This is a genomic window from Streptomyces sp. NPDC088910 (assembly GCF_044749865.1).
Classification (GTDB): domain Bacteria; phylum Actinomycetota; class Actinomycetes; order Streptomycetales; family Streptomycetaceae; genus Actinacidiphila.
Genome location: NZ_JBIVIV010000020.1, coordinates 1 through 56,393, shown reverse-complemented (window position 1 = coordinate 56,393; position 56,393 = coordinate 1). Strand labels below are relative to the sequence as shown.

Genomic DNA, 56,393 nt, shown 5'->3' with positions numbered 1-56,393 from the left:
GCGTCCAGACCGTCCGGGACGACCAGCCGCGCGCCGTGCCCGCCGCGCAGGCAGGACTCGGTGACCGCCTGGACGAGACCGCCGTCGCTGAGGTCGTGGGCGGCGTCGATCATGCCGTCGCGCGACGCGGAGATCAGGATCTCGCCGAGCAGCCGCTCGCGGTCCAGGTCGACGGCGGGCGGCAGACCGCCGAGGTGGTCGTGGACGACCTGCGACCAGGCCGAGCCGCCGAACTCCTCGCGGGTGTCACCGAGCAGGTAGATCAGGTGGCCCTCGTCCTTGAAGGCCATCGGCGTACGCCGGTTGACGTCGTCGATCACGCCGAGCACCGCGACCACCGGGGTCGGGTGGATCGCCACGTCGCCGGTCTGGTTGTACAGCGACACATTGCCGCCGGTCACCGGGGTGCCGAGCTGGAGGCAGCCGTCGGCGAGACCGCGGGTGGCCTCGGCGAACTGCCACATCACGGCCGGGTCCTCGGGCGAGCCGAAGTTCAGGCAGTCCGAGATGGCCAGCGGCTTGGCCCCGGAGGCGGCGACATTGCGGTACGCCTCCGCGAGCGCCAACTGCGCGCCCGTGTACGGGTCGAGCTTCGCGAAGCGGCCGTTGCCGTCGGTGGCGATGGCCACGCCGAGGTCGGTCTCCTCGTCGATCCGGATCATGCCGGAGTCCTCGGGCTGCGCCAGCACCGTGTTGCCCTGCACGAAGCGGTCGTACTGGTCGGTGACCCACGCCTTGGACGCCTGGTTCGGCGAGCCGACCAGCTTGAGCACCTGCTCGCGCAGTTCGGCGGAGGTGCCGGGCCGCGGCAGCTTCCCCGCGTCGTCGGCCTGGAGCGCGTCCTGCCAGTCCGGCCGGGCGTACGGGCGGTGGTACGTCGGCCCGTCGTGCGCGACCGAGCGCGGCGGCACGTCCACGATCTGCTCGCCGTGCCAGAAGATCTCCAGTTGCGAGCCCTCGGTCACCTCACCGATGACGGTGGCGATGACGTCCCACTTCTCGCAGATCGCCAGGAAGCGCTCGACCTTGTCGGGCTCGACGATCGCGCACATGCGCTCCTGCGACTCGCTCATGAGGATTTCCTCGGGCGAGAGCGTCGCGTCGCGCAGCGGCACGGTGTCCAGTTCGACGCGCATGCCGCCGGAGCCGGCCGAGGCCAGCTCGCTGGTGGCGCAGGACAGGCCCGCGCCGCCGAGGTCCTGGATGCCCGCGACCAGTTGCTCGCGGAAGATCTCCAGGGTGCACTCGATGAGCAGCTTCTCCTGGAAGGGGTCGCCGACCTGGACGGCGGGGCGGCGGGACGGGCCGGTCGAGTCGAAGGTCTCGCTGGCCAGCACCGAGACGCCGCCGATGCCGTCGCCGCCGGTCCTGGCGCCGTACAGGATCACCTTGTTGCCGGGGCCCGACGCCTGCGCGAGGTGGATGTCCTCGTGCTTCATGACGCCCACGCACAGCGCGTTGACCAGCGGATTGCCCTGGTAGCAGGGGTCGAAGACGACCTCGCCGCCGATGTTGGGCAGGCCGAGGCAGTTTCCGTAGCCGCCGACGCCCGAGACGATGCCGGGCAGGACGCGCCGGGTGTCGGGGTGGTCGGCCGCGCCGAACCGCAGCGGGTCCATCACGGCGACCGGCCGCGCGCCCATCGCGAGGATGTCGCGGACGATGCCGCCGACGCCGGTGGCCGCGCCCTGGTAGGGCTCGATGTACGACGGGTGGTTGTGCGACTCGATCTTGAAGGTGACGGCGTAGCCCTGGCCGACGTCCACGACGCCCGCGTTCTCACCGATGCCGACGAGCAGCGCGTCGGTCTGCGGGGCCTTCTCGCCGAACTGCTTCAGGTGCACCTTGCTCGACTTGTACGAGCAGTGCTCCGACCACATGACCGAGTACATCGCCAGTTCCGCGCCGGTCGGGCGGCGGCCCAGGATCTCGCGGATCCGGGCGTACTCGTCCTCCTTGAGGCCGAGTTCCTTCCACGGCTGCCCGGCCTCGGGCGTCTCGGCGGCGTGCTTGACGGTATCGAGGGTCATGCGGAGACCAACTTCTTCAGGACCGAGGTGAAGAATCCGAGGCCGTCGGTGCGGCCGGTGCCGATCAGCGGCTCGACGGCGTGCTCGGGGTGCGGCATGAGGCCGACGACATTGCCCGCGGCATTGCTGATGCCCGCGATGTCACGGAGCGACCCGTTCGGATTGCCGTCCAGATAGCGGAAGACCACCCGGCCCTCGGCTTCCAGTTCGTCCAGCACCCGCTCGGCGGCGGTGTAGCGGCCGTCGATGTTCTTCAGCGGGATGGAGATCTCCTGGCCGTCCGCGTACTGCGACGTCCAGGCGGTGGCGCTGGTCTCGACCCGCAGCTTCTGGTCGCGGCAGACGAAGTGGAGGTGGTTGTTGCGCAGCATCGCGCCTGGCAGCAGATGCGACTCGGTGAGCACCTGGAACCCATTGCAGATGCCGAGAACCGGCATTCCGGCCTTCGCCTGTTCGATGATCGTTTCCATCACCGGCGAGAAACGCGAGATCGCGCCGGCCCGCAGATAGTCGCCGTACGAGAAGCCGCCCGGCAGAACCACCGCGTCGACCTGCTGGAGATCCTTGTCACGGTGCCACAGCGGTACGGCTTCGGCGCCCGCGACCCGGACGGCGCGCTGTGTGTCACGGTCGTCGAGCGTGCCGGGGAATGTGACGACGCCAACGCGCGCAGTCACGACTCCACCTTTACGGCGAAGTCCTCGATCACGGTGTTCGCGAGAAAGGTTTCCGCCATCTCGCGAATGCGGGCGAGGGCGGCGTCGTCGACCGGCCCCTCGACCTCTAGTTCAAAGCGCTTTCCCTGGCGGACGTCGGAGATCCCGTCGAAGCCCAGGCGCGGCAGTGCTCGCTGCACCGCCTGGCCCTGGGGGTCGAGGATCTCCGGCTTGAGCATGACGTCGACTACGACGCGTGCCACTTGCACTCCCGGTGGTGTGGTGCGTGAGGTTCTCTCAGCGTACCCGGTGCGAAAATCTACGCGAGTAGATATGAACGCGACCCCTAGCGCACCCCTAGATCACTGATCACGTTTATGTATCGGCCGCCGAAATGCTTGGGGAAACCCGTAGGTGAAACATAGGGTCCCGATTACGAAGCGGCACCCGGGGGAATTAACAGGTGTCACGATGTATCACGCGGTGCCCATTTCGTGGCATCGTACAAATGAAAACTTGTCGACACTCGACTTGTCGGCCCACCCGTGACACCGGGGCCCGGCGTCCGGTCGCGACCGTTCCCGCTCGCGACCGCCACGACACACGGGCCGCGTGCGATCGCCGGGCCCCGGCAAGGCCGATGGCGTACGAAAGGACCACATCCCTATGGCGCAACGCGTACTGGTCACCCTCGCCGACGACCTGGACGGCGGAGAAGCGGCGGAAACCATCGCATTCGGCGTCGACGGTCAGTGGTACGAGATCGACCTCTCGTCCCAGAACGCGGACAAGCTGCGCAATGACCTGGCTCCTTACGTGGAGGCCGGCCGCCGCCGCACCCTTTCGGGCCGCGCCTACAAGCGCACGCCGATCGCCCCGACCCCGGCCACCGTCCGCGCCTGGGCGCAGTCGAACGGCTTCGAGGTCCCGGCCCGCGGGCGCATCCCCAAGAAGGTCTACGAAGCGTTCAACAAGGCCAGTTGACGGTTCCGCGACAACTCACTGACAACCGCCGGGCGAACGGGCGGGGGCGGTGGTGCCGACTGGACAGCCACCCCCACCCTTCCGCTAGTGTGTGGAGCACGCCGAGGGCAGGGCCGAAAAGGCCAGGTCAGCGGAGGTCACGCGGGTGTAGCTCAGTAGCAGAGCGCCCCCCTTCCAGGGGGGAGGGGCAGTGTGCAATTCCTGTCGCCCGCTCTGGTCGCTCCGGCCGGTCCTATGGATCGGGTAGAGTGGCCGCAGCAATGCGGACGTGGCTCAGTTGGTAGAGCATCACCTTGCCAAGGTGAGGGTCGCGAGTTCGAATCTCGTCGTCCGCTCCAGCGTCACGAAGGCCCCGGTCACCACGACCGGGGCCTTCGTCGTACCCGGGCGTCCGCTCGGCGCGTCGCCGGGCGTCCGCTCGGCGCGTCACGGGGCGGCGGGATATATCGGTTTCTAATGGCCGCGTCCGATCGGGTACAGTGTCTGCACGGCCTGCGGACGTGGCTCAGTTGGTAGAGCATCACCTTGCCAAGGTGAGGGTCGCGAGTTCGAATCTCGTCGTCCGCTCCAGCATCGCGAAGGCCCCGGTCACCACGACCGGGGCCTTCGTCGTCTCTCCGCTTCCGCGCCGGGGTGCTACGACCAGGCGGTGCCGGTGAGGCGCTCGTACGCCTCCACGTAGCGGGCGCGGGACTGCTCGACGACCTCGGCGGGCAGGCCGGGCGGCGGCTCCTCGCCGTTGCGGTCCCAGCCCAGCGCCGGGTCGGTGAGGTGGTCGCGGACGAACTGCTTGTCGAAGGACGGCTGCGCGTGGCCCGGCTCCCACAGGTCGGCCGGCCAGAAGCGGGACGAGTCGGGGGTCAGCACCTCGTCGGCGATGACCAGCGTGCCCTGTTCGTCGTAACCGAACTCGAACTTCGTGTCGGCCAGGATGATGCCCCGCTCGCGCGCGATGTCGCGGGCCCTGCCGTAGACGGCCAGCGTGGTCTGCCGGAGCAGCGCCGCGGTCTCGGCGCCGACCTCGCGGGCGACCTCCTCGTACGACACGTTCTCGTCGTGCTCACCGACCTCGGCCTTGGTGGCGGGGGTGAAGATCGGCGCGGGCAGCTCGGAGCCGTCCACCAGGCCCTCGGGGAGCGCGAGGCCGCACACCGTACGGTCCCGGTTGTACTCGACCAGGCCGGAGCCGGTCAGATAGCCGCGTGCGACGCACTCGACCGGCACCATGCGCAGCGAACGGCACACCATGGTGCGGCCCGCCCACTGCGCGGGGGCGCCCTCGGGCAGCTCGGTGGAGATCACGTGGTTGGGCACGATGTCGGCGAGCAGGTCGAACCACCACAGCGAGAGCTGCGTGAGAATCCGGCCCTTGTCGGGGATCTCGGTGGGCAGCACCCAGTCGTAGACGGAGGTGCGGTCGCTGGCGACCATCACCAGGTCGCCCTCCGCGTTCTGGTACAGATCGCGCACCTTGCCGGTGTGCAGATGTACCAGTCCCGGCACCTGGACAGGCTCGGGTTTCTCGACGAATCCGGACACGGGTCGTCCTCCCCACTCGGCGGTTCAGCTCCCGATTCTCGCTTATCGGGACAGGTGGAGCGCGCGGGGGCTCCTCCTTTCGCCGCCCGCTCGCCTCCGGCGGCTTGGACCCGGCGCGCCGCCTCCGGCGCGCCGGCCACCGGCGGACCCACCCCTCAGTCGTGCTTGCAGATGCGGTCGAGGAGGTTGGCGGTGGCGCGCTGGACGCGCGGGTCGACGTGGTTGGGGCGGTCGAGCGCCGGGGACCAGGCGAAGGTGCCGGAGGCGAAGACGTAGGCGCCGCTGGGGGCCTGGTAGAGCGAGGTCTCCTGGTGGCAGCGGCGGCCGTCGGTGGACTCGTACGGCGAGTGGGCCAGCAGGATGCGCTCGATGCTCTCGGGCAGCGGGGCGCGCGGGTAGTAGCGGTCGGCCTCGCCCGCGACCAGGCCGTCGATCTCGTCGCCCTCGGTGGCGCCGGTGGCCTCCCACAGCCAGTGCTCGGCGTTGCGGACGATGAGCGGCGACGGCTGGGGGACGCGGCCCGCGTACTGCACGCCGAGCACGAGCTGTTCCGGCTCGCCGAGGTCGCGCCAGAGCGCGGTGCGGCCCTTGTTGTCGCCGCGGCGCTTGCGGCAGCTCAGCAGCCGGTCCGCGTCCCCGGCCGGGGACGCGGCCAGCTCGACCTGCCAGTACATGGTGTTGGCCGACAGGAAGACCAGCGAGGTGCCCGCGTCGCGCGCGGTCTCGGCGGCCCGGCGCATCGGCTTGGACCAGTACTCGTCGTGGCCGGGGAAGACCAGGCCGCGGTAGCGCGTGGGGTCGATACGGCCCGCGTGCAGGTCGCGGGCGTCGGCGTACGCGAGGTCGTAGCCGTAGCGCTCGGCGAAGCGTACGAAGTCGTAGGCGTGGCCGATGTGCAGCGGGAGCCCGGCGCCCGCGTAGGGGCGGTCGAAGGAGACGGTGGTGGCGGCCTGTTCCTCGCCGAGGAGCTGCCCCTTCTCGTCCCACGCGTGGTACAGGCTGGCGCCGGTCCTGCCGTCCTCGGGGTAGAGGTTGTACGCCTGCCACGTCACGTCGGGCATCAGCAGGAGCAGGTCCGCCTCGTGGGTGGCACGGACGGTGAAGGGGACGTGGCTGCGGTAGCCGTCGGCGGTGGTGAGGACGGCCACGTACGCGCCGGTGTTCCAGTACGTGGGGATCTGCAACCGCCAGGACTGCCACCAGTGGTGGCAGGAAACCGTCCTTCCGGCGGCCAGCGGCGCGGGCTGGACGATGCCGGACAGCCGGGGGCTCGCGGACATCTTCGCGGCGCCGTCGCCGCCGTAGTGGCCGATCCGGTAGACGTCGACCGTGAACTCCTGCGGCGGGTCCACGGTGATCCGGAAGTCGATGGCCTCGCCGGGCACCACGGATCCCGCGGAGGCGAAGCCCTTGATCTGACGGCGTACGTCGTCGGCGGTACGCGGTCCGGGGAAGCGCGGGCGGTGCGCGGCGTCGCCGCTGCTCACGGCCAGGTCGACGTACCAGGGGACGACCTGGCCGTCGTCGTCCAGGTACTGGGAGGCGCCGCGCAGCCAGGGCAGCGGGCCCTGGCCGAAGGGGTCGGAGACCCCGTGGGCATGCGCTCCGGACTCCCACCGTCGGATCTGGTCCGTACTCATCGAAGCCCCTCCCTCACCGATCCCCGGCCGCGCTGGCTCCCGCGGTTCCCCGCTCCACCCGTGGTTCACCCATGCGGTGCAATAGTGCGGCGCACATACCCAGCACATCACAGAAAGCACCGCACCGGTTACCGTTCGTGGTGAATTATCGGAACGGATCGGGCGACGAGTGAAGCAGATTCGGTCAACCGGCGTGTGGTGAACGTCACATGACCCAGGTCAAGCGGTCGCGCCGCGCGCTCCGAGCGGTCGGGAGCGGGCGGTACGGGCCAGAAGCCGGGCGGGTTCCGCGCCGTGTGGCGCGCCGCGCGGCGGTGCGCGAGGCGGGGCCGGGCGGTGTGCGGTCGTGGCCGAAACGCACCGCCCCCGGACGGCGCTCGCGCGGGGGCGACGTGGCGCTTGTCACATTGGTTGATCATGACGGCACGTCACGTCGGTTGGTCACGACGACGCGTCTCGTCGGTTGGTCACGACGGCGGGTCACGCCCGTCGATCACGACGGCGCATTACGTCGGTTGATCACACCAGCCGGATCGGCTTGTCGGGGCGGACGCCGACGGCCCTGAGCCAGGAGCGCAGCGGTGCCGCGTCGCCGTTCTCGACCAGGCGGAGCACCGGCCAGGTCAGATCGGCCCGGCGAGCGCCGCCGACGAGCAGCGTGGGGCCGTCCAGCCAGTCCAGGCCCGCGTCGGCGCCCGCGGTGTCCACGGCGGCGCAGCAGACGACGGCGGTGACGTGGTCGGTCAGCAGCTCACGGCCGGTGCGGGGCGGCAGCAACGGGGAGACGGGCACGGGGGTTTCCTCCGTACCGCCGCCCGTTCCGCCCCCGGTTCCGCCGCCGTTTCCGCCGCCGCCCTTGGCGTTCTCGGCCGTCGCGGCGTGCCGAGCCGCCTCGTCGCGGGCGGCGAGCGCGCCGATCCTGGCGGCCAGCTCCTCGCTGCCGCCGCGTGAGAGCCGGTCGATGACGCGGGTGAGGGTGGCGCGGCCCGGCTCGTCGGCGAGCGCGGCGGCGGCCCGTTCCGCCGCCGAGGTGCGGGCGGCGGCGGTCGGCCCGGTCATGGCCCGGTCGCCGAGGAGCAGGCCGCTGCGGCGCCCGCCGCCGATCGCGGCCGGTCCTTCGTCCTCTTCCTCGGCCGCGGCGGCGATGCCGGGCTCCGGCGGCGGCACCTCGTCCAGGACGCGTATCAGCCGGGCGGCCTCGGTGCGCCAGATGCGGTCGACGACCTCGTCCGGATAGCCGTTCCAGCTCACCGGCGCCCAGTCGGGGCCGGGCCGCTGCGGGCCCGCGTGGAAGAGCCGGGCGGCCAGCAGCGAGACGGCCTCGTCCATCGCGCCGGGCTCCTCCAGGAGATCGCAGGCCGGGCGTTCGCCCAGCCGGGTCTCGAAGCCGTCGGCGAGCCGGTCGCGCCGGGACAGCTCGGTGAGCGCGGCGACCACCCCGGCGTCCAGCCGGGACGGCCAGCGGCCCATCCGCCAGGCGGGCAGCGCGACGCGGGTGAGCAGCCGGTCCCAGCCCGCGTAGGCCAGGCCCACCTGTTCCTGGGCGACGATCCGCAGCCCGTAGTCGACGGCCTGCGCGCGCTCGGAGGCGGAGGCGGCGACGCCCCGCTCCATCTCGGCGACATGGACACGGCAGCCGTTCAGCAGCAGCCGGACCGTCCAGCCGAGGACGCCGAACACCGGTCGCAGCAGCACAGTGCCCTCGCGGCCGTGCGCGGCGACTCCGGCCGCCGCGTCGAGGCCGCGCACGAAGCGGCGGGCGGCCGCTATCTCCGGATCGGCGGCGGGTCCCGTGCCCGCCACCACGGGCGCGAGCAGCGCGCGCAGCTCCGCGATCCGCATCCACCACATGAAGGGCGAGCCGATCACCAGCACGGGCGCGGTCCGCCTGCCCTCTTCCCTGGCGGCCTTCCTGGCCTTGCGGCCCGCGGGCCGGTCGGCCCTGCGCTCCTCCAGCCAGCTGTCGCAGTCCGGCGTCAGCTCTATCGCCGACGGCGCGGGCACCTCCATCCGCTCCGCCAGGTCGCGGACCATCCGGTAGAGGTCGGGCGCGGCGGTCTCGGCCACCGGCACCGCGGGACTGACCGCGGGCCTGGCCCGTACGATCACCGCCGCGACGGCCGCCGCGACCAGCAGCACCACGAGCGCGCCACCGGTCATCCCCCAGCGCACACCGTCCCAGCGCGAGCCGATCCGGCCGGTCGCGCCGCCCGCGTGCAGGACGACGGCGACGGCGGCGGGCAGCAGGGCCGCGCCGAGCGCGGCGCCCCGGACCCGGAGCACCGCCAGGGCACGGGAGCGCGCGACCGCCTCACCTGCTTCTCCGGCCATCGGCGACTCACCCCCTGCGCTGTGGTGACCGCCCCGATGGCGGCCTCCCCCCACTGTCGCACCGCCCACGGACATCGCAATGGCCGTACGGCTGATTGCCGCAATGTCCCGCAGTGCGCTTTCGGGGCACCCTAGTTCGGCGCCGGGAAGGAGTCAGCCTTATGGCCGAGTCATCACTCCTTGGAGTGGCTTTGGTCAGAGACCGGCCGCTTTCGCGGCGATGTCCGTACGGTGGTGGCCACCGTCGAGACCGATCCGGTCGACCGCGCGGTAGGCCCGGTCACGGGCCTTGGCGAGGTCGGACCCGGTCGCGGTGACCGACAGCACCCGGCCGCCCGCGCTGACGATCCGCCCGTCGTCCTCCCGGGTGCCCGCGTGCAGGACGTACGCGTGCTCGTCCTTCTCGGCGACGTCCGCGAGCCCGGAGATCGGGTCGCCGGTGCGCGGGGTGTCCGGGTAGTTGTACGAGGCGATGACCACGGTCACCGCCGCGCCGTCGCTCCAGCGCAGCCGCGGGAAGGCGGCGAGCTGCCCGGTGGCCGCGGCCCGCAGCAGTCCGGCCAGCGGCGTCTTGAGCCGGGCGAGTACGACCTGCGTCTCGGGGTCGCCGAAGCGCGCGTTGAACTCGATGACCCGCACACCGCGCGAGGTGATGGCGAGACCGGCGTAGAGCAGGCCCGCGAAGGGCGTGCCGCGGCGGCGCAGTTCGTCCACGGTCGGCTGGAGCACGGTCCGCTCGACCTCGTCGACGAGCTTGGGGTCGGCCCACGGCAGCGGCGAATAGGCGCCCATACCGCCGGTGTTGGGGCCCTCGTCGTCGTCCAGCGCCCGCTTGAAGTCCTGCGCGGGCTGGAGCGGTACGACCGTCTCGCCGTCGGTGACCGCGAACAGCGACACCTCGGGGCCGTCGAGGAACTCCTCGATGACCACCCGGTCGCAGCTCAGCGCGTGCGCGCGGGCGGTGGCCAGGTCGCCGGTGACGACCACGCCCTTGCCCGCCGCGAGCCCGTCGTCCTTGACGACATAGGGCGCGCCGAAGGCGTCGAGCGCCACGTCGACCTCGTCGGCCGTCGTGCAGACGTAACTGCGCGCGGTCGGCACCCCGGCCGCCGCCATCACGTCCTTGGCGAACGCCTTGGAGCCCTCCAGCTCCGCGGCCCGCGCCGACGGGCCGAAGCAGTCGATGCCGCTGGCCCGTACCGCGTCGGCGACCCCGGCGACCAGCGGGGCCTCGGGCCCCACGATCACGAAGTCGGCGCCGAGGGAGACGGCGAGTTCTGCGACGGCCGCGCCGTCGAGGGCGTCGACCTGGTGCAGCTCGGCGACCTCGCCGATTCCGGCGTTGCCGGGCGCGCAGTGCAGCGAGGTGACGTCGGGGTCGAGCGAGAGGGAGCGGCACAGGGCGTGTTCGCGGGCGCCGCCGCCGATGACAAGGACCTTCACGCGCACCAGGGTAGTGGGCCGCGGGGCGGCGGGCCGCCCTCACTCTTTCGAGCGACCGTATTCATCGGCCTATACCTGATCACGCTGCCCGTATGGGCGGATATCCGGAGATCGCTACCCCGCGCTCAGCCGTTCGGCGGTAAGAAGAGTGCTTCACCACCGGGCCGGACATCCGGCGCCGAAAGCCGCATATGAGGTCCACGAGGGGCCCTTGGGGCCATACGAGGGAGCGTGCAGTGAGCCAGCCGGACATGTTTCCCGAGGAAGCACCTCGGGACGAGCCTCAGCGGCGGGCGCTGCACCATCAGCACGAGGACCTGCGGGCGCTGCCGTTCCCGCTCGGCGACTGGGGCGAGCCCGCGGAACGCCTGGCGGAGCTGTACCGCTGGGCCGAGACGGGCGCCCTGCGCACCGCCGACTGGTACCTCGACGACCGTATCCGCAAGCGCCGCGGCGCCCGCGCCCTGCGTCTGGGCGCCGTGCTCTTCGGCACCGCCGGCGCCGCCCTGCCGCTGGTGGAGCTGACCGGCACCGCGGACACCAGCGCGAGCTGGGGCTATCTCGCGCTGCTCCTGGCGGGTGTCTGCCTCGGCACCGACCGCCTCTTCGGCCTGACCTCGGGGTGGATGCGGGACGTCGCCACCGCCCAGGCCGTCCAGCGCCGCCTGGAGTCCCTGCGCTTCGACTGGGCCTCCGAGAGCGTCCGCGAGGTCCTCGGCCCCACCGAGGGCACCGCCGCCGAGGCCGCGGAACGCTGTCTGGCCATCCTGCGCCGCTTCTGCGACGACCTGGCCGACCTCGTCCGGATGGAGACGTCCGACTGGATCGTCGAATTCGGCGGCCACACCTCCGGCGCTCCGCTGCGCACCCAGTCCGCCGCCTGGTGGCCGAGCCGCCAGGAGCCGTCGCCGGGTCCGCGCCTGGCGCACCCGAGCACGCGCCCCAACATGCCGCGCCAACGGCCGCCGGAGAGCCCGAGGTAGCCGGGGGCGGCTCGCCAAGTGGCCGGGGTGGCCGGGTGCGGCTCGCCAGGCAGCGCGGTGCGGCTCACCAAGGAGCCCGGTGCGGCTCGCTAAGGAGCCCGGTGCGATTAGCTGAAGACGATCATCGAGCCCTGGCCCAGGCTCCGCGTCGCCGCCGCGTGCAGGCCGAGCCACACGTGGTGTTCCCGCGCGAACGGCCCGTTGCCCACGACCGGTGAGACGGCCGGCTCCTCAAGAGTGGTGTGGTGTTCGGGCGGCGCGGGCGGCAGCGGCGGGTTGGCGGGGTCGATGCCGATGACGGGGGCCACGAATTCGAGTTCGCGCAGCAGCCCGTGACTGGAGCCGAGGGGGCCGCCGCCTTCGAGGAGTTCGTCGTTGACGACGGGCTGGGGGAAGTCGAGGGGGACGTACGCGCCCGCGTGGTCGTAGTGCCAGACCAGGTGCGACCGCTGGGCGGTGGCCTCGAACATCTCCAGGAGCTGTTCGTAGTCGCCGCCGAGGGCGTCGACCGGGGTGACCTCGAGCCCCTGGAGGCTGAGCAGATAGGCGCGGCGCAGGAAGTGCAGGGCGTCGTAGTCGAAGCACGCGATCGGGCCGACGTCGCCCGACAGCCCCGGCATGTAGTTGTAGACGGGGACGGGCGGCTGTCCGGCGTCGTTCAACGCCTTGTCGTATCGGGCGAGTTCCTCGGAGAAGGGGTTTTCCGGGCTGTGGCAGAGCACGTCCACGAGGGGCACCAGCCACAAGTCGCAGGCCACGAACACTCCATCCGGTCGGGGGCGTACAGCCTAAAACGCCCGCGCCGGTCGCGTCATGGCCGGGCGGGGACGAGCTTTTCGATGAGGGCGCTGGTGTGGTCGCTGTGCTCCAGGGTGAGCTGCCGGGCGGTCGCGGTGTCGCGGGCGGCGACGGCGTCCACGAGGGCGACGTGGTCGGACCAGCAGACCCCGGCGGTGTCGTGCAGGGCGCGCAGGTGGGGGACGGCGTAGATCCAGGTCTGGGTGCGCATGCGGTCGAGGAATTCGCAGATGTGCGGGTTGCCGCCGAGGGCGGTCAACTCGCGCCAGAAGCGCAGGTCGCAGCCGATGAGGATGTCGAGGACACCGGAGCGGGCGGCGCGGGCGGCGGCTTCGGCGCGGCGCCGTACGGACGCGATGGCGTCGGGCGGCACGTCGCCCATGCCGACCTCGGCCATCCGCCGGAAGGACGCCTCGACGACGAAGAGCCGCGCTTCGGTGAGGGTGCGGAAGTCCTGCGCGGTGAAACGGCGGACCTGGAAGCCGCGGTGCTGCTCGACTTCGAGCAGTCCCTGTGCCGCGAGGTCGACCAGGGCCTCGCGGACGGGGGTCGCGGAGACGCCGTACAGCTCGGCGATCTCCTTGACGGTGAAGTGGCGGCCGGCCTGGAGCCGTCCGGTCAGCACCTCGTCGCGCAGGGCGTCGGCGATCTGCTGGCGCAGACTGCTGCGCCGCACAGGCGATACGCCGCCGTCCGGCATGCCGTCTCCTTCGTCGTCCTTGTGCGTCGCGCGCGCCCACGTACTCCGGTGATTCGTACGTTCGTACGCGCGGGTGACTGCCGCACACGATATGCGAAGCCCGTACGCGTATGCGCGGCGAGCGGAACGGGGAACACCTCTGACCCCCTGGCGTTCATACGCTTATTCTTCGCCGTACGGGTGGGCGGCGGCGCGGTGCCGGGACGGAGCCGCACAGTGCGGAGCGGGACGGGGAAGAGCGACGATGGACGAGCTGAGGTCCGGCGATCCGCGGTCGATCGGCGCGTACCGCCTCCTGGGCAGGCTCGGGGTGGGCGGGATGGGCATCGTCTACCTGGCGCGTTCCGAGCGCGGGCGCACGGTGGCTGTGAAGCTGGTCCGCGACGAATTGGCGTCCCAGGAGGAGTTCCGCACCCGTTTCCGCCGTGAGGTGCAGGCCGCGCGCCGGGTGGGCGGGAAGTGGACCGCGCCGGTGCTGGACGCCGACACCGAGGCCGAGGTCCCGTGGGTGGCGACCGGTTATGTGGCGGGGCCCTCGCTCAGCCAGGTGGTCAAGGAGTACGGTCCGCTGCCGGAGCGTTCGGTGCGGGTGCTCGCCTCCGGGCTCGCGCACGCGCTGCGCGACATCCACGCCGCCGGTCTGGTGCACCGCGATCTCAAACCCTCGAACGTGATGATCACCATCGACGGTCCGCGAGTGATCGACTTCGGGATCGCGCGCGCCCTGGAGACGGTCGTCGACGGCGGCTCCCTCACCTATACCGGCGCCATGGTGGGCTCCCCCGGTTTCATGTCGCCCGAGCAGGTGCGCGGCGACCGGGTGACGCCCGCCTGCGACATCTTCTGCCTCGGCTCGGTGCTGGCCTACGCGTCGACCGGTCTCCAGCCGTTCGGCGCGGCGGCCAGCGGTGTGCACGCCCAGATGTTCCGGATCGTGCAGGAGCCGCCCGACCTGGACGAAGTGCCCGACGGGCTGCGCGAGTTGGTGGCCGCCTGCCTGGTGAAGGAGCCCGAGGAGCGGCCCTCGCTGGCGCGGGTGCTGGAGCGGCTGGGCGAGGCGGACGGCGGGAGCGACGACAGCGCGGCGCAGGACTCGACCGCCGAGCCGTGGCTGTCCGGCGCGATCGTGGCGCAGCTCGGCCGGCACGCGGTGCGGCTGCTGGAGGTGGAGGCGGCGGCGGAGTCCCCCACGCCCACGGAGCTGGACGTGGGGGTCGTGGCCGCGGGCGGACCGGGCGCCCCCACGCCGACACGGGCGGACCCCGGCCACCTCTCGGGCACCGGCGCGCGCACCGACGGCGCGACCCCGGTCAGGCAACCGCCGCCGACCGCGTACTCACCGACCTACGGCTCGTACGCGCCCCCGGCCGGTGCGGCACCGGCCGGTCCGACGCCGCCCCCGCCGACGTACACGCAACCGCAGGCGGCAGGGCCGGACGCGGGCGGGCCGCGCAAGACGCGGCGCGGGCCGCTGATCGCGGCGATCGTCGCCCTGGTGGTCGTCGCGGGCGGCGTGACGGCGTACATCGCGGGCCAGGGGGGCACGAAGAACACGGCCGATCCGGACCCCGGTGTGAGCACACCCACCGGTCCGACGTCCCCGCCGGTCTCGGGTCCCGCGCGGACGTCGCCGGGCCAGGCGGACCCCGCGAACGCGGCGGTGCCCAGCGGCATGGTCGGCACCTGGCGGACCTCCTTCACCAGTGACGACGCGGGCGACAACACCCGGACGCTGACGGTGAAGGCGGACGGCTCCGTGGAACTGTCGGGCGACAGCGCCTCCTACGCCTGCTTCTGGTCGATGCACGTCGTCTCGGTGGGCCCGCCGGTCGAGTTGAGCCCGTCGCAGGTGGTGACGGGGACGCCCGCGTCCTCGTGCAGCCCCGGCGACGGCACCACGCTCACCCTGGTGGACGACACCCATCTGCGCCGCGACAACCTCGACACGAGCAAGGCGCCGCTGACGTACACCAAGGTCGACCAGTGACCGCGTACGGACACAGGTAAGCCCCGCTCACCTGGGTGGGCGGGGCTTACCTGTGGAACCGGAACCGGGGCCTGGGCCTGGGCCTGGGCCGCGACTTGGACTGCCTCGGCTTGGGCCTGGGACCTGGGACCGTTCTAGAGGAACGAGTTGATCTCGATCGTCTCGGTACGGCCGGGGCCGACGCCGATCGCGGAGATCGGCGCGCCCGACATCTCCTCCAGCGCCTTCACGTACGCCTGCGCGTTCTTCGGCAGGTCGGAGAGCGACTTGGCCTTGCTGATGTCCTCCGTCCAGCCGGGCAGGTACTCGTAGACCGGCTTGGCGTGGTGGAAGTCGGACTGGCTGTAGGGCAGTTCCTCGACCCGGCGGCCGTCGATCTCGTACGCGACGCAGACCGGGATCTGCTCCCAGCCGGTGAGGATGTCCAGCTTGGTGAGGAAGAAGTCGGTGAGGCCGTTGACCCGGGTCGCGTAACGGGCGATGACCGCGTCGAACCAGCCGCAGCGCCGGTTGCGCCCGGTGGTGACGCCGAACTCGTGGCCCACGGTGCGCAGTCGCTCGCCGTCCGCGTCGAACAGCTCGGTGGGGAACGGCCCGGAGCCCACACGCGTGGTGTAGGCCTTGAGGATGCCGATCACCCGGCTGATCTTCGTGGGGCCGATACCGCTGCCGGTGCAGGCGCCGCCGGACGTCGGGTTGGACGACGTGACGAAGGGGTACGTGCCGTGGTCGACGTCGAGGAGCGTGCCCTGGCCGCCCTCCATCAGGACGACCTTGCCCTCGTCGAGCGCGTTGTTGAGGATCAGGGTCGTGTCGGCGACGTAGCTCCTGATCTGCTCCGCGTAGCCGAGGTACTCCTCGACGACCTGGTCGGTGCTGATCGCGCGCCGGTTGAAGAGCTTGACCAGCACCTGGTTCTTCTCGCTGAGCGCCGCGTCGACCTTCTGCTGGAGGATCGATTCGTCGAACAGGTCCTGGATGCGGATGCCCACCCGGTTGATCTTGTCGGCGTAGGCCGGGCCGATGCCGCGCCCGGTGGTGCCGATCTTGCGGTTGCCGAGGAACCGCTCCGTCACCTTGTCGATGGTCTGGTGATACGGCGTGATCAGGTGCGCGTTACCGCTGATCAGGAGCTTGGACGTGTCGACACCGCGCTCGTTCAGCCCGCTCAGCTCGGAGAGCAGGACCGCCGGGTCGACGACGACACCGTTCCCAATGACCGGGGTGCACCCCGGTGACAGGATTCCGGAGGGGAGGAGATGCAGTGCGTACTTCTGGTCGCCGACGACGACCGTGTGGCCGGCGTTGTTGCCGCCCTGGTATCGCACCACATAGTCCACGGAGCCACCGAGCAGGTCGGTGGCCTTCCCCTTGCCCTCGTCACCCCACTGAGCACCGAGCAGCACAAGTGCGGGCACAGGCGTACACCCCTTCCGGGCGGGGCATGTCCAACGTGCAGAGAGCCGTCGAACCTGCCCCGGAATAGACGAAGCCCCTGACGCAAAGGCGCAAGGGGCTCTTGCACCGAGATTTTACCTGAGGAAGGACCAAGGTGTCGGCCGTGTCTCCTGGGCATCCTCCCCCGGACTCCGACCGGGGGCACCCCCTGCTCCTGGTCATCGACCCCGCGGCACGCGCGGTCGACGGCGAATCCGTGCGGATCGCCAAAGATGTCCTGTGCGCGGGCGCGTACTCCGTAAAAGTTTGCGTCCCGGATTCCGCGGAGGAGGCGGAGCGCGCGCTGGCGCACCGCGGTCGCCGTCACCCTGTGGTGCTCGGCGACGACGCGGCGCTGCTGCGGATGGTGCGCGCGCTGCACCGCGACCGCACGCTCGGGGAGGCGCCGGTCGCGCTGGTGCCGATCGGGCCGCGGTCCGCGCTGGCCCGCGGCCTCGGGGTGCCGGGCCAGGTGCTGGCGGCGGCGCGGGCGGTGCTCGACGGCGTCGAGCGGGAGCTCGACCTGCTGGTCGACGAGAGCGGCGGGATCGTGCTCGGCACGCTGAGCATCCCGTGCGGCACCCCGGTCTCGCAGACCGCCGCGCACTGGTGGACGCCGGTCGAAAAGACCGCCCGCTCCCTGGTCCGCACCCTCACCGCGCCGATCCCGGTCAACGGTCAGCAGCCGCGGCAACGGCTGCGCGTGGAGGCCGACGGGGTGCTGCTGGCCGATCTGGACCAGCCGGTGCAGGAGATCTCGGTCCGCACCTCGCCGTCGGGCGTGGCGGAGGTCTTCGTCCGTCGTACGGAGGGCGCGGAGCACGTACGCGCGCGGGCGCGGACCATCACCGTCTCGGGCCGGGACTTCCGCTACCGCGCGGACTCCGCCGTCACCGGGCCGGTGCGCAGCCGTACGTGGACGGTGGAGCGGTCGGCGTGGCGGCTGACGGTGCCGCGCTGAGGGCGGCAGGAGCGTTTCAGCGGGCCGCGCGTCACATCGTGGCCTTGTGCTCCCGCCAGCGGTCCATCATCGCGCCGAGCTCCCTTTGCAGGAAGTCGAAGAAGGCGGCGGTCTCGGCGAGCCGCTGACCCGCGTCCGTCTCCTCGCCGACGGTGTCTATTCCGGTGCGCAAGGTGTTCTCCCAGCGGGCGAGGACGCCGCTGCGGCTGGTGAACGTCTCGTACCACTGGTCGCGGTGCACCCGGTACAGCTCGCGGCGCGAGCCGGGGTCGCGCTCGCGGTGCACCATGCCGACCTGGGCGAGGTAGCGCACGGCGCCGGAGACCGCGGCCGGGCTGACCTGGAGCCTTTCGCTCAACTCGGCGGAGCTGAGCGCGCCGTTCTCGGAAACGAGCAGCGCGGAGAAGACCCGGGCTGCCATCCGCTGCATTCCGGCCTCGACCATCTCGGCGGCGAAGCGCTCGATGAAGGTCAGCACCTCCGCAGGTCTCTCCTCGTCCCGCGGGTCCGCCATGGCCGCCGCCTCCCTCGTCCGATCCGCCCAAGTCACGCTGAGTGAAGTTTATCCGCTTCGTCATCTTCACAAATTTCTGAATGTACTGTAGCTTCACAAGCATGACGGACGCAATCATGGTGGCCGGGCTCCGCAAGACCTTCGGCCGCACACACGCACTCGACGGACTCGACCTGTCCGTCCGCACCGGCGAGGTGCACGGCTTCCTGGGTCCCAACGGGGCGGGGAAGTCCACCACGATCCGCGTCCTGCTCGGCCTGATCAGAGCCGACGGCGGCGAGGCCCGGCTGCTCGGCGGCGACCCGTGGCGGGACGCGGTGGCCCTGCACCGGCGGATCGCCTACGTGCCGGGCGATGTCACGCTGTGGCCCAATCTCAGCGGCGGCGAGATCATCGACCTCTTCGGCAGACTGCGCGGCGGAGGCGGCGGAGGCGCTGTGCGCGGCCGGTGGCGCGGGCGCGGGCGCGGGGAGACCGGCGAGCGGGCCGACGGCGGTGCCGCGAGCCGGAAACAGGAACTGCTCGACCGGTTCGAGCTGGATCCGACGAAGAAGGGCGGCGCGTATTCGAAGGGCAACCGGCAGAAGGTCGCCCTGGTCGCCGCCTTCGCCTCGGACGCCGACCTGCTGATCCTGGACGAGCCGACCTCGGGACTCGACCCGCTGATGGAAGAGGTCTTCCAGGGCTGCGTGGAGCAGGCCAGGGACCGCGGGGCGACCGTGCTGCTGTCCAGCCACATCCTCAGCGAGGTCGAGGCGCTCTGCGACCGGGTCAGCATCATCCGCCAGGGCCGCACCGTGGAGACCGGCGCCCTCGGCGAGCTGCGCCATCTGACCCGCACCAGCGTCACCGCGGAACTGGCCGCCCCACCGCGCGGCCTCGACGAACTGCCCGGCGTGCACGACGTGGACGTCAGCGGGCACCACGTCACCCTCCAGGCCGACACCGACAAGCTCGACGCCCTGCTGCGCGCCCTCGCCGACACCGGCGTCCGCAGCCTCACCAGCCGCCCGCCCACCCTGGAGGAGCTGTTCCGCAGGCACTACGAGGACCCGGACGCCGACGGTCACGCGTCGGCTGCCGAGGGCCGGGCCGGTACGCCGTCCGGACCCGACGGGCCGTCCGCGACCGGTACGTCCGCATCCGGTACGCCGTCCGGACCCGACGGGACGACCGCATCCGGTACGCCGTCCGGACCCGACGGGACGACCGCATCCGGTACGCCGTCCGCGACCGGTCCGCGTAAGGCGACGCCCCGATGAGCGGCTTCGCGGGCACCGGCGCCCTCACCCAACTGGCCCTGCGCCGCGACCGGCTGATGATCCCGGCCTGGCTGTACGTGCTGGCCGCGTCCGTCATCGGCACCGCCGCCTCCTTCCGCACGCTCTACGGCGACCAGGCCGAACGCGCGGACCTCGCGCGCAGCACCAACGCCAGCGCGCCGCTGCGCGCGCTCTTCGGACCCATCTACGACTGGGACACGATCGGCGCGCTCACCGGCTGGCGGATGGGCGTGCTCGGCGCGTCCCTCACCGGGCTGATGAGCATGCTGATCGTCGTCCGGCACACCCGTGAGGAAGAGGAGACCGGCCGCCAGGACATGCTCGGCGCGACCATGGTCGACCGCCGGGCCCCGCTCACCGCCGCCCTGTCGGCCGCCGCGACCGCCGACGTCGCCATCGCCCTGGTCGTGCTGTGCGGCATGACCGTGCTCGGCCAGAGCCTGACGGGCTCGGTCGCGCTCGCCCTCGCCCTCGCGGTCGGCGGCATGATGTTCGCCGGGGTCGCCGCGGTGACCGCCCAGGTCACCGAGACCGCGCGGCTCGCCAAGGGTGTCGCGGGAGCCGTGCTCGGCGGCGCCTTCCTGCTGCGCGCCGCCGGGGACGCCGCGACCACCGACTCCTCCTCGCCCCTGGTGTGGATCTCGCCGCTGGGCTGGCTCGAACACCTCCATCCGTACGCCGACGAGGCGTGGTGGGTGCTGCTGCCCGCCGCCGCCTTCGCCGCACTGACCTGCGGCGCCGCGTACGCGCTGGTCGCCCGCCGGGACACCGGGGCCGGTCTGCTGCCCGCCCGTCCGGGACCCGCGCGGGCGGCCCGCTCGCTGAACGGACCCCTCGCCCTGGCCTGGCGGTTGCAGCGCGGCACCCTGTACGCGTGGGCCGCGGGCCTGGCGGTCGCGGGCGGGGTCTACGGCTCGGTCACCGACTCCGTCGGGGACCTGATCGGCGGCAACGGCCAGGTGGACGACATCTTCCAGCGGATGGGCGGCCACCAGGGCCTGACCGACGCGTTCCTGTCGACCGCGATGGGCCTGCTCGGCATCATGGCCGCCGTCTTCGCCGTGCAGAGCGTGCTGCGGCTGCGCACCGAGGAGACCGGGCAGGGCGCGGAGGCTGTGCTCGCCCAGTCGGTCGGCAGGGTGCGCTGGGCCGCGAGCCACATCGTCCACGCGCTGCTCGGGACGGTCGTCGTGCTGGCCACCGGCGGCCTACTGATGGGCCTGGCCTACGGCGGCGCCATCGACGACATCGGCGGGCAGGTCCCCCGGCTGATCGGGGCGGCCGTCGCGCAGGCGCCCGCCGTGTGGGTGCTGATCGGGCTCGGCACCCTGCTGTTCGGCCTGCTGCCGAGGGCGTCCACGGCCGCCTGGGGCCTGCTCGGGCTCTTCGTGATGATGGGCCAGCTCGGCCCGGTGCTGCGGCTGCCGCAGCCGCTGCTCGACCTGTCGCCGTTCACCCACGTGCCGAAGCTGCCCGGCGGCGATATCACCGCGACGCCGTACGCCTGGCTGATACTCGTGGCCGCCGGGACCCTCGCGGCCGGCCTGGCCGGGCTGCGCCGCCGCGACCTCGTCACCGGCTGACCCGCGGCGATCCGCGCAGGGGGCCGTGCGCGCGGGCCCGCCGTACGGTCCCGCGCGCGGCTGCCCGTACGGTCCTCCGCCCGTCCGCCCGTCCGCCCGTCCGCCCGTCCGCCCGTCCGCCCCACGGCCCTGCGCGCGATCCCGCGCCGTCACCAGGTGACCAGCAGCTCCTCCGGTCCGCGGATCACATAGCCGGGGCTCCAGGCGGGCTCGGCGACCAGCCGCAGGCCGGGCGCCTGGCGCAGGAAGGTGCCGAAGGACGCGCCGAGTTCGAGACGGGCCAGCGGGGCGCCGAGGCAGTAGTGGATGCCCGCGCCGAAGCTGACATGCCGGTTGTCGGCGGCGGGGCGGGTGACGTCGAAGCGGTCGGGGTCGGTGAAGCGGGCCGGGTCGCGGTTGGCGGAGCCGAAGAGCAGGGCGACCTCGGAGCCGCGCGGGATGACCGTGCCGCCGACCTCGATGTCGTCCAGCACCCAGCGTTCGAACATCTGCAAGGGAGTGTCGTAGCGCAGCATCTCGTCCACGCCGTCCCGCAGCCGGTCGGGGGCGTCGTAGAGGAGTTGGAGCTGGTCGGGGTGGTGGAAGAGGGTGAGCCAGCCGATGGTGGTGGTGTTGACCGTGGCCTCGTGGCCCGCGTTCAGCAGCAGCACGATGGTGGAGATCATCTCCTGCTCGCTGAGCACGTCCCCGTCCTCGCGTGCCGCGATCAGCGCGCTGATCAGGTCCTCGCCGGGGTCGGCGCGCCGGGCGGCGATGAGTTCGTGCAGATACGCGGAGAACTCCTCGCTGGCGGTGACCGCGCGGCGGGCGCTCTCCTCGGTGGGGTTCAGCTCGAACATCCCGGTGATCGCCGCCGACCAGGGCCGCAGCAGACAGCGGTCGGCGGCCGGGATGCCCAGCATCTCGGCGATGACCGCGACCGGCAGCGGCTCGGCGACCCGGGAGAGCAGGTCGCCGCCGCCGTCGGCGTGCAGGGAGGTGATGAGTCCGGCGGCCAGGCGCTCCACGGTGGGGGCCAGATTCTCCACCGTGCGCGGGGTGAAGGCCTTGGCGACCAGGCGGCGGATGCGGGAGTGCGCGGGGGCTTCGAGGTCCAGCATCCCGTTGCCGTTGAGCGTGGTGAACGGCTCGTGCTCGGCGGGCGGTGCCTGGCGGCCGAACTCCTCGTGGGTGAAGCGGTGCAGGTAGGTGCGGCCCAGACGGCGGTCGCGCAGCAGGGCGTTGACGTCGTCGTAGTGCGGGATGAGCCACTGCCTGGTCGGCTCGAACCAGTGCGCGCGGCCGGCCGCGCGCAGGGCCTCGTAGGCCGGGTAGGGGTCGGCGACGAAGGAGGGCGACCAGGGCTCGAAGGCGGGTCCGGGCGAAGGGGCGGCGGGTGACGCGGGAGGGGTGGGTGTCATGGCAGATCGATGAGTCCGTGTTCGCGTAGGTAGGCCAGCTGGGCCTGGACGGAGAGCTCGGCGGCGGGCCACAGGGAGCGGTCGACGTCGGCGTAGACGTGGGAGACGACGTCGGCGGCGGTGAGCAGCCCCGACTCGACGGCGGTCTCGACCTGGGCGAGCCGGTGCGCGCGGTGGGCGAGGTAGTACTCGACGGCGCCGCGGGCGTCGGTGAGCACGGGGCCGTGCCCGGGCAGCACGGTGTCCACCCCGCCGTCGACCGTCAGGGCCTGGAGCCGCCGCAGCGAGTCCAGGTAGTCGCCGAGCCGCCCGTCGGGGTGCGCGACCACGGTGGTGCCGCGGCCCAGCACGGTGTCGCCGGTCAGGACGGCGCCGTCGGCCGGGAGGTGGAAGGAGAGCGAGTCGGCGGTGTGGCCGGGTGTGGAGACGACCTGGAGTTCCAGGCCGCCGGTGGTGACGGTGTCGCCCGCGGCCAGGCCCTCGTCGCCGAGCCGCAGCGCCGGGTCCAGGGCCCGTACGCGGGTGCCGGTCAGTTCGGCGAAGCGGGCCGCGCCCTCCGCGTGGTCGGGGTGGCCGTGGGTGAGCAGGGTGAGGGCGACGCGCTTGCCCAACCCCTCGGCGACCTCCACCACGTGGGCGAGGTGGCCCTCGTCCAGCGGGCCGGGGTCGATGACGACGGCCAGCGGTGAGTCGGGTTCTGCCACGATCCAGGTGTTGGTGCCGTCCAGGGTCATCGCCGAGGGGTTGGGCGCCAGCACGCACAGGGCGCGGGCGGTGGCCCGGCCGCCGATGGTGGCCCGCGGCTCGCCGGGCGGCTTCGCGGCGGTCATCGGCCCGCTCCCTCGTCCTGAGCCCGGTCCTGGTCCCGGCCCTGGCCCCGGTCCGGCAGCGGGCCCGCCGTGCCCGGGATGAAGCGGGTGAACTCGTCGTGTCCCGGCCAGGTCAGGACGACGTCGCCGTGCTCGTCGAGGGCGGCGCGGGCCAGGACCGGGGTGAGGTCCCGGTCACCCGCAGCGGTGAGCGCGTCCGCGGCAGAGGCGTACGGCAGCAGGTCGCGCAGTGTGGTGACGGTCGGCGGCAGCATGCTCAGCTCGCCGCGGTCGTAGCCCGCGACGGCCTCGGCGGGCGGCAGCCACACGGTGTGGTCCGCCTCGCCCGACACGTCCCGCGTGCGCTGCCCGGCCGGGAGGGTGGCGAGGAAGAACCAGGTGTCGTAGCGGCGCTCCTCGAACTCCGGGGTGATCCAGCGCGCCCAGGGGCCGAGCAGGTCGGAGCGCAGGACGAGTTCGCGGCGGGCCAGGAAGTCGGCGAAGGACAGGTGGTGAGCGGCCAGCGCCGCCCGGTCCGCCTCCCAGTCCGCCCCGGTGATGTCGGCGACGACGGTCTCCGGGTCGGGCCCGGCGAGCAGCACCCCCGACTCCTCGAAGGTCTCCCGCACCGCCGCGCACACCACGGCCTGCGCGACCGCCTCGCTCGCCCCCAGCGCCGCCGCCCACGCCTCCAGCGACGGCCCGGCCCACCCCACGGGACGCTCGTCGCGCGGGTCCACGCCGCCGCCCGGATACGCGTACGCGCCCCCGGCGAATGCCATGGAGGCGCGTCTGCGCAGCATGTGGACGGCCGGTCCGCCGGCGTCGGTGTCCCGCAGCAGCAGTACGGTCGCCGCCCGCCGCGGCGTGACGGGGACCAGTTCCCCGCTCGTCAGCGCCCGGATGCGGTCCGGCCACGAGGCGGGGAACATCTGTCCGTCGGTCCTGGTCATGGGCGGGATGCTACGTCCATCCGGCGCGATGTTCGAGAGCCGCCGCCCGCAGGGACCTCCCCGCGACGTTCGAGAGCCGCCGCCCGCAGGGACCTCCCCGCGGGCGGCGGACCGGCGGACTCAGTCCGTCAGCTCGACCTGGACCTCGACCTCGACCGGGGCGTCCAGCGGGAGGACGGCCACGCCGACGGCGCTGCGCGCGTGCACGCCCTTCTCACCGAGGACCTCGCCGAGCAGCTCGCTGGCGCCGTTGATCACACCGGGCTGGCCGGTGAAGTCGGGGGCGGAGGCGACGAAGCCGACGACCTTGACCACACGGGCGATCCGGTCGAGGTCACCGATGACCGACCGGACGGCGGCCAGCGCGTTGAGCGCGCAGATGCGGGCCAGGTCCTTCGCCTCGTCGGCGGTGACCTCGGCGCCGACCTTGCCGGTCAGCGCGAGCTTGCCCTCGACCATGGGGAGCTGCCCCGAGGTGAAGACGTACCGCCCGGAGATCACCGCGGGCTGGTAGGCCGCCAGCGGCGGGACCACGTCCGGCAGCGTCAGCCCCAGCTCCGCGAGCCGCGCGTCGACGGCGCCGCTCACGCCGCCTTCTCCCGCTTGAAGTACGCCACGAGCTGCTCGGGGCTCATCCCCGGCACGACCTGCACCAGTTCCCAGCCGTCCTCGCCCCACGTGTCGAGGATCTGCTTCGTCGCGTGCACGAGCAGCGGCACGGTCGCGTATTCCCACTTCTTCGCCATACGGCGACTGTAGTGCCTCCCCGGCGGCCGTCCGGCACGGCGCTCCCCGACCGGCGGGGACCGTACGCGGACCACCCGCGGACCACTGCCGAGCCCCCCGTTCGGCCCCGCGCCGCCGCCCCGGATCGACACCCGGCGGTCATCGCGCCGTCACCCCGGATCGACACCCGGCGGTCATCGCGCCGTCACCCCAACCGCACGGCCGCCCGAGTACGTGGTGCCTTCAGTGGTTAGGCTCGCAAGGTGAGCCCTCAACAGTCTTCCGCCGTCAGGCTCCACATCGTGACGGGCAAGGGCGGCACGGGAAAGACCACGGTCGCCGCCGCGCTGTCCCTCGCGCTCGCGTCCGAGGGACGGCGTGTGCTGCTGGCCGAGGTGGAGGAGCGGCAGGGCATCGCCCAGCTCTTCGAGACCGAGGCGCTGCCGTACCAGGAGCGGAAAATCGCTTCCGCACCCGGCGGCGGCGAGGTGCACGCGCTGGCCATCGACGCCGAGCTGGCGATGCTGGACTACCTGGACATGTTCTACAAGCTCGGCCGCGCCGGGCGCGCGCTCAAGAAGCTCGGCGCGATCGACTTCGCCACCACCGTCGCCCCCGGGCTGCGGGACGTGCTGCTGACCGGCAAGGTCTGCGAGGCCGTCCGCCGCAAGGACAAGGCGGGCTGGCCGGTGTACGACGCGGTGGTGCTCGACGCCCCGCCCACCGGGCGGATCACCCGCTTCCTCAACGTCAACGACGAGGTCGCCGGGCTGGCCCGGATGGGCCCCATACACAACCAGGCGCAGACCGTGATGCGCGTGATGAAGTCCCCGCAGACCGCCGTCCACCTGGTGACGCTCCTGGAGGAGATGCCGGTCCAGGAGACGATGGACGGCGTCGCGGACCTGCGCTCCGCCGGGCTGCCGGTGGGCGCCGTCATCGTCAACATGGTGCGCCCCGTCCTCCTGGAGGACGCCGCCCTCGCCCAGGTCACCGACCTCCCGGCGGGCGGCAGCGGTGGCGGCGTCGGCAAGCGGCGCACGGCCGTCGCCAAGGCGCTGTCCCAGGCCGGGCTCGGCGGCGCCCGGCGCGGCGGGGTCGCCGAGCGGCTGGTCGACCCGCTGCTCGCCCAGGCGTACGAGCACGCCGAGCGGGTGGTCCTGGAGCGCGAGCAGCGCGCCGAGATCGGCGGACTCGGCCTTCCCGTACGGGAGTTGGAGCTGATCGGCGAGGGCGTGGACCTCGGCGGGCTCTACCGGCTGGCCGACAGCCTGCGCAAGCAGGCCGTGCCGGGCTTCGGCGGCACCTTCGCCAAGGACGGCGCCCGCGGAAAATCCGCCGCTCACCCGGACGAAGACACCGACACCGGAGACGAGGCCTGACCCATGAGCCTGGAGAGCCCCGTGCTGGAGATCGACCCGCTGCTCGACGACCCCAAGACGCGGATCATCGTGTGCTGCGGTTCCGGCGGTGTCGGCAAGACGACGACCGCCGCGTCCCTGGGCGTACGCGCGGCCGAGCGCGGCCGTACGGCCGTCGTACTCACGATCGACCCGGCGCGGCGGCTGGCCCAGTCCATGGGCCTGACCGAACTGGACAACACCCCGCGCGAGGTGGCCGGAATCGATCGGTCCGCCGGCGGTTCGCTGCACGCGATGATGCTGGACATGAAGCGGACCTTCGACGAGGTCGTGGTCCAGCACTCCGATCAGGAGCGGGCCCGCGCGATCCTGGAGAACCCCTTCTACCAGTCCCTGTCGGCCGGTTTCGCGGGCACGCAGGAGTACATGGCGATGGAGAAGCTGGGCCAGCTCAGGGCCCAGGACGCCTGGGACCTGATCATCGTCGACACCCCGCCGAGCCGCAGCGCGCTGGACTTCCTGGACGCGCCCAAGCGGCTCGGCTCCTTCCTCGACGGCAAGTTCATCAAGCTGCTGATGGCCCCGGCCAAGGTCGGCGGCCGGGCCGGGGTGAAATTCCTCAACATCGGGATGTCGATGATGACCGGCACCCTCAGCAAGGTGATGGGCGCCGGGCTGCTGCGCGACGTGCAGACCTTCGTGGCCGCCATGGACACCATGTTCGGCGGCTTCAGGACCCGCGCCGACGCCACGTACCGGCTGCTCCAGGCGCCGGGCACGGCCTTCCTGGTGGTCGCCGCCCCGGAGCGGGACGCCCTTCGGGAGGCGGCCTACTTCGTGGAACGCCTGGCGGCCGAGGACATGCCGCTCGCCGGTCTCGTCCTCAACCGCGTCCACGGCAGCGGCGCCGCGCACCTCACCGCGGAGCGGGCGCTGGCCGCCGCCGAGGCCCTGGAGGAGGCGCTGGAAGAAAATCTTGCGGACGGCGGCATTGTGGATCATCCGACCGGGAAGGCTGACTCCCAGCGGGCCTCCGCGGCCAGTCAGGCAAGCACCGCCGGCAGCTCGAGCGCCAGCGGCTCAGGCACGTCCAGCACTGCGAGCACGGGCAGCACAGCGAGCACGTCCAGCACAGCGACCGCGGCCGGTACCGAACGGCTGGCCGCCGGATTGCTGCGCCTCCATGCCGAACGCATGCAGGTGGTGGCGCGTGAACGACGCACGCGCGACCGCTTTGTGTCCGTCCACCCGGAGGTGCCCATGGTGGACGTGACAGCGCTGCCCGGTGACGTACACGATCTGACCGGGTTGCGGGCGATCGGCGAGCAGTTGGCGGACGGTCGGCCCGCGGCCGCGTAGTGGTGCGAGGTCGGACCGCGCGGTGACGCGGGGCCGGACCCGTACGTGATGGTGCGGTTCTGACCGGTCGTCAGCCCGCGGCGGCGTAGTCGTCCTCGTCGTCGAGCGGGATGAGGCCGGTGCTGCGCTCGTACTCGGTGCGTGCCGTCTCCAGCAGTCTGCGCCACGAGGTCACCATGGGGCGCCGTCGCAGCAGCGCACGGCGTTCACGCTCGGTCATACCCCCCCACACGCCGAACTCCACCCGGTTGTCGAGCGCGTCCGCCAGGCACTCGGTCCGCACCGGGCAGCCGGTGCACACCGCCTTGGCCCTGTTCTGAGCCGCGCCCTGGACGAACAGCTCGTCCGGATCTGTGGTCCTGCACGCCGCCTGCGTGCTCCAGTCGGTTACCCAGCTACTCATGCTGGCGCCGTCCTCTCCCGAATCGAGGCTCCCCCACGGCGGCAAGCGGCATATTCACCGTTGCCAGTTGAGGACGTTACGGAAGGTAGGCGCGGCGCAACAGCCCTTTCCGGCCCAATCTTGCATGGCCCGAACGGACTATGCGTGCGCGGGAGATCACCCAACGGAGTGAGGCGGGCTTATGTGGCACCAATATCGGACTTAAGAGGCGAAGTAGCACACATCGTCTCGCCATAAGGGACAAGTCCCCCGGCATATGCCGAATTTCGGGCAGTTCTCATCACTCACAAGAGTGACGAAGGAAGGCAGGAACGCGCCCGACGATCGCGCCCTGTCCGTTACAGAGTAGGCGAACAGTTGGGCGCACGTCCGGGGAATCGCAACGTAGGCTGCCTCCATGGCACACAAGCGATCGGGCGGGGGGCTGAGCACAGCCCAGCAGGCCGCCAAGTTCCTCGGCGTCAGCGTGCTCTCCGGCGTGGTCCTCGCGGGCATCGCGCTGCCCGCCGTGGGCGCGCTCGGCCTGTCGGCCAAGGGCACCGCGGCCGGCTTCGACGACCTGCCGGGCGAGCTGAAGACCCCGCCGCTCAGCCAGGCGTCGAAGATCCTGGACGCGCACGGCGGCCTGATCGCCACGGTCTACTCGCGCGACCGCACCGTCGTCCCGATCGAGGACATGAGCCCCAATGTCCTCAGCGCCATCGTCGCCATCGAGGACTCGCGCTTCTACGAGCACGGCGCGCTCGACCCCAAGGGCATCCTGCGCGCGCTCAGCAACAACGCGTCGGAGGGCGGCACCCAGGGTGCCTCGACCCTGACGCAGCAGTACGTGAAGAACGTCTTCGTGGAGGAGGCGGGCGACGACCCCAACAAGGTCGCCCTCGCCACCCAGCAGACGATCGGCCGCAAGATCAAGGAAATGAAGTACGCGATCCAGGTCGAGAAGGAACTCGGCAAGAAGAAGATCCTGGAGAACTACCTCAACATCACCTTCTTCGGCGAGCAGGCGTACGGCGTCGAGGCGGCCTCGCAGCGGTATTTCAGCAAGCACGCCAAGAACCTGTCGCTCACCGAGGCCGCGCTGCTGGCGGGCCTGGTCCAGTCGCCGAGCCGCTACGACCCGATCAACGACGAGCAGGAAGCCCTCAAGCGCCGCAATACGGTGCTGGCGCGCATGGCGCAGCTCAAGGACATCACCCCTGAGCAGTCCGCCGCCGCGCAGAAGGCGCCGCTCGGCCTGAAGGTCAGCTCGCCGAAGAACGGCTGCATCACCGCCGTCAACGGCGCGGGCTTCTTCTGCGACTACGTGCGCAACACCTTCCTCACCAACGCCGCCTTCGGCAAGACGAAGGAGGAGCGCGCCAAGACCTGGGACACCGGCGGTCTGACCATCAAGACCACGCTCGACCCCAAGGCGCAGGCGGGTGTGCTGGACGGCATCAGCAAGCACGTCTACAAGAGCGACGCCATCGCCGCCGCCGTCACCCTGGTGGAGCCCGGCACCGGCAAGATCGTCGCGATGGGCCAGAGCAAGCCGTACGGCTTCGGCAAGAACGAGACGCAGATCAACTTCTCGGTCAACGCCAACATGGGCGGCGGCCAGGGCTTCCAGAACGGTTCGACGTTCAAGCCGATCACGGCCGCCGCGGCGCTTGAAGCGGGCTACAAGCCGGACCAGTCGGAGCCGTCGCCGAACAAGATGACGTACCCCGACGTCACGACCTGCGACAACAACACGATCCACGGCACCGACGAGACGGGCAACGAGGACCCGTCCGAGGTGGGCCCGTACCAGATGCCCGAGGCGCTGAAGAAGTCGATCAACACCTACTTCCTCCAGCTCGAGAGCCAGACCGGGCTCTGCCCGATCGTCAACATGGCGACCAAGCTGGGCCTCAACCGCGCCGACGGCAAGCCGCTGAACCAGATCGCCTCGCTCACCCTCGGCACCAACGAGGTGTCGCCGCTCAATGTGGCCGCCGCGTACGCCGCCTTCGCCAACCGCGGCGTCTACTGCACGCCGATCGCCATCCAGTCCGTGACGGCGGCGGGCGGCAAGAAGCTGACGGTGCCCAAGTCGCTCTGCTCGCAGGCCATGTCGCAGAACACGGCCGACACCATCAACACGATGCTCAAGGGCGTCGTCGACGACGGTACGGGCGAGGCGGCCAACCTGGACGACGGCCGGGACACCGCCGGTAAGACCGGTACGACCGACGACCGGTGGGCGGCCTGGTTCGCCGGCTACACGCCGAACATGGCGGCGGCCGTGTGGATGGGTGACCCCAAGCACTCCAAGAAGATGAAGAACATCACCATCGGCGGCAAGTACTACCCGCTGGTGTACGGCGCCGACGGCCCCGCCCCCATCTGGAAGGACGCCGTCTCCGCGTCCCTGGAGGGCAAGCCGGTGCTCAGCTTCGTGACGGTGCCGCTCAACATCCAGGACAAGGGCAAGAACCCCCCGGCGTCGCCCGATCCGAACAACCCGGGCAACGCCACCAACACCGACGACAAGCACAAGGGCCGCGGCCACGGCCCCGGCGGCGTCACCACGATGGGCACGACCACCGGCGCCATCACGGCGGGCGCCGCCGGCGGCGGCACCAACGGCGGTACGACGACGGGTACGACCGTGGGCGCGACCGGTGCCAACGGCGCCACCAACGGCAGCCCCAACCCCTTCCCGACCTTCCCCGGCCTGACCACCGGCGGCGGGAACGGCCGGGCGGGGGGTACGACGGGGGCGACGTAGGGGTCGATGCGGGCCGACGCAGGTCGACGCAGGTGTGAGGCGTCGGCCCGCGCATAAGTGACGTCGTAAGGGGCGCCCTCCTGGGAGGGCGCCCCTTACGCGTGAGGTCTTTTGATGAGTGCGCGGATCAGCCCGCGAGCTGGCGCTTCACCTCGGCGGCGACCCGGCCGCCCTCCGCGAGCCCGGCCACCTTCGGGTTGACGATCTTCATGACGGCGCCCATGGCGCGCGGTCCCTCGGCCCCCGACTCGGCGATGGCGTCCCGCACGATCGCGGTCAGCTCCTCGTCCCCGAGCTGCTTGGGCAGGTACTCCGCCAGCACCTCGCCCTCGGCGCGCTCCCGCTCCGCCGACTCCGCCCGGCCGCCCTGCGCGAAGGCCTCGGCCGCCTCCCGCCGCTTCTTCGCCTCGCGCGTGATCACCTTCAGCACCTCGTCGTCGGAGAGGGTGCGCGCGGTGGTGCCCGCGACCTCCTCCTTCGTGATGGCCGTGAGGGTGAGCCGGAGCGTGGCGGAGCGCAGTTCGTCGCGTCCCTTGATCGCCTTGGTGAGGTCGTCGTGCAGTCGCTGCTTGAGCGTGGTGGTCATACGCCGAGTTTCGCATCCCTGCGCGGTGGTCGCGCCGCATATACGAGGGAGGCGGGGGGCGACTGCCCGTCGGGGGGCTGTGCGGCTGGCCGTGGCAGGGTGCGCCCTGGCTGAAGGGTGCCCGTCTGGAGGGTGCCGGCTGAAGGGTGCGCCCGGCTGAAGGGCGCCCGTTTGAAGGGAGCGCCTGTCTGAAGGGTGCGCCCGGCGCCGGTCGAGGGGCCTTGGCGCGCGTACGGCCCGGACTCTGACACGATGGACGTATGCGCGCGCGATACGGAATTCCCCTCGGTGTGACGGCGGCCGGCGCGGCCGGCCTGGCGTACGCGGCCGGTTTCGAGGCGCGGTCCTTCCGCCTGCGCCGCGTCGACATCCCGGTGCTGCCCGAGGGCATGCGCCCGATCCGTATCCTCCAGGTCTCCGACATCCACATGGTGTCGGGCCAGAACAAGAAGCGCCGCTGGCTCCAGTCGCTGGCGGGCCTGCGCCCCGACCTGGTCGTCAACACCGGGGACAATCTGTCGGACCCCACCGCCGTACCCGAAGTCCTGGACGCGCTGGGCCCGTTGATGCAGTTCCCCGGCACGTACGTCTTCGGGTCGAACGACTACTACGGCCCCAAGTTCCGTAATCCTGCCCGGTACTTGGTGGAGAAGGCGCGCGGCCAGCACGGTCTGAACGGCAAGGACCGCGCCGCGCACGGCGTCCTGCGCAACCCCTGGGGCGAGCTGCGCGACGCGTTCGACGCGGCGGGCTGGGTCGGCCTCAGCAACTCCCGCGGGCAGCTCAAGCTCGACCACGGCCCCGTGCTCGGCCTCACCGGCCTGGACGACCCGCACATCAAGCGCGACCGCTACGCCGCGGTCGCGGGCGGCCCCGACCCGGACACCGATTTCAACCTGGCGGTCGTCCACGCGCCCTACCTGCGCGTCCTGGACGCCTTCACCTCCGACCGCTACCCGCTGATCCTCGCCGGGCACACCCACGGCGGCCAGATCTGCGTCCCCTTCTACGGCGCGCTGGTCACCAACTGCGACCTCGACACCGACCGCGTCAAGGGCCTGTCCACCCATACGGCCACCGGCTCCACGTCCTACCTGCACGTCTCCGCGGGCTGCGGCGCCAACCGCTTCACCCCGGTCCGTATCGCCTGCCCGCCCGAGGCGACACTCCTGACGCTCACCAGCCGCTGACCCGTCCCGCCGTCCGCCGTCTCGTACGGTGAGGCATGCCTGCAATCCCCCGTTCGTACGTGGCGGCCTTCCGGCTGCTGATCGCGGCAGCGGCGGTGACGGGAATCACCATCGAGTGCGCCCACTTCCCGCCGCTGCGGGTCTTCACGTACTTCACGGTCCTCACCAACGCGGCGATCGCGCTGACCTTCGCCTGGTCCGCGTACCGCACCTGGACCCGGCGTCCCCCGATCCCCCCGCTGATCCACGGCGCCGTCCTGCTCTGCATCGTGATCACCGGCCTCGTCTACCACCTCGTCCTCGCCAATGACGCGAGCGACTTCTCCGAGTCCGAGGCCCTGGGCGCCCGCACCGGCGCCCTGGCCTTCTCCAACCAGCTCCTCCACACCGTGACCCCCCTCACGGTCGTCCTCGACTGGCTCCTGCTCACCGCCCCCGGCCGCTTCCCCTGGCGCTACGCCGGCCAATGGCTCCTGCTCCCCCTCGCCTACTTCGCCTTCGCCCTCATCCGCGGCCCCTTCTCCGGCTACCCCTATCCCTTCCTCGACGTCGACACCCGCGGCTACCCCGCCACCCTCCTCACCGCCCTCCTCCTCGCCCTCGCCTTCGCCGCCCTCTCCCTCCTCCTGATCCTCCTCGACCACCACCGCCCCTCCCCCCGAGGAAACCGGATTTCGCCCTCAGCCCCCCGTCCGCTAAAGTAAACCCCGTTGCACCGGGGTGTGGCGCAGCTTGGTAGCGCGCTTCGTTCGGGACGAAGAGGCCGTGGGTTCAAATCCCGCCACCCCGACTGGTGACACTGCACGTGAGGGGCGGTCTTCCGATCAGGAAGACCGCCCCTCACGGCATTCCGAGGGGGTCTTGGGAGAATATTGGGAGAAGATCTTGGTCGGGGTCGCCCTGCCCCAGGCCGAGCTGCGGCGCTGTCACGCGGTCGCGGCCGGAGCGACGGGCCCATGGACGAAGCCACGTCCCCGGCGTCCGGTGCCATGGATCAGCCACTCGCGGGGCGCCTGAGTACATCGCATGCGAGTCCGGCTCGATCCTGACCGCCGCCGCTCGATCGAGACAGAAAGCCAGCCGAATAGTGCGCGGCCTCGGGTCTCTCCGCTCAAAGAAACCACCGCATCTGGTCATCCCTTCTCAACGCTCGTTAGGATCACGATTCATGGCCGGTCACCTTTTGCGGCAGCCCGACAATCGCGTCCTCGCATGCGCTCTCGCGAAGCAAGTCCGTGAACTGCGGGCTGAACGAGGCTGGACACGTGAACAGCTTGCGGAAGAAGCCGGAATCCAATCCTCCACACTCGCGCGGCTGGAGAACCAAGGGGCTACCCAGCCGGGCTTCTTCACCGTCGGCAAGATCGCGAGTGCTCTGGGGTATCACTGGACGACCTGTTCCGGGATGCCAAAGCCAGCCCGGGACTGTGGTCCGCCGGCTACGAGGGCCGGGACATCGACTCGTTCGTCGCCTCACTCGTGGACAGCCGAATCGACATCGTGGCCGACGTTCGACTCACGCCCATCAGTCGCAAGCCGGGCTTCAGCAAGACCCGGCTCGGAGCCGCACTGAGCGGAGCGGGCATTGAGTACGCCCACCTGCGCGCCCTGGGCAATCCGAAGGCCAACAGGGCGCCCTTCTGGGACGGCCGCCTCGCCGAGGGCAAGGCTCAGTTCCGCAGCGTCCTGCGTTCCGACGAGGCTCGCTCGGACCTCGACCGCCTCGCCGCCCACGCCAAGCACTCACGCGTCGCGGTGTTGTGTTTCGAGGCGGACGAGAATCGCTGCCACCGCCAGGTGGTCTTGGAAACGGTCCGAAAGCAGGCTTTCGTAGCCGTACACCCGCTGGCCTGACTTCGCCCCAAGCCTCGCACGCACTCTTGCAAAATGCGCATAGCTCCTTTCTCATCTGATCGAGGGGATCAGGGGAGGGGGCGGAATGACGGGGACGCCGGAACGCGCGCGGATCATGATCCCGGTCAAGACGTATCCCGAGCTGTCGAACAAATACCGCGAGACCAGCTGTGTCGCCGGCATTAGTCTGGACCAAAGAGTGCCTCAGCACGTTCGCCTGTTCCCGGTGCCGTTCCGGCTTCTCGAAGAAGGCGTTCAGTTCGCCAAGTATTCGATCATCGAAGTCGATGTCGAGCCGCACAGTCGGGACAGACGCCCGGAGAGCCTACGGCCGAACCTCGACCAGAACGCGGTACCTCGCTCGGCATGTTCCGTCCCGCCGAGGTCACGGACTTCCGCCTGGTGGATGCCCAGCCCTGGACGGCCTCCAAGGCCGCACTGGCCGACCAGCTCGATCTGTTCGACAACGACATGAGTCGGCTCGAATGGGTACCGATCGAGTTCCGCTATCGCTTCCGGTGCGTGGACGACGACTGTCCGGGCCACCACATGGGGCTTCAGGACTGGGAAGCCGGAGCGTCGTACCGCAGGTTCCTGCGCAAGTACGGCGAGCAGGAAGTTCTGAACAAGCTGCGGCAACGCTGGTTCGACGAGATCTTCACCTCTGACCGGGCCGTCCACTTCTTCGTCGGGAACATCGCGGCCCACCCCCAAGACGTTCATGCTCCTGGGCCTGTTCTACCCGCAGCGACGCGTCGTGGAATACGTCCAGGACGGCCTCTTCAGCTTGTGAGCCGAACGCACGGCAGATGAACTGTTCGAGGGCGAGGGAGCCGGCCCGCCGCCGGGGAGGCCGACGACGGGCCGACACTGTGCTACCTGCGCCGACAACGCCGAAGGACGCGATCGCAGGGTTAGACACACCACCCCCACCCATTCAACCGCAATGGGGTGGGGTGGCCTGTCGGAGCGGCGGGCCATGGTCCAACGAAACGGCCACGAGATGGGGCCGTCATCCCGCCCCAGCGCATTCGTCGACCAATGCGCAAAGCTGACGAATGAGGCTCAGATGGGAGGGAGTTGGGTCCGTGTCGCACTGCATGTGAGGCGCATCATGGAGCCACTGCTGCCACGAGCCGCCCTGGCCCAGGAAGCGATCTGCTTGATCAGCTCCCAGATTCAGGTCGATGAACCGGAGAGCGGCCATGACCACAGCCTGGTCGTACGCGAGGTCAGGGCGGCGGAGGTAGCGATCGAGGTAGGCGGCGAGCAGCTCAGCATCACGCGCCGTACCGAAACTGGCCAGGGTCACGCTGTAGGCCAGCCCAGTGCAGCAGACCTCGCTGGCCAGCAGGAGATTGCCAAGGTGTTCACGGAACTCGGTTCGGCGGGAGACAGCTACGAGCCAAGCAGCAGTTCTGCGCTCTCGCCAGCCGCCCTCAAGAAGAATGGCGATCTCGTCCGCGTTGATGAGTCTCGCGTCCTCGCAGAGATCTCGCATGAATCGGTCATACTCAGGATCTTGCATGCGCAGCAGAGCGCCGCCGAGTTTCAGGTACCGCCGTTCGGGCGTGACATAGCGGCGAACGAGAGCCAGCAACTCGGCATCGTCATGGGCATGGCGTATCACACGGCCGATCTTGCCGTGCACGTGCTAATCGAGGCCAGTCAATTCCATGCGCTTCTGGTCCACGGAAGGCGACGGCCTACGCACCTCGCCACGTGCCGTCGGCTGAGTGACCTCCGACGCGCTGGAAGAGTCAGCCGTCCGGCCCGGTGCCCAACTGGCGACCCTGCTCGCCGGGTCTTTCCGGGAGGATGACCGCACGGCGGCATTGTCAGGCCAGCCTCACGACATGGCACCGTTCACATCGACCATGAGGCGGAACCGGCTCTCGTGAGCGGAACGCCCGCGCCATCACGGCGGATCAGGATGAGGTCCCGGTCCCGGTCTCGTCACGGCGACGGAGAGGCTGGGGATTCGAGCTCCGCCGTTCCCCGCTCGGAGGGCGGCAGTTCAGGGGTGTTCCGGGCCAGCCTGGCATGAAACCCGGTGGAGGATTTCAACTGCCTCTGCTCGTACCGGCCTTCACTGAGAGACCTTGCCCGGTGAGAGCTCAGCAGCGCGTCGAGCGCCGCGACCGGGGAGCCGGGGTTCATTTCCCCGGGCGGGGATGCCGGGCCGGATGAACTGCGTCTCCAGGCCCATGAGTTCACCCCAGCGGACACCGGCGTAGCCCTTGGTGACGACGGCGACGAACTCGTCGTCCCGCCCGGTGAGCAGCGCGGCGCGCTCGGCGATGAGCAGGATGCCGAGCGCGTCCGTGATCACCTTCTCCGGCCCACGGTTGCGCGACCGCCCGGCCCCCTTGCCGCGTCCCCTGCGCCGCGCGGCCGGGTCCGTCTCGCGCAGCCCGTCGTCCACGGCGTCACCGACGATCAGGTGCAGGGTGCTGCGCCAGGTCGTCAGGGTGGCGGCCGCATAGCCTCGCCCTCGCTCTTGGCGTTCCCACTGCTCGACGTGGTGCCGGTTGATCTCGCCGACCTGACGGACGGCAAGGTGCTGGCCTCGGGCGGGGCGAGCGGCCGTTCCTCTCGGACCGGGTGATTGCTCAGGCTGACGATGCGTCAGCGCATCGCTTTACGAGACCGGTTGAGGACCCAGCGGCGCGCGACTGGCGAATGCATGAGCCCTCCTCTATCGGCTGTTCGGTAGCGGCGTTCGGTTGACCGAGGCGTTGTTGTACCTCGTCGTCACAGCGCTGGGGAAGCGGATTCGGGTGCGACTCTTCCCTGGTCGGGCGACTGCGCCGGGACGTTGGCACGGAATCGCGGACGCATCCCGGCGGACCGTGACGAGAAGTCGGTTGAGCGCCAGGACCCCGGCTCGGCATACTCGCGCGATGACCGACGATGCGCCTTCCGAGGCAGCCGAGGGCTGGTGGGACGAGCCCTGGTACCGGGTCCGTACGGATCGTTTCGTGGCGTCCTTCCTGCCGAGTGCGGGCGAGGATCTGGACGCGGTGTGCAACGTCGACGTCGAGGTCCGCCTCACTGACGGCTCACGCTGGAGCGCGACCGTATTTACCGTCGCCGAGGTGCAGCGCCTGATGGAAAGGTGGGCCCAGACCGGTGAGGAGGCGGGAGGTCGCTATTTCTGGTGCTCGGACGGGCTGATCGTCCGCGAGGCCGGCATCGCCAATATGACCGAGGCGATCAGCGGCGTACTCGACGAAGGCGACTTCGAGCAGATCCTCCAACGGCTGGAGGACGAGTAATCGCCTTATGACTGCGGCGTGGTGGCCTGGGCCGTCCGGCGCACCGACGCCGGGCTACGGGCCCTCCACTCCTGGCCGGTAGTTCGGATTCGGCCGGAAGTCACCGTAGATCTTCCCGCGTGCGTTGACCTGCCACGCTCCGATAATGGCCTCGGGGGGCACGTCCCCGTTCGGGTCGTCGACCATCTCCCCGTCGATCTCGTAGACCCAGCCTCCAGGATTGGCCCTGGCCTCGTCGACCAACTCCGGCGGAAATTCCCGCTGGCCAGCCCGTTTCCCGCTGAACATCCCCATGCCCCACCCCTACCTGGTGCCAGGGGCAATGCACACCTGATCGCCCGCCCGAACCGCCTGGACCTGCTGTCCCCGTAAGCTGCGGGCCAGGGCAACAGCCTTTCGTACGGGGCGGTCGGTGTGAAGCTGAAAGGTGGACCGCATGAGCGGCATACCCGAGCACCCGGAGATGTGGGCCTTCCTCACATCGCTGGCCCCCGGCGCGACGCTGTCCGGCACCGTCGCGGTGATTGAGCCGTTCGGGGTCTTCGTCGCCCTTGACGACGGCCCCAGCCACCCGCTCTTCCCCGGCGTCGGGTTCATCACCTACCCCGAACTTTCCTGGCAGTCCTTCGACGAGGCAACCGAGGTTGTCCAGGTCGGGCAGCGGGTGACGTGCGAATTCCTCCAGTTCGACACGTGGAACCTGGAGGCCAGGCTGTCACTGCGTGCGATGCAGCCGGACCCCTTCCAGGGGTTCGCCGACCGCGTCGTGGTGGGGCAGGAACTGCGCGGCGAGGTGACCAAGGTGGTGCCGTTCGGCGCCTTCGTCCAGGTCGACGGGATCGAGGGAATCGAAGGGATCGAAGGGTTCGTCCACCAGGAACACCTCGTCGCAGGGCCCGAGGAGGCGATGTCGGACGTCGTCCGCGTGGGCGAGGAGATGACGGTCGTCGTCACCGAGGTCGACAGGACCCGCCGCCGACTCTCGCTCGCCCAGCAACAGGATCCCTCAGACGATTCGCGCTGAGACATCACCCCTACGCGGTCAGCCTGCCATCTCGCGCCGGACCAGCGGTGGCCGGTCGATGATCTCGACGTACATGATCCGCCCGTGCACGACGTCCAGGTTCACCATGCCGCTGGACGGCAGAAGCGGCACGCAGCGGTGGCCCTCACCGTACGGCTGCCCCTCCGGATGATCGGACGTGCGGAGGCTCTGGCAGAAGTCGTCCCGGCAGCCGCACTCACCGAAGAGCCGCAGATCCCAGGCGCAGAGAGCGAGTTCGCGCTCCCCCTCGGCTTCGAGCAGGGCGATCAGCTCGACGACGAGGTCAGGGAAGACGAGGCGGAGGAGCGGTCTGTCGTGATCCACGCCCGGAGGGTAGCCGCGCCCATCGTCCGCCGGGCTCGCCCATGGCCCGAGATCCTTCCGGGAAAAGCGTGTACCGTGCCGCTCCGACCACCGGGCTCAGCTCGGACCGCTGACAGAGGGAGGCGCCGTGCGTACGCATCACGCCCGCGTCGACTTCCTCGCTCTCGGGAGGAACGTTCCGTCTGATCGCAAGTCGCCCAAGAGCAGTCGATCTTGGGCGAACCGCGTGGTACGTTCTGTCACCGACGAACTTAATAGGGTGACCCCGGCAGCGCGCCAACGCTCCGGGGTCCGGCACAAGGAGCTTGACCTCCCGATGCAGATCCATCGTATCCGCCATGCGCGCGGCTTCACGGTCCTGCCCAACGCGTTGTTGCAGGACCGGCGGCTGTCCTACACCGCCCGCGGCCTGCTGGCCGACCTCCTCTCACGCCCCGACGGCTGGCGCGAGGACGGCCGCCACATGGCCGACACCAGCCCCCAGGGCCGCCTCACCGTGGCGAAGGCCCTGCGCGAGCTGACGGCCGCCGGGTACTACCGCGTCGAGCGGGTGCGCCGCCCGGACGGCACTTTCGTCAGCGAAAGTCATGTGTACGACACCCCGCACACCGCGTACGCGACCGCCCAGGTGGTGCCGGGTGCCGTACTCCCGGGCTCCGGTCGACCGGCCTCCGATGACCGTGGCGCCCACCCCGTAAAGGACCGGGGGAAAGAACCCACCCTCCCCGCCCGGCGGGCGGCCCTGGGCGGGCGACAGGAGACCACGCCAGCACCCTCAAGTCCGGCACTCGCCGAGGCGGCAGCCGTGCTCCATACGGTGACCTCGGCTGAGCCCCGCCTGCGCCTCGGCGCGGCAGAGGCGATGACGCTCGCGCCGCTGGTGGAGCCCTGGCTGGAACGTGGCCTGGGTCCGCGTGATCTCGGCTTCGCCCTGCTGGGCGGCCTGCCCGAACGCGTCCACAGCGCGTCTGCCCTCCTGCGCGATCGTCTGACCCGCAAGCTGCCTCCGGCCGTCGAACCGGCGGCCGTATCGTCGCGGCCTCGCCGGTACGAGTGCTCGGCATGTGCGCGCCCGACTCCGTACGAGGGCATCTGCCGCACCTGCGCAGGCGCGGACACCGCACCGCCCGATGCCCTCGATGAGCGTGCCCGTACCGCCGCCCGGGGCCGCGCCCTGGTCCGCGCCGCCCTCAGCGACAGTCACCCGCGTCCGCTGGCCGGCGCGAGAGCCTGACCTTCTCTTTCGCGGCTGCCGCCGCTCCGCGCCCGTCCCTGTCCTGACGCGCGCCCTCCCCCGACCCACCTGAGTGATGCCGCCTGCACGCGCTGACGCGCGCGCCGCGCCGCCCACCGCCACGCCTGGAGCTCCGCATGCCCACGTCCACCCCACCCCAGCCCGAGCACCCCGCTCCGATACCGGACCGGCCGCGCCACCGGTCGCTCCCCTTCGACCGCCTCGTGATCCTGCTGCTCGGCGCCTGCGGATGCGTGCTGTCCTTCGACTCGCTGCGCCAGGTCGCCCTGGCCACCCACGTCCGCCCCGACCTGAGCTACCTCTTCCCCGTCGTGATCGACGGCTTCATCGCGTACGGCGTCCGCGCGATCCTGCTGCTCCGCGACGCTCCCCGAAACGCCCGCCTGTACGCCTGGACGCTCTTCGGCGCCGCCACCGCCGCCAGCCTGTGGGCCAACTCCCTGCACTCGGTGCGGCTCAACTCCCCCGGCACCCACGTCCTGGTCCTCGGCAACCACACCGTCGCCGTCCTCTCGACGATCGCCCCGATGGCCCTCGGCGGTGCCACCCACCTCCACATCCTGGTCACCCGGCACGGCCGCACGCAGCACCGGCCGCCCCGGCCGCCGAGCCGACGCCTCCATCAACGAGCTGGCCGCCGTCATCGCCCACGCCCACCCGGATCCCGGCCAGGTGAGCCGCGCCGCCGCCCGCGAGGCGATCCAGGCAGCCGGACTGTCCGCTGGCAACGACCGCATCGCCCAAGACCAGCCTGCGTCGCCCAAGGGCTGAGCCGACGAAGGCGGTGGGGGTACTCGTAGATCCGGCGCAACCAGCCCCCGAGCGCCCGCACCGCCGACCCTCCCAACGCCCCGGAGCCGCCCACAGGAGAAACGCCCCACGCCGACGTCGCGGCCCGTGCCACCTGGACCTCCACTGCCCTCGCAGCGTGCCAACAGGAGGAGGTAATTCGCCCAGCTTCGACGCGACCGGCCGGTAGCGTGACGCCGTGACTAAGGAAGGGCGGCTCTACGAGTACGTGGGGCCGCCGGAGCTGAAGGCCCGCGTAGTGTCCGGCGACGAGGGCCAGAGGATCCGTACCTCCGAAGATCTGTCCAGGTGGCTCTCCACCCATGGGCTGGAAGAGTCGGCGGAACCCTTCACCTTCGTGGTGGGCGTTGACGGCCTACTGCGCCTGGCGCCCCGCCGCAGCGAACACGTGTCATGTTCCGGCGCACAACCGGTGCTCAGCGCAGGCGAAATGACCTTCGCCCAGACCCTCGGAGAGTGGGTGGTCACCGAAATCAGCAACCAATCGACGGGATACTGCCCGGATCTCGCCTCATGGCGTGCCGTCACTGCCGCTCTTATCCGTATCGGCGTCGCGCACCCGGACGGCTTCACTCACGGTGTCGTGTTCCGGCGTTGTCCTGGCTGCGGGCAGGTCAACATCGTGCGGGAAGAGGACTTCGTCTGCGTCTTCTGCGAGTCGAGCCTCCCCCAACATTGGAACGTGGACGGTGACGGCATCGACTGATCTGCTCGCAAAGGCTCTTACCCGCCGCATCCGATAGCCCGAGACCCCAGCTTCCAGGGTCAAACCGCGGTGCGCTCGATCGACCCTCAGTCGACAATCCCCTCATGGACCCGATCGATGCCGCACGCGCCGTTGTCGAAGAACACCACCCCGGCGCACGGGCAGCTTTCCTCGGCGGCAGCGTCATCACGGATCAGCGTACGGCGACCTCCGACCTGGACATCGTCGCCCTGCTGGACGGCGAGCCGGCACCGTACCGGTTGACCATTCACCGGCACACCGGATAGTGCTCCGCGTCGCGGACCACCTTGTCCAGCTGCGCCGCGAAGTGGTTGTCTGCCAACCCGCCTTCAAGTACGTCCTTCCGCGGAACACATGCCTTCCGTAAAGCCGCCAGGCTCGCTGCCATGCCCCTCCTGCCCCCAACAGCGTGCGCATTGCGTCTCGCTTTGACTACGCGTCAGGTTCGGGTCAACGGCGGCGCTTAGGCCGTGAACTCCAACTGCTCGTAACGGAGTTGAGCATCAGCCGAGACCCTAGGGAGGCTTGGGTGCCCCGCCTCGGCCTTGATGCCGACAGCGCGCTCGGCCTGCTGACCGGCGGTACCCGAGCGAACCTGGCACCGCGTACAAGCCAGTGCCCGCCAGGGCTCGCGATCCAAATCCACTGCCGCCCGGCCAGCCGGCAACGATGCCTATGTCAGGCCTGGACACGATGTTCCGGGCGGCTGAGGTGCGCCATGACGATCTGGTGGGCGCGCCAGCCGTCGGGGAATTTGGGCGGGACGTCGAGGTGGACGGGCTGGGTGGAGGGGTGGCGGTCGAGGAGGTCGGTGATGCCCGCGCGGGCGAAGACCAGGCAGGCGTGGCGGTGGCGGGACAGCAGGACGCAGAGGCGGCCGGTCTCCAGGTGGAAAGCGCTGGCGTCGACGCGGCCCGAGAGAGGGTGCCAGACGAGGGTGACGTCGAATTCGCGGCCCTGGAGGCGGTTGGCGGTGTCGACGGTGACGCCGGTCAGCCGCGGCTCGGCGAGGAGACGGCTTCGTACGGCCTCGGCCTGGTCGTTGTGCGAGACGCCGATCGCGATGCGGGACGGGAGCAGGGTCCGGCCCTCCGGCGCCTGCTCACAGGATGTGGTGGTGCCGCGGGTCAGCAGTCGTAGGGCGGATTCCGCGAGGGCGTCGGCGAGTTCGCGGTCCGTTCGCAGCGTCTGCCGGGCGGGCAGCTCGTAGTAGCCCCAGCCGGTTTCGGCGGCGGCGTCGAGGGCGAGGTCGACCGGCGTCCGGCCGAGCGTCGGCAGGAGTGCCATGTGCCGGTCGTCCGGGCCGGTCCCCGCGTCGAAGCTGGTGAAGGGGTAGAAGGCCCGTCGGGTCAGTTCGGCGGCCGAAGCTGGCAGCCGCCAGGAGACGGGCAGGGCGTGCAGCGCCGTCGTCGGGTTGTGGGCAAGCGTCACGTCCACCGCGTTGTTCAGCGGATTCCAGCTGAGTCCGTGCCACCGTTCGGTCGCCACGGTGCTGAAGGGGTCCAACTGGCCGGGGTCACCGACGAACAGGGCCTTGTCGAAGAGGCCCGCGCAGGCGAGGAGAGCGTCGGACCGCATCTGGTACGCCTCGTCGATGATGGCGAGCGGCCAGTGGCCGTGGTCGTCGGTTATCCATGCCCACTTGGCGGCCGTCGCGATGATGACGGGCGGGCGGGTCTCGAAGTCGGCCATCCTGCGGGCGCCCATGACTCTGCCGAGGGCGACGAGCCGCGGAGCCAGAGATCCGCTGCTCTTGAGGAGCCGGCCCACCGTCAGCGCCGGATGGCTCTCGACGAGGCGCTGGGCCAGATCGTCGACCTGCTCGTTCGTCTGGGCGACGATCATCACCTCGTGCCCCTGCGCGACGAGATGGGCGGCCGCCCGGACCACGAGCGTGGACTTTCCTGCCCCGGGCGGCGAGTCGACGACGAGCCCGCGGGACGTGCCGGCCGCGAGTTGGTCGATGCCGGCCAGGATTGATCGGACGGCGTCATCGGCCCGTTCACCGGGCGTAAGGGACGCAGATGCTGCCGTCGTCATTCCCAGACCTCATTGGCGTCGTCGTCGGTGGGCCGGTGGGGAGGCGGCGGACCGCCGTGTGTCCAGGGCGTGGCTTCGTCATCGGGGAGTGCGGCGGGCATGCTGAAGAAGGACACGGAGGTGTAGCAGACCTCCTCGCCCAGCGCGGGTACGGAACCCGGCGGCGCGGGCGGCCGTTGGGAACGGCCCATGCCTTTGCTCAGCTCCAGGTCGATCTCGTACGGCCCGTCGCCCTCACCTCGGATCGCCAGGACGGTGGCCTCCTGGGCCTGGCGGGCGGGACTCCGGACTTCGTCGCCGACACGGAACCGTCCTGGCCCCGGCACCGACAGCGTGACCATCGGGCGCAGCGAAATCCTGTTGGCTTTGCTGAGCACCGTCCGGTCCGGAGCGCCACCGGTCACCGTACCCACTACCGCCTCGCCGGTCAGTTCGTATTCGGCCATCACCAGCGGGTCGTCCAGCGCGCGTTCGGCGTCGAACCGATTGGCTGCGTCCTCCAGTCGCGCGAGGCGACGGGCGGCGCCGGAGGCATGGTCACGCCGGGCCTGGGGCAGTCCGCCCGATGCGAGGTACTCGGCGAAGTAGGTGAAACCGTCGCGGTCGTTCTGCCAGCGGGCGGCGAGCTTACCGGCGGGGGGCACGCTCCTGAGGAGGTCCAGGGCCCGCCACATCAGGTCCCACGTGGGAAGGAGTTGTGGCAGCAGCTGGGCTTCGAGCTGCCGTACGGCGGCGGCGCGGCGGCGCGAGTGGTCCGCCTTGTCGACCGCAGCGTAGAGATCGACAAGGATACGGTCGAACTCGGGGTCGGTCGCGGGCCCCGCCGGTGGGACGTTGGCCGGGTCTTCCGCCCAGCGGGCCGCCGTGGGTCCGTCCCACCCTTTGGGTGGATCGATCCAGCCCATGAGCGCCGGCAGATGAGCATCCTCGACCGGGCTCTGTCCCGTTGCCCAGTGTGCGGAAAGGACGCGGGTAAGGGCGAGTTCCAGGCTGGAAGTGGCGAATTCGGCCTGGTCCGCGAACCACGTCAGCCACTGGCCCAGTCGCGGCACTCCGGGATCGACCGCGTACGGGCCCTCGGTGCGACGGAATCGGGTGGACCGTCCGAGCAGACGGAGGAAGGCTGCGGCGCCGGGGTTGGGCACCACAAGCTGCGGAGCGTCGGTGCACCTCACGCGCTGTTCCTTCTTGGCTCCGCGGCCCGCCTCGTAGGTCTCGGTGTCGGCAGTGAAGTCGTCCAGGTAGGGAAGAAGCAGTGCGGCGAACTCGGCCGTGAGCCGAAAGCGGTCGGTGCGGTTCTTGGGCTGCGGAGCGACGAGAAGTCTCGGTTCCCCGCGGTCCGCGCCAACCAGCGCTGCGAGGGGTGCGCACGCCTCTCCGGCGAGTCCGAGGGGGATGACGACGAACGGCCGGTCGGCGATGTGGGTGTGCCGTACGGAGGTGATGGGCACCGCACGCCGGTCGGCCGCTGCCTGGAGCGTGGCGATGACGCCGAGAGTGCTCATGCGGCGCCTCCGCCGAGTCGCCGGATCCGAAGATCAGCCGCGGTCCTGAGCAGTGCCACAACCTCTTCCTGCGCCTCCGAAATGTGCCCTTCGCCGTGGGCGAGAGCATGCGCGGCGGCGGTGCTCTCAAGCCCGGGAAGGCTGTCGCGGACCGTACTGCCGAGATGGGCGGGGTCGCCGTCGCCCACTGCCGAGTCCCGGCAGTATCGCGAGAGTTCGCACATGTCGAGACAGCGCGGGCCGTAGAGATGCGGAAGTTCCTCGACGGTGTCGAGCAGTTGCGAGACCCTGGCCGCCGGACGGCCACCGTCCACGGAAAGGTCGAGGGTGGCACCGGGAGAAAGAGTCGCGGCCCGCGCTTCGACCGACGCCAGGCGTGTCAGCTGGTGCTGTACGGCGTCGAGTTGCTGTCGCAGGTCGACCAGTTTGCCGTACGGCCGGTTGCTGAAGTCCTTCGGCAGGACCAAGAGGAAGCGGTCGGAGACCAGGTCGGCCGCCACGTCCACGCTTCGGAGCGTCTCGCGCAGGGCGAGGACGTAGACGGCGGCTTGCTTGGCGGCCTCCGCGACCTTCCCGGGATCCGCCTGTCCGTCCACGGCGGCGAAGGACCTGATGAGTACGACATAGAGCTGGTCGTCGATGCGGTGGCTGACAGCGTCGGGCTCCAGGTGGGCGGTGGTGCCCGCCACGTCCAGGGTCAGGATGGGGTGGTCGAGGATCAGCCGGGATTCGCGGTCCTGTGCGATCGCGCGGAGAAGATTTCTCGTTTCCGCCGCCCGCGGCGCCGCGTCCTCGTTGCCACCGACCGAATTGAGGTCCGCCACACCCGCTTCCGCCACGGGGACTCCCAGCTCGGACCGCAGGAGGGTGATCAACTCGGCGTATCCGTACGCCTTGAGCTGGTCGGCGAAGGTGCGCTGGCGAGTGATGGCGAGCGGGGACTGGCCGAAGGGGGCCGGATTCCCGAGCCGGCGGGCCAGCTTCATCTTGTCGACGCCCGCAGCGTCGATCACCGCACGGCGTTCACATCCGGGATTGACGGTCAAGGCAGTGATCTTGCGGGCCGAATACGGCTGTCGCGGCTCGTTTCCACGGAGCCGGTTGAGTAACCCTGGGCCGGTCGGGGGTGGGGTCGGTGTCGCCATGTACCTCTCTCAGACACAGTGCACGGAGGGCCACCGCACGGTGGACCCCCTCCCGGCGATCGGGATCGGGCACAGGAGAGGCGGCGGGACTCGTTCTCACCGGCCGCTCCGAAGCGGGTCATCAATTCTCGGAGCCGGAATCGGCCTTGTCGACACCGCCCACTCTGGCGGCACCGAACAACAGACGTGCTGGATCGGTCAATTGCTCGCGGGCACGCGCGGCGGCGGCCCGCCTCGTCGCGTCGTCCGCGTCGGCATGGACCGCGGTTTCCGCCTCCGCCGCCTCCACCACACGGGTCGCGTCCGGGCGGCCGAACCCCTCGTAGGCGCCCGGGATGTTCAGAGCGAACCTCCTCAGCAACGCCCAGGCAGGGAGAGTCGGTTGATGGCCGGCTCGTTCAATCCGTGCCACCTGCTCGCCTACACGTTTGGCGTGCGTCAGAAAGTCGACCCGCGGGCCGAGGGGGCCGGAGATCCGCTGCTCCAACGACCACGTCGACACCGCGAGCAGGCCCCGCACCGGGGTGAACCGGTCGTGTGTCAATGCCGGGCAGATGTAGTACGGCCGCGCGAACGGCTGCGCCACGAAGGAGCGTTCCTCGTCCCGCCGCAGGGAGCCCAATCGGGCGGTGACGACGGGTTCGGACAGGAAGGCCGCGTGCGTGGCGGCGATCAGTTTGGGGCCCGCCGGGGCATCGAGGATGGTCAGGGCCTGGTGGGCCTGTTCGCGGATCGGGACGGACGTCGATGACTGAGGTGCGCCGCCGAACGGAGGAGGCTCGGCCTCGACGGCATGGAGGCCGCCCGGCTCACTGAGTTCCTCGCCCTCGTCCACGACTCTCGTGTACTCCGCCAGCACGGCGCGGAGCTTGTCACGCAGGCGCTTGGCCTCGTCTTTCTCCCCGCGTCGGTTCGATTCGCTGATGGCGGTGCGGTACTCCACCATCCGCGCTTCCAGCTCTTCCAACGATGCGGTCATGACGGCAGACTACCGCGCTCCCAGTCGATGCTTCAAGATTCCAGTAGTTCCAATAATTTGCGTTAATTCGCGGGAAGTGGTTTGCTGGTTCCATCGGCTGCTCCGGCAGGTCCTCTTGGCAGGGCTCGAGCACCGGTACAGCTCCCTCCTGGTCTCAGCGCGCCCGGCCCCGTGGCCGTCGCCCCCGACGCCGAGTTGTCGGCGTACGACCCGCATGCCAGCACCGCCATCCCGCAGGAGCAGTACAGCCATGTCTCGATTCGTCCCTGAACCGGTTCCTCCCTCCACCGCCACGTCCAACCGGACCCTCTACCGGCTGACCGGTGTCGAGCCCACCGTCGAGGCCATGCTCGACTGCATCCCTGCGGACAAGCTCGATGACATGGGTGCGGAGATCCAGGTCCTCAGCCACTACGACGTCCCCGCCGTCGCACTGTGCGGCAGTTTCGCCAAGGAAGAGTCGACCTGGTGCGCCGGCTTCTCGCGCCTCACCGGGTGGGAGGTGCGCGAGCCGTCGCGGCGCGGGGCGGCGCTCATCATGCTCGCCGTCGACGGCGAGGTCTACGTCGTCACCTTCGGCGACGGCTTCCGGCTCGTGCCCGGCGAGTTCAAGGACCGGCGGTTCGGACTGCGGTTCGTGATTCGCAGTGTCGACCCCGACGACATCCGGGCGGCCGTCTCCCGTACGCCGGGTCAGGGCCGCACCGACATCTCGATGCTCCCGGGCGGGGCACCGATCGGTGTCCTCGCGCTGGACACCTTCACGAAGCTCGTGGACAAGCTCACCGGCCGCTTGAACCGGCCTGAGCTGACGGTCGCGCTCAGCGGTGACGGGCGCGTGCGCAGCGCTGAGGGCGGCAGCGGTCTGCGGCTCCCCTACGGCGCCGACCCCGCCGCGCTGATCAGCGACATCCGCATCATCGCCAAGGTCTCCAGGGAGGAACTCCCGCTCCCGGAACTGGAGTTCGTGGAGTCCGTGACGCCTGTCCAGGAGCAGGAAATGATCGCCTCGCTCAATCTCGCGCTCGACGCCGCCCTCGGCACTCTCGGCGGAGTGCGCGCCACCGCGACCGTGCCCAGTGACAGCCTGGACGACATGGACCAGGTCCGCGCCGTCGGCGTCCGGTTCGGTACCCGCGAGGACCGGCACTTCAGCGACGCCTTCGACCTCGACTACGTTCTCGGGAGGCTGCGGTTCCACCGTCCCGGCCACCGCTTCCCAGCGCTCGAGGACGGCCAGGTCACGCTGTACTCGGACGACCGCGCCCGGCCCGGTGACATCATCCGTACCGACCCGCTGGCCCTGTGGATCGAGGCCGATCTGCTGCTGGACGACGGTCGGCGCTTCGTCTTCCTGGAAGCTCGGTGGCACGAATTCGACCAGGCGTATCTGGGGGGCCTGGCCATCACCACCCGACGCGTCATCACCCCGACCCCCTCGGTCGACCTGCCGCCCTGGCGGGACGGCGACGACGAGCAGGCATACAACAAGAGCGTCCAGCGCGAACGTCCCGGCTTCCTCTGCCTCGACCGGAAGAACGTCCGCACGCCGCTGCACCGGAAGAACGGTGTCGAGGTGTGCGACCTGCTCGCCCCTGACAACACCCTGGTGATGGTCAAGCGCGCCAGCGGCTCGGACGCGCTCAGCCACCTGTTCAGCCAGGGCATCGTGGCCGTGGAGGCACTGCTCAACCAGCCCGAAGCACGGGCCGGCTTCGCGGCCAAGGTCGAGGAGCTGGGCGACGGCCGTCGCCTCCCCGAGGGCTTCCTCCCCCACCGGGTGGTCTTCGCGATCCTCCTCAAGGGGCACGACGCCCTGACCGTCGACACCCTGTACCCCTTCGCCCAGGTCGCCCTGGCCCACGCGGCGCGCACGCTCCGGTCGTACGGCGTGGAGGTGGAGGTCGTCGGCATCCCGCCGGAGGGGGAGGCGGACGCCGGGCAGCAGGCGGCGTGATGCGCGTGCGGTCGGGCGTCCGGGTGCCTACCCGGGCGCCCGACCGCGCACGCGCGGCAGAGCGCTTTCCGATTCCGCATACCCGCACCCTGGCCAAGGAGGATCCGGCAGCATGACCGTCGTGATGAAGCAGGCGAATCCGTGGGAGACCGCGGCCACGTTCGACAGGACCGCGTTGGCAGAGGTCGAAGCAGCCGCCGAGGATGAGCGCAAACAGGTGCTGGCCCAGTTCCCCTTGGAGGAGTGGGCCACCCTGCCGTTGTCGCGCTACGCCTTGGGGCAACCGACGTCGTCTGGGAGCGCGCCAACGTACTGCCGACTGATGGAGTTCGGCACTCCGCACCTGGGCAGCATCAAAGGCGGCAGCGCCGCGAAGCACATCATGTATCACCACAGGTCGGGTGAGTGGCGCCTTGCGGCTCCGCTACGCGGAATGGAGCCGGAGAGCGCTTGGACGACACTGCGCGAGCAGTTCGTCCGGGCCTTCGAAGCTGTCGCCGCAGAGGACTTCGACGCGCTGGACGACCTGGATGCGCTGCGGTTCGGACCGACATTGGTCACCAAATCGCTGGCCACCTACTTCCCGCAGCATTTTCTGCCCATCTACGCCGGTGAGCACCTGCGTAATTTCGTCGTGCTGCTCGGTGGCTCGGTGCAGAGCGGCGCGCCGGCCTGGCACAGCAATCGTCGCCTTCTCGAGCTCGTACGAGAGCGAGAGGAGTTCGACGGGTGGACCGGACACCAGGTCATGCACTTCCTCTACGAGTACTTTGATCCGCGCCCGCGCCAACGCGCCATTTGGAAGATCGCCCCTGGTGAGCGCGGCCGGCTCTGGGACGAATTTCGCGACGGTGAGACGGTGCGCGTCGGGTGGGACGAAGTCGGCGACCTCGGCCAGTACCAGAGCGACACGGAACTCAAGAAAGCTCTCGACGAGCAGTGGCCACGCACCAGCGGCGGCAGCCTCACGCTCGCCCGCCGTCTCCTCGCCTTCCGCGATCTGGAGGCCGGGGACCGGATCGTGGCCAATCGCGGCACGGACGAGATCCTCGCCACCGGAACGGTGAGCGGAAGCTACCGCTACGACAACGACTTGCCGGAGTACCAGCATCTCGTACCGGTCACCTGGGACGACTCGCACGCGCAGAAACTGCCGAAGCCGCAGCACGGCTGGCGCTCCACGTTCGCCAAGGTCGACCCGTCGTTGTTCGCTCGAATCACCAACGGGTCGGCCGGTCTCGGAAGCCCGGAGACGAACCGTTCACCCGATACCGATAGGGCACCAGCCACACTGCCCGAGGACGTGGAAGCGGTTCTTGAGGCACTGAACCGCAAAGGCCAGGTGATCCTGCACGGACCGCCCGGCACCGGCAAGACGCGCCTCGCGCTCGGCGCCGCACTCGCTCTGACCGGCTACGCCGACGCCCTCGCGGGGACGCCGGATCAGCGTGCCGCCGCGCAGCGCGAGATACTGCAGAGCCGTCGCGTTCACATGGTGACCTTCCACCCCTCATACGGCTACGAGGACTTCATCGAGGGCTTCAAACCCGATCTGAGTGCGACAGGTCCGGGACTGACGCTGGCGCTCACCGACGGCGTCTTCCACAGCCTGTGCGCCAAAGCGGACGCCCAACCCGACGAGACCGTTCTGCTCATCATCGACGAGATCAACCGTGGCGATCTCCCGCGCATCTTCGGCGAGTTGGTGACACTCCTCGAACTCGACAAGCGAGGCATGCCGATCGACCTCTCCGTAAGCGGGCGCAGCTTCTCCGTACCGCCGAACATACGGATCATCGGGACCATGAACACGGCGGATCGCAGCATCAGCCACCTGGACGCGGCCGTACGTCGCCGATTCGCCTTCCTGCCGGTCGGCCCCGACCCAGAGGCCGTGTCCGGTGCTGTCGGTCCACTGGACCTCGCGCAGTTCTTCGAGGCCCTCAACACCCGCATCAGCCAACACCTTGATGGCGATCACCAGATAGGTCACGCCTATCTCTTGCGTGACGACGAGCCCATCGCCACTGAGGACGACCTGGCTGCCGCTTTCCACCACGACGTGATCCCCCTTCTCGAGGACTACTGTCTGGGACAGGCGGACCTGCTGCACCGCATTCTCGGCGGTCTGGTGGACGCCGACACCGGACGCGCGGCACTGATGTCACCGCAGGATCTCCCCAACGCGCTGGCCACCGAGTTCACCACCGGCGTGCCCGATACAGATGCCTGATCTCACCGCGGTCCGACTGGGGGAATACGAGTCGACGGGGCTGCGAACCGAACAGCTCACGCCTCGCGACGTCGACCGTCTACAGGTCCTTCAGGAGCGCCGCTGCCTCACCCTCGACCGCGGACCCGCCGGGTGGCGGCTCAAGGCCGACGCGACAGTCGGAGTCCTGGCGCTGGACCACGTGCGCCTGGTCATCGAGCCGAAGTTCGCCATATCCGGTGAGCGGCTCATGACGTGGCTCGCCTACGCCCTCGACGCGCCGACACCCCTTACGACAACAACACGGCGCTGGTCCACCGGGCCTGACGGTTACGCCGACCTCGTAGCGGCGGCTCTGCTGGAACAGTGCCAGCGGCTGCTGAGAGAGGGCCTGCGTCACGGCTACGTGCGGCACCAGAGCATTGAGCCCGTCCTGCGCGGACGTCTGGACTTCGCGAAGCAGATCTCGCGACGCTATGGACAGCTGGACCAACTCCACATCCGCACCTTCGATCGCGAGACGGACATCTGGGACAACCGGGTTCTGGGTACGGCCCTGCGGGCCGCCCTTGCGCTGGTGTCCGACTCGCACCTGGCACGCGAACTCCGGTCCACCGCCTCTGCGTTTCCACAGGCCGCGACACCTGGCGCCGCCCTCCGCGCCCTGGACCGCGTCCGGTACACGCGGCTGAACTCCCGCTACCGCGCTGCTCACACCTGGGCTCGACTGCTCCTGCGCGGAGGCGGCGTCACCGATCTCCTCACCGATCTCGGCACCTCGGCGGAGGGCCTGCTGCTCCGAATGCCCGCCCTCTGGGAAGCCGTCGTCCGCCGACTGACCGCCGACGCTGCTTCCCGGCTCGGGGGCTGCTCCATCACGGCCACAGGCAGAACCGGCATCACCGTCCGCGGAGATCTCGGCAGCCCATCGCGCTTCCGGCCCGATGTCCTGCTCAGCCTCCCGGGACCCGACACGACAGCGCCCTCCGTTCTACCGGTGGACGCCAAGTACAAGCGATACGACCGCCACGGTGTCAGCGCCGGCGACGTTCATCAGCTCCTCACTTACAGTGCCGGCTACGCCTCGGCCGACTGTCCGCGCTCCGTGATCGTCCACCCTCAAACCGCTAGTCACGCTCATCGCACACTCCAGGTCCGCGGCCCAGACGGCCTGCTCGGTGTCGTCCAGGTCCTCGGCGTCGGCACGAGCGCGCACCCTGAAGAGGCAGCACAGTGGATCGCCTCAACCCTGGCTCGGGATCAGAGGATGACCGCCCGCTGAGCGCACGGGAAGCGGAACGGTCAGTGCGCCGCCGGACGGCTGAGTACCCTTGAACCCATCGTCATCGCGGCCCGACGGGCTTCCGCTCCACTCAGGTGGAGTCTCGAAGGACATGCCCCCACCCGCACGAGTCATTTCGTGCTGCCTGGGGGAAATCCTTGCTGTTCCGCGCGTCAGCCAGGACGGTCGCCGTCATGGCGCTCGACGGCTCGCTCTTCCTGCACCTCACCGAACAGTTCGTCCACATGCACGGATACCGCCCCGGAGCCTCCGAGGTTCGCTCGTGGGAACGCAGCATCCCGGCACTGGCCTCGGCTCTCGGTGACGCCGGTCTCGATGACGTCGAAGTGATGCTGGAGTACGCCCTGCCGCTGAACAGCAAGCGCGCCGACGCCGTACTCGCCGGAGTACATCCGGTCACCGGGGAGCCGTCCTACGTCGTGGTCGAGCTGAAGCAGTGGAGCCACGCAGAGCCGCACGAGGACGATCCGCTGCTCTGCCACATCGACGCCTACGCGCAGCCCGTACTCAACCCGATCGAGCAGGTGCGCCGCTACTGCGAGTACCTGGTCAACTTCAACGGCGCCCTCGCGGAGCACCCGAAACGGGTCAGCGGGGTGGCGTACCTCCACAACGCAACGGAGTTCGGCATGAGCGGGCTGCGGGAGATCGAGACCGACGATCGGGGTCAGCTCTTCACCGCCGAGAGCCGAGGCTCGTTCCTCGACCACCTCCGCACCAGGCTGAGCGACAAGCATCCGGGGGCACGGGCGGCCGACGAACTGCTGGCAGGCAAGGCGGCGCCGTCCAAGCAACTCATGGCGTTGGCTGCGCAGGAGGTGCGGGAGCGCGAGCAGTTCGTTCTGCTCGACGAGCAGCAGGTCGCGTATCGGATGGTCCTGAACGCGGTCCGCAAGGCGAAGCAGTCCGATCACAAGGAGGTCGTAGTCGTCACCGGCGGGCCGGGCACCGGCAAGAGCGTCATCGCGCTGTCCGTTCTCGGTGAGCTGTACCGGCAGGGCGTCCCGGCACTGCACGCCACCGGCTCCAAGTCGTTTACCCAGACCATGCGGAAGGTGGCCGGCGCGCGCAAGCGCGAGGTGCAGGATCTCTTCAAGTTCTTCAACGGCTTCATGACGGCCGAGAAGAACTCCCTCGACGTGCTGATCTGCGACGAGGCCCACCGCATCCGGGAGACCTCGGCCAACCGCTTCACCTCTGCCGCCCACCGGACGGGCCGACCGCAGATTGACGAACTCATCGACGTGGCCCGGGTCCCGGTCTTCCTCCTGGACGAACACCAGGTAGTACGGCCTGGCGAAATGGGGACGGTCGCCGAGATCAAGGCAGCCGCGACCCGCAAGGGGGTCGAGTGTTCCGTCGTCCGTCTGGAGAGCCAGTACCGCTGCGGCGGCAGTGACGCCTATCTGCGGTGGGTCGTGCGCCTCCTCGGCCTGGAGCCAGGTGGTCCGGTCGCCTGGGAGCCCGACGACCGCATGCAGCTCCAGGTCGCCGGGAGCCCGGAGGAGATGGAGGCGTTCCTCCAGGACCGGCGCGGCGAGCGCTACGGCGCCCGCATGACCGCGGGCTACTGCTGGCCCTGGTCCGAGGCGAAGCCCGGGCAGCCACTGCCGGCGGACGTGGTGATCGGCGACTGGGCCCGCCCCTGGAACCTCAAGGGCGAGCGCGCCATCTCCGGGGCCCCGCCGTCCGCACTGTGGGCCACCGACCCGGCCGGCTTCGGCCAGATCGGCTGTGTCTACACCGCGCAGGGGTTCGAGTACGACTGGTCCGGCGTCATCATCGGCCCCGACTTCGTCTGGCGCGGCGACCGCTGGGTCACCGACCGTACGAAGTCCAAGGACCCGGTCTTCAAGAAGTCCACGCCGGACACCGACGTGGACCGCCTGATCCGCAACACGTACAAAGTCCTGCTGACGCGTGGCATGGTCGGCACGGTGGTGTACCCAACCGACCCGGAGAGCCAGGACAAGCTGCGCGAGCTGGTCGGGATGAAGCGCAGCGTCGTTTTGCTCTGACCGTACCCCGGACCGCCGCGGTGACGGTGCGGGCAGATCCTGTCCTGCCGACCTTTGCGAGTCGCGGTAACGGCTGAGCTCCCACAGAGATCCATTCGATGAGAAGGTCTCAGCCCGGGCACCAGCCGTTGTCAGTGCCGGCGGATACCTCGTCGGACGTCGGCACGGGAACCGGCGAACACTCGGCGACTCGCGCCCCGATGGAAAAACCTCGAAACGGTCCATATGCATGGCACCGACTGTGGCCGTGCAGGTATCGGAATGCATTGAGCTATCGCTCATTGCATGTATCTCACCCGTGGACTTACCCCGATCACCAACTACGGCCCACGGCTGTCCGGTCGCCAAGCGGTCCATCCCAAGGGGACCGGAGTCCGCCGTAGGACGCGGCCGAGTAGCCATCTCACGACACGAATATGGCAGTACCCGTCCCAGCCCCAGCCTTCAAGGTGAATCATGGCTGCAGCGTCTATGAACGCGACATTGAAGGGTACGTCGTGGAAGCGGGCGAGTGGTGGGCACACCAGGCTATACGAGGCCATGGGCCGAGTTGGGATCTCGGCCCGAGGGCCCCGCGAATCACGGAAGGAGCCAGTGGTGACGGTGCGCAATTGTACAGGGTGGGTCCCCAACCTCAGAGGTCAGTTCGTCACCTTCACCGGAAAAGTGGAGATCAACGGTGATCGGATGTACCGAAGGGAGTGCGAGCGCCGGGTCAGCAAGCTGAATGGGCAAACCGCGACGGACTTTTCCGGGAAGGTAACCCTACTCGTCCAGGGAAGTCTGGACGGCCAGTCGGTCATAGACACACGGCGCGGCTACAGCGAGAAACTCGTCGATGTCCAGCGCACCAGATTGAGCGGCGGTCCCCATGTGCACGTCATCGACTCGGACGGCTTTGGGGAACTACTGGCAGGCCGACGAGCACGATGTCGCAGGCTCCGCGGTTCTGGCGCCGGCGTCGAGTTCGTCCCCGAACTGGGAGATGGAGTACTGGGGGTCGAATTAGCTCCTCGCGCAGCACCAGTACATGTGGCATCCGACCTGGCGATTGACTTGTCAGCTCTGGACGCGGGCACGGCAGCCCATGAAGCAACGATCAGGGCACTGGCAGTGCACTTGGACAGAAGAGGAGTCCGCCTTTTGGGCCCTGCGCCTCGCGCCCCTCTCTTCGACGCTGGTTGGGTTGAAGGTGAACAAATATTCATCGCAGAGGTCAAGAGTCTGGGCGCGACCGGCGAAGACCAGCAGATCCGCCTTGGACTCGGTCAAATCCTTGACTATGCCTACCAGTTGGCTGGCGCGGACCCAGTTGTCCCCGTCCTGGTACTGGAACGATCACCGTCAAGCAATCGCTGGGCAGGTTTGACGACGACTTTAGGTGTGCGCCTGGCCTTCGGGCCTACCTTCGCAGGACTGTAATCGCCTGCAAGACGGTGCCGTAGTCGACTCCGGTGGCGGAGGTGGGGTGCTCGATTCCATCAGTCCACGGGGCGAGGGTCTGGCGAATCCTCGGCCGCCGCCGGTGTG

Annotated in this window: 49 protein-coding genes, 4 tRNA genes and 2 pseudogenes (1 of these 55 running past the window's edge); 29 read left to right on the top strand and 26 right to left on the bottom strand. The window is 70.2% G+C overall.

The features are described 5' to 3' along the window. The 3 genes in view from purL to purS are tightly spaced (each overlapping or abutting the next) and all read right to left on the bottom strand, a layout consistent with a single transcriptional unit that may run on beyond the window. Positions 1–2,030: the 5' portion of a phosphoribosylformylglycinamidine synthase subunit PurL gene (purL, locus tag ACIP4Z_RS33810; protein ID WP_391130439.1), read on the bottom strand. The gene continues 220 nt to the left of window position 1, outside the view; the window shows 2,030 of its 2,250 coding nt (coding positions 1–2,030); it begins with the start codon at positions 2,028–2,030; its stop codon lies beyond the left edge, outside the window. Next, entirely contained in the window at positions 2,027–2,707 is a 681-nt protein-coding gene (gene purQ, locus ACIP4Z_RS33805; RefSeq protein WP_355336137.1) for a phosphoribosylformylglycinamidine synthase subunit PurQ, read from the bottom strand. Before purQ ends, purL begins: the two co-directional genes overlap by 4 nt. Next, entirely contained in the window at positions 2,704–2,949 is a 246-nt protein-coding gene (gene purS, locus ACIP4Z_RS33800) for a phosphoribosylformylglycinamidine synthase subunit PurS (protein ID WP_093716007.1), read from the bottom strand. Before purS ends, purQ begins: the two co-directional genes overlap by 4 nt. 403 nt (positions 2,950–3,352) lie before the next feature. Between purS and ACIP4Z_RS33795 the strand changes: the two genes are divergently transcribed. From ACIP4Z_RS33795 to ACIP4Z_RS33780, 4 genes are all read left to right on the top strand, one after another. Next, the gene (locus ACIP4Z_RS33795; RefSeq protein WP_188284161.1) at positions 3,353–3,670 is read left to right on the top strand and encodes an Lsr2 family protein; all 318 of its coding nucleotides are present in this window, start codon (positions 3,353–3,355) and stop codon (positions 3,668–3,670) included. A gap of 141 nt (positions 3,671–3,811) precedes the next feature. After that, positions 3,812–3,883, top strand: a tRNA-Gly gene (locus ACIP4Z_RS33790). Between the two features lie 49 nt (positions 3,884–3,932). After that, a tRNA-Gly gene (locus tag ACIP4Z_RS33785) sits at positions 3,933–4,008 on the top strand. Between the two features lie 156 nt (positions 4,009–4,164). Continuing rightward, positions 4,165–4,240, top strand: a tRNA-Gly gene (locus ACIP4Z_RS33780). A gap of 66 nt (positions 4,241–4,306) precedes the next feature. On the opposite strand, the gene ACIP4Z_RS33775 is transcribed toward ACIP4Z_RS33780, so the two are convergent. The 4 genes from ACIP4Z_RS33775 to purD all read right to left on the bottom strand — a co-directional run bounded on the left by ACIP4Z_RS33775 (position 4,307) and on the right by purD (position 10,623). Next, positions 4,307–5,209: a phosphoribosylaminoimidazolesuccinocarboxamide synthase gene (locus ACIP4Z_RS33775; RefSeq protein WP_401314290.1), complete on the bottom strand. Its 903-nt coding sequence runs from the start codon at positions 5,207–5,209 to the stop codon at positions 4,307–4,309. A gap of 155 nt (positions 5,210–5,364) precedes the next feature. After that, the gene (locus tag ACIP4Z_RS33770; protein WP_355336134.1) at positions 5,365–6,849 is read right to left on the bottom strand and encodes a N,N-dimethylformamidase beta subunit family domain-containing protein; all 1,485 of its coding nucleotides are present in this window, start codon (positions 6,847–6,849) and stop codon (positions 5,365–5,367) included. 519 nt (positions 6,850–7,368) lie between these two features. Next, on the bottom strand, positions 7,369–9,180 hold the full coding sequence (locus ACIP4Z_RS33765) for a hypothetical protein (RefSeq protein ID WP_401314287.1): 1,812 nt from the start codon (positions 9,178–9,180) through the stop codon (positions 7,369–7,371). Positions 9,181–9,375: 195 nt separating this feature from the next. Beyond that, positions 9,376–10,623, bottom strand: a complete 1,248-nt coding sequence (gene purD, locus ACIP4Z_RS33760; RefSeq protein ID WP_355336130.1) for a phosphoribosylamine--glycine ligase — start codon at positions 10,621–10,623, stop codon at positions 9,376–9,378. Between the two features lie 236 nt (positions 10,624–10,859). On the opposite strand from purD, the gene ACIP4Z_RS33755 reads away from it, so the two are divergent. Next, the gene (locus ACIP4Z_RS33755; RefSeq protein ID WP_401314285.1) at positions 10,860–11,606 is read left to right on the top strand and encodes an SLATT domain-containing protein; all 747 of its coding nucleotides are present in this window, start codon (positions 10,860–10,862) and stop codon (positions 11,604–11,606) included. 107 nt (positions 11,607–11,713) lie between these two features. Here the strand turns inward: ACIP4Z_RS33755 and ACIP4Z_RS33750 are convergent, their stop codons facing one another. Together ACIP4Z_RS33750 and ACIP4Z_RS33745 are read right to left on the bottom strand one after the other, a co-directional pair. Beyond that, complete coding sequence (locus tag ACIP4Z_RS33750; protein ID WP_188284155.1) at positions 11,714–12,364, bottom strand: hypothetical protein; 651 nt, start codon at positions 12,362–12,364, stop codon at positions 11,714–11,716. A gap of 53 nt (positions 12,365–12,417) precedes the next feature. Continuing rightward, positions 12,418–13,104, bottom strand: coding sequence for a GntR family transcriptional regulator (locus ACIP4Z_RS33745; RefSeq protein WP_401314282.1), 687 nt, complete (start codon positions 13,102–13,104; stop codon positions 12,418–12,420). A 244-nt stretch (positions 13,105–13,348) separates the two neighbouring features. Between ACIP4Z_RS33745 and ACIP4Z_RS33740 the strand changes: the two genes are divergently transcribed. After that, the gene (locus tag ACIP4Z_RS33740; protein WP_401314280.1) at positions 13,349–15,091 is read left to right on the top strand and encodes a protein kinase; all 1,743 of its coding nucleotides are present in this window, start codon (positions 13,349–13,351) and stop codon (positions 15,089–15,091) included. Between the two features lie 134 nt (positions 15,092–15,225). On the opposite strand, the gene ACIP4Z_RS33735 is transcribed toward ACIP4Z_RS33740, so the two are convergent. Then, positions 15,226–16,509 (bottom strand): adenylosuccinate synthase, encoded by a 1,284-nt coding sequence (locus tag ACIP4Z_RS33735; RefSeq protein ID WP_391130413.1) that lies wholly within the window; start codon positions 16,507–16,509, stop codon positions 15,226–15,228. 143 nt (positions 16,510–16,652) lie between these two features. Between ACIP4Z_RS33735 and ACIP4Z_RS33730 the strand changes: the two genes are divergently transcribed. Beyond that, positions 16,653–17,489, top strand: a complete 837-nt coding sequence (locus ACIP4Z_RS33730) for a diacylglycerol kinase family protein (RefSeq protein ID WP_401314278.1) — start codon at positions 16,653–16,655, stop codon at positions 17,487–17,489. A 31-nt stretch (positions 17,490–17,520) separates the two neighbouring features. Here the strand turns inward: ACIP4Z_RS33730 and ACIP4Z_RS33725 are convergent, their stop codons facing one another. Next, on the bottom strand, positions 17,521–18,003 hold the full coding sequence (locus ACIP4Z_RS33725; protein ID WP_401314276.1) for a GbsR/MarR family transcriptional regulator: 483 nt from the start codon (positions 18,001–18,003) through the stop codon (positions 17,521–17,523). A 101-nt stretch (positions 18,004–18,104) separates the two neighbouring features. Between ACIP4Z_RS33725 and ACIP4Z_RS33720 the strand changes: the two genes are divergently transcribed. Then, positions 18,105–19,265, top strand: coding sequence for an ATP-binding cassette domain-containing protein (locus ACIP4Z_RS33720; protein WP_401314274.1), 1,161 nt, complete (start codon positions 18,105–18,107; stop codon positions 19,263–19,265). Further along, on the top strand, positions 19,262–20,869 hold the full coding sequence (locus ACIP4Z_RS33715; RefSeq protein WP_401314272.1) for an ABC transporter permease: 1,608 nt from the start codon (positions 19,262–19,264) through the stop codon (positions 20,867–20,869). The genes ACIP4Z_RS33720 and ACIP4Z_RS33715 overlap by 4 nt, the downstream gene beginning before the upstream one ends. A 149-nt stretch (positions 20,870–21,018) precedes the next feature. Here ACIP4Z_RS33715 and ACIP4Z_RS33710 read toward each other — a convergent pair whose 3' ends face one another. The 5 genes from ACIP4Z_RS33710 to ACIP4Z_RS33690 all read right to left on the bottom strand — a co-directional run bounded on the left by ACIP4Z_RS33710 (position 21,019) and on the right by ACIP4Z_RS33690 (position 24,777). Then, positions 21,019–22,269, bottom strand: coding sequence for a cytochrome P450 (locus ACIP4Z_RS33710; protein WP_401314270.1), 1,251 nt, complete (start codon positions 22,267–22,269; stop codon positions 21,019–21,021). After that, positions 22,266–23,099 carry an MBL fold metallo-hydrolase gene (locus ACIP4Z_RS33705; RefSeq protein WP_401314268.1) on the bottom strand — a complete coding sequence of 278 codons (834 nt, stop codon included), beginning with the start codon at positions 23,097–23,099 and terminating at the stop codon, positions 22,266–22,268. Before ACIP4Z_RS33705 ends, ACIP4Z_RS33710 begins: the two co-directional genes overlap by 4 nt. Beyond that, a complete protein-coding gene (locus tag ACIP4Z_RS33700; RefSeq protein ID WP_401314266.1) occupies positions 23,096–24,031 on the bottom strand; it encodes an NUDIX hydrolase in 936 nt (311 codons plus the stop codon). Before ACIP4Z_RS33700 ends, ACIP4Z_RS33705 begins: the two co-directional genes overlap by 4 nt. Positions 24,032–24,151: 120 nt before the next feature. Continuing rightward, positions 24,152–24,619 (bottom strand): RidA family protein, encoded by a 468-nt coding sequence (locus tag ACIP4Z_RS33695; protein ID WP_355336109.1) that lies wholly within the window; start codon positions 24,617–24,619, stop codon positions 24,152–24,154. Continuing rightward, positions 24,616–24,777, bottom strand: a complete 162-nt coding sequence (locus ACIP4Z_RS33690; RefSeq protein ID WP_188284144.1) for a DUF4177 domain-containing protein — start codon at positions 24,775–24,777, stop codon at positions 24,616–24,618. The genes ACIP4Z_RS33695 and ACIP4Z_RS33690 overlap by 4 nt, the downstream gene beginning before the upstream one ends. Positions 24,778–25,020: 243 nt before the next feature. Between ACIP4Z_RS33690 and ACIP4Z_RS33685 the strand changes: the two genes are divergently transcribed. Together ACIP4Z_RS33685 and ACIP4Z_RS33680 are read left to right on the top strand one after the other, a co-directional pair. After that, complete coding sequence (locus ACIP4Z_RS33685) at positions 25,021–26,139, top strand: ArsA-related P-loop ATPase (protein ID WP_355336106.1); 1,119 nt, start codon at positions 25,021–25,023, stop codon at positions 26,137–26,139. Positions 26,140–26,142: 3 nt separating this feature from the next. Continuing rightward, on the top strand, positions 26,143–27,477 hold the full coding sequence (locus ACIP4Z_RS33680) for an ArsA-related P-loop ATPase (protein WP_391042638.1): 1,335 nt from the start codon (positions 26,143–26,145) through the stop codon (positions 27,475–27,477). Between the two features lie 70 nt (positions 27,478–27,547). Here the strand turns inward: ACIP4Z_RS33680 and ACIP4Z_RS33675 are convergent, their stop codons facing one another. Beyond that, positions 27,548–27,880 (bottom strand): WhiB family transcriptional regulator, encoded by a 333-nt coding sequence (locus tag ACIP4Z_RS33675; RefSeq protein ID WP_093716024.1) that lies wholly within the window; start codon positions 27,878–27,880, stop codon positions 27,548–27,550. A 397-nt stretch (positions 27,881–28,277) separates the two neighbouring features. On the opposite strand from ACIP4Z_RS33675, the gene ACIP4Z_RS33670 reads away from it, so the two are divergent. Continuing rightward, positions 28,278–30,635, top strand: a complete 2,358-nt coding sequence (locus ACIP4Z_RS33670; RefSeq protein ID WP_401314262.1) for a transglycosylase domain-containing protein — start codon at positions 28,278–28,280, stop codon at positions 30,633–30,635. Between the two features lie 127 nt (positions 30,636–30,762). Here the strand turns inward: ACIP4Z_RS33670 and ACIP4Z_RS33665 are convergent, their stop codons facing one another. Next, positions 30,763–31,221: a GatB/YqeY domain-containing protein gene (locus tag ACIP4Z_RS33665; protein WP_391042635.1), complete on the bottom strand. Its 459-nt coding sequence runs from the start codon at positions 31,219–31,221 to the stop codon at positions 30,763–30,765. 260 nt (positions 31,222–31,481) lie between these two features. Between ACIP4Z_RS33665 and ACIP4Z_RS33660 the strand changes: the two genes are divergently transcribed. The 6 genes from ACIP4Z_RS33660 (at position 31,482) to ACIP4Z_RS33635 (ending at position 35,078) form a co-directional block, all read left to right on the top strand. Beyond that, complete coding sequence (locus ACIP4Z_RS33660; RefSeq protein WP_355336098.1) at positions 31,482–32,411, top strand: metallophosphoesterase; 930 nt, start codon at positions 31,482–31,484, stop codon at positions 32,409–32,411. A 35-nt stretch (positions 32,412–32,446) separates the two neighbouring features. Next, entirely contained in the window at positions 32,447–33,115 is a 669-nt protein-coding gene (locus tag ACIP4Z_RS33655) for a Pr6Pr family membrane protein (protein ID WP_391042632.1), read from the top strand. 12 nt (positions 33,116–33,127) lie between these two features. Further along, positions 33,128–33,201, top strand: a tRNA-Pro gene (locus ACIP4Z_RS33650). Between the two features lie 378 nt (positions 33,202–33,579). Further along, on the top strand, positions 33,580–33,984 hold the full coding sequence (locus ACIP4Z_RS33645; protein WP_401314259.1) for a multiprotein-bridging factor 1 family protein: 405 nt from the start codon (positions 33,580–33,582) through the stop codon (positions 33,982–33,984). Continuing rightward, positions 33,891–34,265 (top strand): DUF488 family protein, encoded by a 375-nt coding sequence (locus ACIP4Z_RS33640; RefSeq protein WP_401314258.1) that lies wholly within the window; start codon positions 33,891–33,893, stop codon positions 34,263–34,265. Before ACIP4Z_RS33645 ends, ACIP4Z_RS33640 begins: the two co-directional genes overlap by 94 nt. Positions 34,266–34,631: 366 nt before the next feature. After that, on the top strand, positions 34,632–35,078 hold the full coding sequence (locus tag ACIP4Z_RS33635) for a hypothetical protein (RefSeq protein WP_401314256.1): 447 nt from the start codon (positions 34,632–34,634) through the stop codon (positions 35,076–35,078). Positions 35,079–35,277: 199 nt separating this feature from the next. Here the strand turns inward: ACIP4Z_RS33635 and ACIP4Z_RS33630 are convergent, their stop codons facing one another. Further along, positions 35,278–35,895: a DUF6000 family protein gene (locus tag ACIP4Z_RS33630; protein ID WP_401314305.1), complete on the bottom strand. Its 618-nt coding sequence runs from the start codon at positions 35,893–35,895 to the stop codon at positions 35,278–35,280. 546 nt (positions 35,896–36,441) lie between these two features. Next, positions 36,442–36,801, bottom strand: a pseudogene (locus ACIP4Z_RS33625) (LacI family transcriptional regulator); the annotation flags it as partial. A 367-nt stretch (positions 36,802–37,168) separates the two neighbouring features. On the opposite strand from ACIP4Z_RS33625, the gene ACIP4Z_RS33620 reads away from it, so the two are divergent. Next, entirely contained in the window at positions 37,169–37,543 is a 375-nt protein-coding gene (locus ACIP4Z_RS33620; RefSeq protein WP_401314254.1) for a hypothetical protein, read from the top strand. 54 nt (positions 37,544–37,597) lie between these two features. On the opposite strand, the gene ACIP4Z_RS33615 is transcribed toward ACIP4Z_RS33620, so the two are convergent. Beyond that, positions 37,598–37,831: a hypothetical protein gene (locus ACIP4Z_RS33615; protein ID WP_401314252.1), complete on the bottom strand. Its 234-nt coding sequence runs from the start codon at positions 37,829–37,831 to the stop codon at positions 37,598–37,600. Between the two features lie 148 nt (positions 37,832–37,979). On the opposite strand from ACIP4Z_RS33615, the gene ACIP4Z_RS33610 reads away from it, so the two are divergent. Continuing rightward, positions 37,980–38,567 (top strand): S1 RNA-binding domain-containing protein, encoded by a 588-nt coding sequence (locus tag ACIP4Z_RS33610; protein WP_401314250.1) that lies wholly within the window; start codon positions 37,980–37,982, stop codon positions 38,565–38,567. Positions 38,568–38,585: 18 nt separating this feature from the next. Here ACIP4Z_RS33610 and ACIP4Z_RS33605 read toward each other — a convergent pair whose 3' ends face one another. Continuing rightward, positions 38,586–38,912 (bottom strand): hypothetical protein, encoded by a 327-nt coding sequence (locus ACIP4Z_RS33605; RefSeq protein WP_401314248.1) that lies wholly within the window; start codon positions 38,910–38,912, stop codon positions 38,586–38,588. 316 nt (positions 38,913–39,228) lie between these two features. Here ACIP4Z_RS33605 and ACIP4Z_RS33600 point away from each other — a divergent pair, with 316 nt between their 5' ends. The 4 genes and pseudogenes from ACIP4Z_RS33600 to ACIP4Z_RS33585 all read left to right on the top strand — a co-directional run. Further along, on the top strand, positions 39,229–40,146 hold the full coding sequence (locus ACIP4Z_RS33600) for a hypothetical protein (protein ID WP_401314246.1): 918 nt from the start codon (positions 39,229–39,231) through the stop codon (positions 40,144–40,146). 137 nt (positions 40,147–40,283) lie between these two features. Further along, positions 40,284–40,967 carry a DUF2637 domain-containing protein gene (locus ACIP4Z_RS33595; protein WP_401314244.1) on the top strand — a complete coding sequence of 228 codons (684 nt, stop codon included), beginning with the start codon at positions 40,284–40,286 and terminating at the stop codon, positions 40,965–40,967. Positions 40,968–41,155: 188 nt separating this feature from the next. Then, on the top strand, positions 41,156–41,683 hold the full coding sequence (locus ACIP4Z_RS33590; protein ID WP_401314242.1) for a hypothetical protein: 528 nt from the start codon (positions 41,156–41,158) through the stop codon (positions 41,681–41,683). A gap of 104 nt (positions 41,684–41,787) precedes the next feature. Continuing rightward, positions 41,788–41,952, top strand: a pseudogene (locus ACIP4Z_RS33585) (nucleotidyltransferase domain-containing protein); the annotation flags it as partial. Between the two features lie 430 nt (positions 41,953–42,382). Here the strand turns inward: ACIP4Z_RS33585 and ACIP4Z_RS33580 are convergent. The 4 genes from ACIP4Z_RS33580 to ACIP4Z_RS33565 all read right to left on the bottom strand — a co-directional run bounded on the left by ACIP4Z_RS33580 (position 42,383) and on the right by ACIP4Z_RS33565 (position 47,373). Continuing rightward, positions 42,383–43,744: an AAA family ATPase gene (locus ACIP4Z_RS33580; RefSeq protein WP_401314240.1), complete on the bottom strand. Its 1,362-nt coding sequence runs from the start codon at positions 43,742–43,744 to the stop codon at positions 42,383–42,385. Continuing rightward, positions 43,741–45,249: a hypothetical protein gene (locus tag ACIP4Z_RS33575; RefSeq protein WP_401314238.1), complete on the bottom strand. Its 1,509-nt coding sequence runs from the start codon at positions 45,247–45,249 to the stop codon at positions 43,741–43,743. The genes ACIP4Z_RS33580 and ACIP4Z_RS33575 overlap by 4 nt, the downstream gene beginning before the upstream one ends. Further along, positions 45,246–46,262 (bottom strand): hypothetical protein, encoded by a 1,017-nt coding sequence (locus tag ACIP4Z_RS33570; RefSeq protein WP_401314236.1) that lies wholly within the window; start codon positions 46,260–46,262, stop codon positions 45,246–45,248. Before ACIP4Z_RS33570 ends, ACIP4Z_RS33575 begins: the two co-directional genes overlap by 4 nt. A 253-nt stretch (positions 46,263–46,515) precedes the next feature. Then, positions 46,516–47,373: a hypothetical protein gene (locus ACIP4Z_RS33565; protein ID WP_401314234.1), complete on the bottom strand. Its 858-nt coding sequence runs from the start codon at positions 47,371–47,373 to the stop codon at positions 46,516–46,518. A gap of 250 nt (positions 47,374–47,623) precedes the next feature. Here ACIP4Z_RS33565 and ACIP4Z_RS33560 point away from each other — a divergent pair, with 250 nt between their 5' ends. From ACIP4Z_RS33560 to ACIP4Z_RS33540, 5 genes are all read left to right on the top strand, one after another. Then, complete coding sequence (locus tag ACIP4Z_RS33560) at positions 47,624–49,330, top strand: DUF6119 family protein (protein ID WP_401314232.1); 1,707 nt, start codon at positions 47,624–47,626, stop codon at positions 49,328–49,330. 112 nt (positions 49,331–49,442) lie between these two features. Beyond that, positions 49,443–51,563 (top strand): McrB family protein, encoded by a 2,121-nt coding sequence (locus ACIP4Z_RS33555; RefSeq protein WP_401314230.1) that lies wholly within the window; start codon positions 49,443–49,445, stop codon positions 51,561–51,563. Next, positions 51,556–52,824 (top strand): McrC family protein, encoded by a 1,269-nt coding sequence (locus tag ACIP4Z_RS33550; RefSeq protein WP_401314228.1) that lies wholly within the window; start codon positions 51,556–51,558, stop codon positions 52,822–52,824. Before ACIP4Z_RS33555 ends, ACIP4Z_RS33550 begins: the two co-directional genes overlap by 8 nt. Before the next feature lie 158 nt (positions 52,825–52,982). Next, a complete protein-coding gene (locus ACIP4Z_RS33545) occupies positions 52,983–54,863 on the top strand; it encodes a DNA/RNA helicase domain-containing protein (protein WP_401314226.1) in 1,881 nt (626 codons plus the stop codon). A 597-nt stretch (positions 54,864–55,460) separates the two neighbouring features. Beyond that, entirely contained in the window at positions 55,461–56,285 is an 825-nt protein-coding gene (locus ACIP4Z_RS33540) for a hypothetical protein (RefSeq protein WP_401314224.1), read from the top strand. Positions 56,286–56,393 lie beyond the last annotated feature (108 nt).

Bases quoted from the DNA above. Each gene is read 5' to 3' on its own strand.
- ACIP4Z_RS33645 (WP_401314259.1), top strand. From the start codon at position 33,580: ATGGCCGGTCACCTTTTGCGGCAGCCCGACAATCGCGTCCTCGCATGC.
- ACIP4Z_RS33680 (WP_391042638.1), top strand. From the start codon at position 26,143: ATGAGCCTGGAGAGCCCCGTGCTGGAGATCGACCCGCTGCTCGACGAC.
- ACIP4Z_RS33705 (WP_401314268.1), bottom strand. From the start codon at position 23,099: ATGACCGCCGCGAAGCCGCCCGGCGAGCCGCGGGCCACCATCGGCGGC.
- ACIP4Z_RS33675 (WP_093716024.1), bottom strand. From the start codon at position 27,880: ATGAGTAGCTGGGTAACCGACTGGAGCACGCAGGCGGCGTGCAGGACC.
- ACIP4Z_RS33660 (WP_355336098.1), top strand. From the start codon at position 31,482: ATGCGCGCGCGATACGGAATTCCCCTCGGTGTGACGGCGGCCGGCGCG.
- ACIP4Z_RS33610 (WP_401314250.1), top strand. From the start codon at position 37,980: ATGAGCGGCATACCCGAGCACCCGGAGATGTGGGCCTTCCTCACATCG.
- ACIP4Z_RS33715 (WP_401314272.1), top strand. From the start codon at position 19,262: ATGAGCGGCTTCGCGGGCACCGGCGCCCTCACCCAACTGGCCCTGCGC.
- ACIP4Z_RS33710 (WP_401314270.1), bottom strand. From the start codon at position 22,269: ATGACACCCACCCCTCCCGCGTCACCCGCCGCCCCTTCGCCCGGACCC.
- ACIP4Z_RS33665 (WP_391042635.1), bottom strand. From the start codon at position 31,221: ATGACCACCACGCTCAAGCAGCGACTGCACGACGACCTCACCAAGGCG.
- ACIP4Z_RS33700 (WP_401314266.1), bottom strand. From the start codon at position 24,031: ATGACCAGGACCGACGGACAGATGTTCCCCGCCTCGTGGCCGGACCGC.
- ACIP4Z_RS33725 (WP_401314276.1), bottom strand. From the start codon at position 18,003: ATGGCGGACCCGCGGGACGAGGAGAGACCTGCGGAGGTGCTGACCTTC.
- ACIP4Z_RS33555 (WP_401314230.1), top strand. From the start codon at position 49,443: ATGACCGTCGTGATGAAGCAGGCGAATCCGTGGGAGACCGCGGCCACG.
- ACIP4Z_RS33795 (WP_188284161.1), top strand. From the start codon at position 3,353: ATGGCGCAACGCGTACTGGTCACCCTCGCCGACGACCTGGACGGCGGA.
- ACIP4Z_RS33670 (WP_401314262.1), top strand. From the start codon at position 28,278: ATGGCACACAAGCGATCGGGCGGGGGGCTGAGCACAGCCCAGCAGGCC.
- ACIP4Z_RS33620 (WP_401314254.1), top strand. From the start codon at position 37,169: ATGACCGACGATGCGCCTTCCGAGGCAGCCGAGGGCTGGTGGGACGAG.
- ACIP4Z_RS33600 (WP_401314246.1), top strand. From the start codon at position 39,229: ATGCAGATCCATCGTATCCGCCATGCGCGCGGCTTCACGGTCCTGCCC.
- ACIP4Z_RS33765 (WP_401314287.1), bottom strand. From the start codon at position 9,180: ATGGCCGGAGAAGCAGGTGAGGCGGTCGCGCGCTCCCGTGCCCTGGCG.
- ACIP4Z_RS33690 (WP_188284144.1), bottom strand. From the start codon at position 24,777: ATGGCGAAGAAGTGGGAATACGCGACCGTGCCGCTGCTCGTGCACGCG.
- ACIP4Z_RS33565 (WP_401314234.1), bottom strand. From the start codon at position 47,373: ATGACCGCATCGTTGGAAGAGCTGGAAGCGCGGATGGTGGAGTACCGC.
- ACIP4Z_RS33575 (WP_401314238.1), bottom strand. From the start codon at position 45,249: ATGAGCACTCTCGGCGTCATCGCCACGCTCCAGGCAGCGGCCGACCGG.
- ACIP4Z_RS33740 (WP_401314280.1), top strand. From the start codon at position 13,349: ATGGACGAGCTGAGGTCCGGCGATCCGCGGTCGATCGGCGCGTACCGC.
- ACIP4Z_RS33745 (WP_401314282.1), bottom strand. From the start codon at position 13,104: ATGCCGGACGGCGGCGTATCGCCTGTGCGGCGCAGCAGTCTGCGCCAG.
- ACIP4Z_RS33550 (WP_401314228.1), top strand. From the start codon at position 51,556: ATGCCTGATCTCACCGCGGTCCGACTGGGGGAATACGAGTCGACGGGG.
- ACIP4Z_RS33720 (WP_401314274.1), top strand. From the start codon at position 18,105: ATGACGGACGCAATCATGGTGGCCGGGCTCCGCAAGACCTTCGGCCGC.
- ACIP4Z_RS33560 (WP_401314232.1), top strand. From the start codon at position 47,624: ATGTCTCGATTCGTCCCTGAACCGGTTCCTCCCTCCACCGCCACGTCC.
- ACIP4Z_RS33595 (WP_401314244.1), top strand. From the start codon at position 40,284: ATGCCCACGTCCACCCCACCCCAGCCCGAGCACCCCGCTCCGATACCG.
- ACIP4Z_RS33635 (WP_401314256.1), top strand. From the start codon at position 34,632: ATGTTCCGTCCCGCCGAGGTCACGGACTTCCGCCTGGTGGATGCCCAG.
- ACIP4Z_RS33615 (WP_401314252.1), bottom strand. From the start codon at position 37,831: ATGTTCAGCGGGAAACGGGCTGGCCAGCGGGAATTTCCGCCGGAGTTG.
- ACIP4Z_RS33580 (WP_401314240.1), bottom strand. From the start codon at position 43,744: ATGACGACGGCAGCATCTGCGTCCCTTACGCCCGGTGAACGGGCCGAT.
- ACIP4Z_RS33770 (WP_355336134.1), bottom strand. From the start codon at position 6,849: ATGAGTACGGACCAGATCCGACGGTGGGAGTCCGGAGCGCATGCCCAC.
- ACIP4Z_RS33655 (WP_391042632.1), top strand. From the start codon at position 32,447: ATGCCTGCAATCCCCCGTTCGTACGTGGCGGCCTTCCGGCTGCTGATC.